Here is a 57,671-nt window from a genome sequence, read left to right as displayed (position 1 = left end):
ACTTCACGTCGGCGTGCGCGGTCGAGAGCTCGCCCTCGTCGGTGTGGCATTGGGCGCACGCGACGCCCTCGGCCTCGTGGGCCGTCGCCTGCGGGCAGGCGGCGTCGGTCGCCGACTCGGCCTCGCTCGTGTGGCACATCGAGCAGTCGGACTCCATCGTCCAGTTCACGGGCTGGCCGTCCATGGCCGACGCGGCGGAGCCGGAGCCGGAGCCCTCCGCCTGCTGCCCGGACTCGGCCGGGGCGTCGGTTTCCGCCTTCGGCGCGCAGCCCGCGAGCGTCCACATCGCGGCCGTGAGCGCGAGGACGACGCCGAGGACGGCGAGCACGACGAGGCGCCGGTCGGCGGCGTGTGCTTGCACGGTCATGCGCTTCTCCTATCAATCTCGTCTTGCAGTTGTCGGGCGGTTTCCCGCCCCTGCGCCCGCCGAGCATGAGGCGGACGGAAGGCCGGCGGTTTCCCGCCGGGGCGCGCCCGCCGAGGGAACGGCGGGCGCAAGGGGTAGAGTCGCATCCGACGCCCCTGGGGAGCGGAGCGCCGGACCGATCATCGAGGGGTTCGCTACTTCGCGTCCCAGGCCTCGAGGCCTGCGGCGTGACGCGCGGAGATACGGCCCCACACCTGGTTCTCGGCGTTGTTGCCGCCGGTGATGCCGTAGCTGTGGCTCTGGAAGTTGCCGAAGCAGCCCGCCGCGTACAGGCGCGGGATGGGGTTCTGAGCCGGGTCGAGCACCTGGCCGTGCTCGTTCTTCATCGGGCCGCCCAGCGTGGAGCAGGAGCCGGGGTAGATGGAGATGGCGTAGTAGGGGCCTTCGTCCAGCGCGACGAGGGTCTTCTCGGAGCGGTCGAAACGCGCGTCCTTCTGAGCCTCGCAGAACGCCTGGTACTCGTCGAACGTGGCCTTCAGGGTCTCCGGGTCCATCCAGTGGTCGAAGTCCTTGATCTTCTTGGCCAGCTCGTCCAGCGTGTCGCCCTTGAGGATCCAGCCCTTGTCGAGCTCGGCCTTGTTGTCCTGGCTCCAGCCGTCCCACGCACGGATGGAATCCGGCAGGTCGGACGCGAAGTTGCCGCACTCGAAGGAGTCGCCCTGGCTCGTGGACATCTTGCCGGCGTCGAAGCAGCTCTGGTCGAAGATGCACCACGACGGGATGCGGTCGTAGTCGTCGATGGCGTCATCGAAGTGCAGCAGCGTGTGCCAGCCGTTGTGCGGCGAGCCCATGCTGTTCTCGTTGACGTAGCGCTTGCCCAGGCGGTTCACGTTGAAGTAGCTGAAACCGGGCATGAAGTACAGGATGGAGAAGTCGTTCTCGGGATCGCGCGTCCACATGGAGTACATGGAGATCGCCATGTCCATGTGCCACAGCTTTGCTCCCACGTCCTCGACCATCTTGATGCCGTCGCCCGTGTTGTACTGCCAGCCCTCGAACTTGAAGGGGTAGCACTTGAGGTACTCGTTCTTGAGGTCCTCGTTGAACTCGAAGCCGCCCAGCGTCAGGATGACGCCCTTGCGAGCCTTCACCGTCTTCTCCTCGGAGCCGATCATCGTGTACGCGCCGACGATCTCCTTGGTGTCCGGGTTCTGGATGAGGCGCTCGTCATGGCAGTCGAACATGACCTGCACGCCCAGCTTCTCGCGCTGCGCGTCCAGCTCGTGGAACGACAGCATGCCGAAGCCGTCGACGGAGGACAGCTTGCAGGAGCCCTCGTAGGCGTTGTCGTCCAAGAAGTAGTACTCGGGAATGGCGCCGGCCAACGCGACCTCGGACACCTCGTAGGTCATGCCGTACTTGTCGGCGTACTCGGTGTTGCGGGCGCACTCGTTCACCCAAGCGTCGATCATCGGCTCGGGCGTCTTGCCGTGCGTGAAGGCCTTGATGTACTTCGCGAAGCGGTCCTTCTCGTTCTCTTCGACGATGGTCCACTCGCCGTTGTTGATGGAGCTGTTTCCGCCGCCGCGCTCGGGAGCCTTCTCCAGCACGATGACTTCCTGGCCGCACTCGTCGGCGCCGATGAGGGACGCCCACATGCCCGCGCCGCCGTAGCCGATGACCAGCAGGTCGCACTCGTAGTCCCAGCTCTTCGGCATCCAATCGCCCGAAGCCGCGCCCGTCGAACCCGACGCGCAGCCGGCCAGCGCGGCGGAACCCGCCACGGCGGCGGCAGCGACGCCCGCGCCCTTCAGGAACGAACGACGGGAAACTCCGCCTTCCATGCCTTTGCTCATAGTGTTCCTTCCTCCTACTCGGATGAATGCCCCTCCTTAGAAGCATCCGTTCTTGCAAGGACGAACCCTACGCTTCCAACCGGGAAGGCACATCTGATGAGCAGTCTGATTTTGGGCGCGGTATCTGACGTTGGATAGGATTTTCCTGGTCAACCGCCTATCGGATGCTCCATCCGATTTGATCAACGTTTGAAATTGCGTATGATACTACACATGGTTTTGTTGCAGACGGGAGGGAGCCGCGCTCATCGGCGCGACCCGTGGCATGAACGCTGGGGAGAGATGCACATGCAGTACGGCACCAAGGGTGAACGCGTCGGCGAGCTGGCGTTCGAATCGGCGGCGGAAGCAACCGCCGCCGAGCGCGATTCGCGCACGCTCGACTACCTTATCACCGTCATCGGATTCGGCCTGTGCCGCGCGTGGATCGTCTTCTGCCTGGGCGCGCCGCTCGTCGCCGGGGCCGCATCCTCGTTCACGTGGGCCTATCTGCTGTTCGGCGCCTTGAGCGCGCTGGCCGTGTCGTTCGTGGTGAACCGCAGCGGGAAGCGGGAGGGAACCGTGCGCGTCGCGCTGTTCCGGTTCACGCCCGTCGCCCTCGCGGCCAGCGGCATCATCATCCCGCTGGCGCTTTGGATGGGCAGCGAGCCGCTCATGGTGGTCGGGTTCGTCGTCGGCGGCCTGGGCGCCGGGCCGCTCCAGGTGCTGTGGGGCGACCGTTTCGCCCGCCACGCCACATTCTTCGCCACGATCGCCTCCCCCGCCGCGGCCATCGTCACCGCCCTCGTGGCCGGCATGTCGAGCGACCACACGAGCCTCATCGGCTTCGCGGTGATCCCGCTGCTGTCATTCGGCCTGCTGCTGTTCGAGGCGAACCGCACCGGGCTGTCGTGGAGCGACCTCGCCCAGAAGCCGATAGGGGAATCCTCGGGCGCGATCGCCGACGAGGGCGTGGCGGACGGACGCGTCGGTGAGCCCGCAGGTTGCGACCGCGAGCGCGAGCGCGACTGCGATCCCAGCGCGAAGTTCGGTGTGGGCAAGCTCATGTTCTCCATCATGACGTTCTCGTTCCTGTGCCGGCTGTTCGACGCCATGCCGTCCCACGTCGACCCGTTCTCCTTCATCGGCGGAAGCGCCATCTTCGCGCTCATGGCGGTGGGCGTCGCGTTCCTGCTCATCGCCGCGAAGCTGCGCGACCGTTTCAACGCGACGCTCACGTACCGGCTGTCGCTGCCCATCATGGTGGCGGGATTCGTGGCCATCGCGCTGTTCTTCGACACGCACGCCGCGGTGTCCATCCTGCTGATCAACGCGGGCTACGAGTTCTTCGACATCCTCACCTGGGTGCTGTTCGTGGACGTGTCGCGCCGGCGCAACGAGAACGCCCTGCACATCTTCGGGCTGGGCGTGGCGTTCATGTTCGCGGGCATGGGCGTGGGGACGCTGGCGGGCAAGGCGTGCGACGCGATGATCGCCAGCGGCGACGTGCAGATCTCCGTCGTGGCCATGCTGGCGACGCTGTGCCTCGTGGTGGTGGCGTTCATGGTGCTGCCCGAAGGCGTGGTGTCGCAGCTGTCGCAGACGATGCGCACGAGCCGCAAGGAGAAGGAGGCCGAGGAAGCGCCCGCCGTCGCAACCGCGGACGCGGGCGCGGGCCGCCTCGAGCAGCACTGCGCGTGCGTGGCGCGCGACTACGGCCTGACGCCGCGCGAGAGCGAGGTGATCGTGCTGCTGGCCTACGGCCGCACCCTCTCCATCATCGCCCGCGACCTGCAGATCGCGAAGGGCACCGCCCGCACCCACATCGAGAACATCTACCGCAAGCTGGACGTCCACAAGCAGCAAGAGCTGATCGATCTGGTGGAAACGTACGAGTAGGGAGGCGTTTACTCTTCCTTCGCCGCCGCCGCTTCGCGCTCGGCCCGCTCCCGCTCCAGCTCCTCGAGCACTTCCTTCGGGGTTTTCGGGCGAGGCAGCTCGTGGGAGATCGCTTCGGCGAGCGCCTCCTCGTCGGCGCCCTCGATGCCGATATGCACGATCGCGTCGCCGATCGTCAGCTTCTGCACCACGTCGAGGCCCTCGACGGTCTGACCGAACACGGTGAACTTGTCGTCGAATTCGGGCTGCTCGGACAGCGAGAAGTAGAACTGGCAGCTGCCCGAGTTCGGGTCGGACTTGTGCGCCATGCACAGGCTTCCCAGCACGTGCTTGTTGTTCGGGTTGGCTTCCCACTCGTCGACGATGGTGTAGCGCGCGTCGCCCGTGCCGGGGTGGATGCCGCGGATCACGCCGCGCGCGGCGGCGTCCACCTGGGCCGGCCCCAGCGTGCGCGTCGTCGGGCAACCGCCCAGCACCACGGAGCCGGGCTTGTGCGCGTGGAATTTCAGCTTGTCGTAGAAGCCGCGCGCCGCCAGCTCGACGAAGTTGCCCACGGTCACGGGCGCGTCCTTGCCGACCAGCTGCACGCGGATCGTGCCGCGCGACGTCTCGATGACGGCGACCTCGTCGCCGGTGGGGATGTAGTGCGGGGTGTATACGGGCAAGACGATTCGTCCCATAGGTGCCTCCTTGTATCACTTGGACCATGTGCGACTCCCATGATACCCACGCCCCCGTCCCCCGCATCAGATGGAGCATCGTATTTTGCTCCGATCAGGCCCCATCCTTCAATTCGCAGCCTTCCACGAGGTCGATGAGCTCCTGCTGCTTATGCACGCCGAGCTTCGCGTACACGTTCTCGATGTGCGTCTGCGCCGTCCCCTTGGCTATCTGCAAATCGCGCATGACGATGGCCAGCGTGCGCCCGCGCGCCAGAAGCACGAGCACCTCGCCCTCGCGAGGCGTCAGATGCCGCTCGATGGCGAGGGCCTCGCAGCGCTTCTCCAAAGGCGGCACCGCGGGAGCGCCCACATCCGCCGCGCCCGCCGCAGGCCCCTCCCCCTCCTCGCCGTCGCGCTCTCCGCCGCGCAGACGCCCCCGACGACCCACCACCTGCGCGATCGTCCCCTCGGGAATGACGAGGAACGCCGTCACCACCAAAACGGTGACGCAGAGGATGCCCACCGTGGACATCTGCACGGACTCCGCCAGCAGGCGCGCGTGCAGCTCGCCTCCGACGAGATACCCCAGCCCCATGCCGCACAGCGTGGCGGCCACGCCCTGCCCGAACACCCGGTAGCGCCCGCCCGCGTCCTCGCGCCGCTGCGCCAGATCCACGAACAGAATCCACGTCACGATGTCGAACAGCTCGTAGCCGATGCCGATGAGCAGCACCGACAGCGCCCAATGGTCGTAGAAGAACAGCGAGACGATGGCCATGCCCAACGCCATGAGCGGAAGGGACAGGCGGTAGGCGAACACGGGCTCGAAGCGATCGCCGCACAGGAAGGCGAACAGCAGGAACAGGATGCCCACCACGGCCAGCGCGAACACCGAGCTGCCGCCGAACACCACGAAGGGGTCGATCACGCCCTCGCCGGGAAGCGAGTCGAACACCCGGCACAGGAAGCTGAACACGCCGATGCTCACCATCAGCTGGGCGATCGACTTGCGCGACAGGGCCGGCCGATCGCGCTCCGCCGGCACGGCGGGGGCGGCCGGGACAACCGGCGCGGCCGCTGCGCCCGAAGGCTCGTCGCGCGGGCGCTCCTTGTCGATGCGCGAGGTTTCGACCAGCAGCAGCACGAACGACATGACCGGGAACACGAAGAACGCGAGGAACCCGCGCTCGCCGACGACGAGCGCGATGAGCAAGGCGATGACCACGGCCGTGGCGGGGTAGCACGCGAGCGCGAACGGAACCGGGCGGCGCGCGTACTCGTTGCCCCATAGCACCTGCAAGAAGCTCGAGGCGGCGCCCCCGACGACCACGAGCACCGCCAGCATGATCGGCTGGCCGCACGCCAACGCTATCGGCATCGCGACGGCGCACAGCACGGTGAGCGCGCCCGTGACGCCGCGCAGCCGCACCTCGAATCGCGCCTGCGTCGCCGCACGCCGTGCCGCGACGGCCACGCCGGCGGCCGCCACGGAGCCGGCAAGCAGGAACATCCAGTTCGAATGCGACACGAGCGTGGTCACCGCGACGGCGGAAAGGCACAGCACGATCCACGCCCGGCAGAATGCGAGGCCCAGCAGCACGATGTAGAAATCGAGCGATCGCCAATCAGGGCAAAACGCCGTGAGCTTGCTCCGCAGGCACGTCCCCATGCTCCCCTCCTTCTTCCGAGCCCCGCGTCCCCCGCGCGGCTCGACATCATCCCCGCGCCCAGTATAGCAACCTCCCCTTCGCCGCATATCGGATGGAGCACCCTAAGGGCCCCCTCCCGATGCCCCTCACCTGCGGCGCGGTCGATCGAGCAAAAATGGGGCGGTGCGCTCGATGGCGCGCAAGCCCCCAACCCGTACGGTGATCGAGGGCGCCGATCGTTCGAGGCGGCGCCGATCAAGCAAAGAGCAAGGAGCAAGGAGCAAGGAGAAAGAGGAGGAACGATGAACGCAAAGGAACTGGGAGGGCTGTCGCGCCGCTCGTTTTTGAAGGGCGCGGGCGTCGCTGCCGCCGCCGTGGCGGGCTCCGCCGCGCTGGCCGGCTGCGCGTCGGGCACGGGGGCGTCGCAAGATTGGATGCCGAAGAGCTGGGACTACGAGTGCGACCTGCTGGTGGTCGGCTACGGCGGCGCGGGCATGTGGGCCTCGCTCATCGGCGCCGACGAATGCGGCCAGCAGGTGCTCGTGCTGGAGAAGGCGCCGGTGCGCGGCGGCGGCAACAGCTCCATCAACAACGGCGAGTTCGCCATCATCAACGATGCGGAGGGCATGCGCCAGTACTGGCACGAGATGACGCAGGATGTGGACACGCCGTCTGCGGTCATCGACGCCTGGATCGACGAGGGGCTGCGCAACTGCGAGTACGCCGACAAGTATGAGCTGGAGTACGACATCAACGAGAAGGCCATCGCCGGCACCATTCCCGAGTACTCGTTCCTGCCCGGCGGCGAGGGATGCCAGTCCATCGCCGACCCTCCGGGATTCGGCATGGCCTCGTTCGAGATCCTCGACCAGAAGCGCAAGGACCTGGGCGTCGAGGTGCTGTTCGACTGCCACGACGAGCACCTCATCCAGAACCCCGACACCAAGGAGATCGTCGGCTGCACCACGATGATCGGCTCCGAGGAGAAGACGGTCAAGGCGCGCAAGGGCGTCATCCTCTGCACGGGCGGCTTCGAGTTCAACGAGGACATGAAGCGCAAGTACCTCAAATGCTACCCCTTCAAGTTCGAAGGCTGGAAGTACAACACGGGCGACGGCATCCGCATGACCGAGGAAGTGGGCGGCAAGCTGTGGCACATGGGCATGGCCGGCGCCATGTACGGCATGTGGACGCGCGATCCCGAGAACGACTTCCTCATCCTCATCATGCCGTCGGATCAGACGTTCATCTACACCGACCGGCTGGGAAAGCGCTGGGTGGACGAGATGCGCATCGGCTCGCCACACAACGGATGGCATGCGTTCACCCACTTCAGCGACGAGATCTGCGATTACGACCACTGCCCCAGCTGGTGCGTGTTCGATCAGACGCTGTTCGAATCCGGCCCGATGTCCACGCGCCAGGGCGACTGGTTCGAATGCGGGAACTTCACCACCATGCTGCCCGACGAGCTGCGCGATTGGGAAGGCTGGTCGGACAACAACCAGGCCGAGGTGGACAAGGGCTGGATCATTAAAGCCGACACCCTCGAGGAGCTTGCGGCCAAGATGAAAGCCATCGACAAGTGGATGGACGCCGACACGCTCAAGGCCACCGTCGACACGTGGAACCAGGTGTGCGAGAACGGCGAGGACCCGGAATTCCACCGTTCGGCCGCCACGCTGAACCCGCTGAACAACCCGCCGTTCTACGCGTACACGGTGTACCCCGGCTCGTGCTCCACGCTGGGCGGCGCCATGAAGAACGAGCACGGCCAGGTGCTGGACGTGTTCGCCGAGCAGCCCATCCCGCGTCTGTACGGCGCCGGCAGCTTCGGCAACATCCACTCGCACACCTACGGCATCACGGGCGGCAACGTGGCCGAGAACATGATCTGGGGCCGCATTTCGGCCCGCCACGCGGCGTCGCTCGACGCGTGGGACGAGAAGAAGTAAGGAGAAGCGCATGACCGTGCAAGCACACGCCGCCGACCGGCGCCTCGTCGTGCTCGCCGTCCTCGGCGTCGTCCTCGCGCTCACGGCCGCGATGTGGACGCTCGCGGGCTGCGCGCCGAAGGCGGAAACCGACGCCCCGGCCGAGTCCGGGCAGCAGGCGGAGGGCTCCGGCTCCGCCGCGTCGGCCATGGACGGCCAGCCCGTGAACTGGACGATGGAGTCCGACTGCTCGATGTGCCACACGAGCGAGGCCGCCTCGGCGACCGACGCCGCCTGCCCGCAGGCGACGGCCCACGAGGCCGAGGGCGTCGCCTGCGCCCAGTGCCACACCGACGAGGGCACGCTGTCGGCCGAGCACGCCGACGTGAAGTTCGGCGACAAGGCCGCCACCAAAGCGACCGTGGTCACGGTTGACCCCGAGACCTGCATCTCGTGCCACGGCACGATGGAGGACATGGCGGCCAAGACCGCCGGCTCCACTGCGCTCACCGACGACAAGGACACCACCGTGAACCCGCACGACATCCCGGCCGGCGAGAAGCACGACGCCAACCCGGCCACGTGCACCGACTGCCACAACAACCACTCCAAGGACCTCCCCAAAGACTCGATGCGGTACTGCGCGCAGTGCCACCACCGGGGAACCTTCGAATGCGGCACCTGCCACGAACTGCGCGAACGCGCGACGACCTAGCACCTCCCGTTCAGGGACCGGGGCATCCCTCCCCGCCCCCCGTCCCTCCCTATCCGCAGAGCCCGGCATCCCTCTCCGCCGGGCTCTTTCGCCGTCCGGCTCGCGACGCGCAGGTGCGAAAAGGGGTATCATCGAAGGATTACGGGAGAAGAGAGGAATCGCCATGTCGTCGATCGTTCGCGCCGTGTACTTCAGCCCCACGCGCACCACCAAGACCATCGTGCAGGAGGTGGCGGGCGCGTTGGCCGCGCCGTTGGGCGCCTCCGTCGAAGCCGCGGACCTCACGCTGCCGGCGCAGCGTCCGGCCGACGTTTCGTGCGCGGCCGACGACGTGCTCGTGTTCGGATTCCCCGTGTACGCCGGGCGCGTGCCCGTGCTGCTGCGCGACGAGTTCGCGCATCTGGAAGGCCGCGGCACGCCGGCCGTGGTCGTGGGACTGTACGGCAACCGCGCCTTCGACGACGCGCTGCTGGAAGCCGCCGACCTGCTGGAAGAGCGCGGGTTCAACGTGACGGCCGCGGGCGCGTTCATCGGCGAGCACTCGCTCACCGCGCGCGTGGGAACCGGCCGTCCCGACGACGCCGACATCGCCGTGGCGCAGCGCTTCGGCGCGGACCTGGGAGAACGCCTGGCGCGCTCGCGCGACCTGCCCGCGCCCGCCATCAAGGGCAGCCGCCCTTACAAGGAGCTCAAGCCCGGCGCCGACGTGCGCCCGCTCACCTCGGACGCGTGCACGAGCTGCGGCATCTGCGTCGCGCGCTGCCCGCTCGGCATCATCGACGAGGATGACCCCGCGCTCGTGGGAGCAGGATGCCTCCACTGCTGCGCGTGCGTCAAGAGCTGCCCCGAGGACGCGAAGCGCTTCTCGAGCGAGTCGACCGACCAGGTGATAGCCATGCTGGAATCGAAGTGCCTCGAGCGCAAGGAGCCGGAGCTGTTCCGGTAGGGCCTGCGCCCGCGTGCAAGCGGTGCCGATGTCGGTGCCGCTTGCACGCACGCAGCATCTCGCTAGTCGATCAGCGCCTCGCCCAGCACCGAGTCGAAGCGCACCGACGTGCCGTCGGCGTAGGCCACGTTCCACACGCGGTAGTCGAGATGCTCGGGTACGCCGCCGCCCTCGAGCGCGCAGCCCTCGCCCGACGTGTCCACGTCGTCGCTTGCGCCGCCGGCCTCGACGGCCTCCACGTCCACCGCGAAGTCGCCGGCATCGACGTCGGCCGCGCGGTCCTCGGCGGCGATGTCCGACGGGTCGACGCCCTGGCGCAGCGCCGCCTCGGCCTCGGCCACGGCTTCGGCAAGCTCGCTGTCCGTCGGCGCGTCGCGCTTCGACTGCGAGCCCTGCAGCTCGTCGGTCCACCCCTCGCCCGTCGCAAGGTCCACCTCCTCGGAATAGCGGTCGACCTCTTGCAGCACGGGCCGGTGCTCGGCCTCGTACTGCTGCGCTTCCAGGTACTCGGCGCGGTGGGCGTCGGCGCGCTGCGCCTCGATGCTGGCGCACGCGGGGATGCGGATGGCGGCGATGTCGTCCGCGCCGAACGCCCCGCCCACGAGCAGCTGACGCGCACGGGCGACGAAGCCGGCCGCCTCGGGCGGGATGGCGGAGTCCTTCATGCGGATGGCGATGACCGGCCCCGCGCCGAACTTCACCTCGGCCCACGCGAACGGCACCGGCTGCTCGCCGTTGTTCTTGCGAGCGTCGTTCTCGCGCGCCACGAGCGCCGACGTCTCGGCGAACTCCTCGTCGAGCCAGGTGGTGAGCGCGTCGCGCCACAGCGGATCGTCGTCGGCCTCGGCGGTCACCACATCGTCGCCCAGGTCGAACCGCAGCACGTTCGCACGCTGCGAGCCCTTCGCGGCGCGCACCACGTCGGTGGGGGCGACGGCCGTGAAGCGGCGCGCCATCTCGACGCTGTCGCCGCCCTGGTAGCTGTCCTCGTCGAGGACGATATGCAGTTGCACGGGAGGATGGATCGATGCGGGCATGGCGCTTCCTTTCGACGCGCGCCGAGCGCGGGCGTCCGGGGGCGGCCACGGCGCTTCGGCGGAATGTTCAGTATCCGCGCATTGTCGCCCACGCCGCCCCGCCCGCACCTGAAGCCCCAAGCCCGTTGCACAACCGTTGCGCCCCGGAAACCGGCCCTTGGGAGAGAAAGGGGTCTCGACGTTGGAACAAGCAACAAAAAACATCTTTTGACATGGCCTTATGAAAAAATCCCCCTCAGCGGGTGACGAACCTCTCCTTCGACGAACCTAGGATGCGAGACGCTCGTCGGCTGCATGGCGAGCGCGACACATCCATCGAGCAAGGAGGGAACGTATGGAAGACATTTCACGCCGCAGCTTTCTGACAGGAGCAGTTGCGGTCGCGGGCATCGCCGCCACCGCCGGCTTGGCGGGGTGCGCGCCCCAACAAACGAGCGAAGCGACTGCGGGGTCAAGCGCGCAGGCGGCACCGGCAGGCTCGGGCAAAACGACCATCGGCCAAACGCCAGCATGGTTGGGCGATGCACCGCAGATCGAAGAATCGGACATCGTGAACACCATGGAAACCGAGCTTCTTATCGTGGGAGCCGGAAATGCCGGTATGGCCGCAGCCGTTCTCGCCACCGACCTGGGCATCGACTTCGTCGTAGCCGAGAAGGCCGGGGCCGTGGGCGCAACGCGCAACTGGTACGGCGCGGTGAATATCCCCGAGTGCGCCGAAGCGGGCAAAGAGGTCGACACCGTCAAGCTGAACAACGTGCTTCGCCAGGCGTTTGGAGGAAAAAACGACATGCGGGTCGTGAAGGTGTGGCTTGACGAGTCCGCCGACATGCATGCCTGGGTCAAGCAGATCATGTCCGATTACGGTTACGAGGTTTCTTTCGATTCGGATCAAGGGCTCGGCCATGGAGGCGTGGGCATCGACATGTACGTTCCCCCCATTCAGGTGAACTACAACGCCCGCGAAGATTGCCCCGAGGAGTACGCCAAGCTCAAGCGCAACGAGCTGTTCGAAGACTACATCAACAAACAGGGTCACGAGGTGACGTACGGATTCGACCTCGTCAAGCTGACCACCGACGACGCCGGCGCGGTGACGGGAGCCATCTTCGACACGAAAGAGGGGTACGTGCACGTCAAGGCCCGAAACACGCTCATGACCACCGGCGGATACGCAGCGAATGCGGAGATGCTCGACTCCTTGAACCCCATTCTCTCGAAATGCCTGACCGCATCCGACTGGACGCCCGGGAACACCGGCATGGGCATCAAGGCGGCTCTATGGGCCGGAGCCATGAAGGACCCGCAGTCTGCCGCGTTCGTATTCGACCGCGGTGCCGTCGAGCCGGGAACCAAAGCGGGATGGACCCAGCAGAGTCTCGAGAACGGAGAGCCGATGCTACCTGCGACGGGGCAGTTCAACCCCGGATCGCAGCCGTTCCTCAAGATGAACCTGCACGGCGAGCGCTTCTTCAACGAATCAGCCAACTACGACTGGGCGCCTCACGCCGCCGCGTCACAACCGGGCGGCGTATACCTGGAGGTTTGGGATGCCGGCTTCGCCGAAGACATCGAGCGGTTCCACAGCTTGGGCTGCGCGAGCCTCACGCGCGTCATGGTTAACACGGTGGGCATGGGAACCGACGGTTACCTGCAGGAATGGATCGACAAGGGCATCGTGGTCAAAGCCGATACGCTGGAAGAGCTCGCCGACGGCCTGAAACTGGAAGGGGCCCACAAAGAGGCTTTCCTCGCCACCATCGAACGGTACAACGAGCTGTACGACGCCCAAGAGGATGTCGATTTCGGCAAGGAGCCGTACCTGCTATCGCAGATCCGCACGGCCCCGTTTTACGGCGTCACGCTGGGCGGAACCTTGCTCGACACGAGCGACGGCCTGCGCATCAACGCCGACATGCAGGTGCTCGACACCAACGCCGAAGTGATTCCCGGCTTGTACGCTGCAGGCAATTGCGGCGGATCGGTCTTCGCAGACGGGTACTACAACCTCACGCACGGCATGGCGTGCGGAAGAGCGCTCACGTTCGCCCGGCACGCCGTGAACCACATCGCGGGCACCAAGGCCTAGCATCTACCAACACCCCTCCCTTGGCGGTGCCGGTTCCAAACCGGCACCGCTTTCTGAGCGCGACGCTGAGGCCCCTTCGTCTCCGAAGTGCTCGACCGCATCGATCAACTCCTGCTGGGAGTGCACGTCCAGCTTCATGTAGATATGCTTCACATGCGTTTTCACCGTATTGTACGACACGACGTAGTGCTCTTCGATGAACTTCCCGTTGCGTCCCCGAGCCAGCATAGCCATGATCTCCGTCTCGCGTTTCGTAAGCCCTCGCTGTGCCGCCAAGCGAGCGCAGCGGCTCTCAAAGCTCCCGCCCTTCTCGGATGCCTGATGAGAATCGGCGATCACCAAGGGCTTCACGGGCTGAATGCCGTATATGATGCGTTCGAAACTGACGCGACGCAGCCAAACGAAGCAAAATGCGACGAACAGGAACAGCAGGGCCGCGAGAAACGCGAGCGTAGCCGCATCGCTTGCGGCGGCAATACCGTTCGCCGCATGACCGGCACCCGCCCCCAGCATCGTCCCGACCGAGGTATATGCCTGGCTGCATGCGACCACGTACACAGCATCGATCTTGTTGCGAGCGGCCATGGAAACAACGACCAGCATCTGAAGCAAAGCGAAACACTCACTCGCCGACGCGAGCAGCACGTTGCTTGTCGCTCCCAGCGAGTGGAGGATCGACACCATCGCAGCCAGAACGCCGGCGATGACGAGCAGCGAGGCGATTTGGAACAACGCGTCCTCTTGGCCGCGCTCGCGCCCGCTCAGCACTATCCAGACGCCTGCAAGCAAGGGGACGAGCCCTGTGACGAACGTGTGGACGGGAACCCCGGAAACGCTGTTGAGCGCCAGAGAGAAGCCCGAAACCAGCTTGAGCGCGAGCAGGCTCAAGAACGCGACGTTGAAGGGGCTCACGAAAGAACGAGGCTGGCTCAGCACCAAGTCGCGCGCGTCCCCCACCTCGGCAGCCTCGCGAATCATGTCGCTCGCCAGGGGGTACGCCAGCACGAGCACGATGCACGTGAGGGCAACCCAGGACGCCACGCGCGCTTCAAGCGGCACAGAGGACATCGCCCACTCGAACACCGATGCTGCGGCGTACGCGGAGCACACGCACAATGCAACGCTTCTTGGGTTGGCGAGCTTGCACAACGACAGCGCGAGGGCGGCGCTCACCCACATGCCTCCGAGTATGCATAAAGCATAGGCGATCTGAGGCCAGCCGGGAACGGCCCAAGCGTCGACGCATAAGAACATCGCCGCTCCGATTGCAGCCGACGCAGCCGCAGTGCACGAGAGAAGCCGATTGCTCAGAACGGTTGGGCGAAAGCGGGCCAACAAGGCAATGGCCACGAGGGGCAGTATCTCCGCACATGTATACACAACATCGCGGGCAAACGGGTCCGTCGCCGAGAACACCGAGATGATGTCGTTGTTGAGAATCCAGACGCGAACCGAGGAGCACGTCCCCATGGCAAAGCAGCAGAGCCAGAGCCGAGCGCCTTTGCCATCGGGCCCCATCAAATCGCGCAGCCTTACCATGCCCGCACCCTCCCCGTACCACAAGCCCGCTCGGCGACCCCTCGCCACAGCTTCCTCCGCCTGCCAGTATACCGTTTCGAATAAACGCCCGCCCGTTTTCGCGCGAAAAAGCCGTCGTCCTGGGAGGGGTGGGACGGCGGCTGGGGAAGGCGGGGCGGATGCGCCCCGGGAACGGGAATGACAACAGCGCGCGGCGCGGCGCCGGACGGGCGAGCCTTACTTGCCGCCCAGGTACTCGCCCACCAGGTAGCCCGAGGTTTGGGCGAAGCCGATCGACACGCCGTTGATGGGCGACGTGTACTGCAAGGGGAACCTGCCGCCCATGCAGTTGCCGGCCGCGTACAGGCCCTCGATGGGCGCGAACGTGTTCTGCGCGCGCACCTGGCCGTGGCGGTCGCAGAACATGCCCGTGAGCGTGACCAGGCCGCCGGCCATGTTTCCGTCGGTCGGGAACGGGATGGCGAAGTAGGGCGGCTCGAGCTTGTTCAGGACCTCGGCGGGCTTGGCGTAATCGGTGTCGGCCCCCTGCTCGCACATCTCGTTGTAGCGCTCGACGCTGGCGACGAACCGCTCCGCCGCCTCGCCCTCGTAGCCGCAGTAGCCCGCCAACGTGGCGAGATCGTTCGAGCAGTAGCAGGTGAACGCCCCGTGCTCCGCCTCGGACGTCTGGAACCCCTCGGCCCCGGAGTCGGCGTGATCGGCCGTGAAGTCGTTGTCCCAGTACTTGGCACCGAAATGGCCTTCCTGGTCGTCCCACCATTTCACGTTGAGGTGGCCGATGGGCATGCGGTTGACGGTGGCGCGCCAGTTCGAATCGAACACGCTGACGAACCCCGCTTCGTGGCGGGCGCCGGGAATGCCCGCGAGGAACGACGTGGAGAAGGCCTCGTTGGAGAAGCGGTAGCCGTCCTTGTCGAGCAGCAGCACGTGCGTGCCCTGCCAGGGGCCCATCGGGCTGACGTTGGCACCGCCCATGGCGGCGCGGGGGCCGATCTCGAATTCGCCGCCCGCCCAGTACATCATCTTCTGGCCCATGCCGTCCTGCCCCATGCCCGAGAACCCGTCGGACGTGGGGTTCAGGTCGCTGATCTCGGTTAGCAGCTCGCCGCACATGGTGGTGTTCGTGGACATGTCGCCCGTCGCCACCACGACGCCCACGCTGGCGTTCAGCTGAATCTGGCCGTCGTCGCCCTCGACGATGGCGCCGACCACCTTGTCGCCGTCCTTGACCAGGTACACCGCCTCGTAGCCCCACAGCATCTCCATGCCGTCGTTGCTGATCGCGGCCTGGATGGCGTTGTAGTTCACCTGCGTGATGCCGGCGTACGTGGCGCCCTCGATCTCGGCCTGGTGGTTCGCGGCTCCCGGCCAGCTGTAGAAGCTGCCCAGCTGGGGCGTCCACTCGTCGGGGATGTCGTCCCACGTCTCGCAGATGGGGTCGTAGCCGGGCGTGAACGACAGGTGCCAATCGAACACCTCGCCGGAATGATGGCAGAAGTACGACAGGATGTCGGGCTCGGCGCGGTTGCCCGAGTTCAGCTGCCAGTTGTTGAAGAACGTCATGGGATCGACCTCGGGCACGCCGTGGCTCTTCTGCCATTCGGAGTTGATGTGGCCGTTCTCGTTGCCCAGGTTCTGGTAGTTCTCCTCGGCCTGCTTTTCGACGAGCACCACCTTCTTGCCGAGCTCGGCCGCCTTATGGGCGCACGCCACGCCCGCGTGCCCCGCGCCGAGCACCACCACGTCGAAGTCCCGCGTCTCCTTCGGGTCGAACGAGCTTGCGCCGGGATCGGTCCGCCATGTGGGATCGGCCGCGCCGCCGCCCATCGCGGGACCTGCCGCGCCGCCGCCCCCGCCTTCGCCGCCCGCAGCCGGCTCGGCCGCATCGGCGCTCGCGCTCGCAGCCGCGTCGCCCGAAGCCGACGTGCTGGGCGCGCATCCCGCAAGCCCCAGCATGGTCAGAGCGCCAGCCGCGCCGGCACCCACCAGGAAGCTTCGCCGGGACAGCGTCGCGCCCTCCAGATCGTCCACCGCATCGAGGTGATTCGTCCGTTCGCTCATCGCATCCTCCTTCCCTGCAGCGAGCGGCCCGAGAGCCCTTCCCCCAGGCCGTGGCGCGCTGCAGAACCGACCCCATCCTACGGGGCGCACCGCGGTTCGGTATCCCCCAACCTGCATGAATGCGGCCGGTTACTGCAGAGTGCAGTAGGCGCTCGACGGCCTTCCTCGCTATTATCGGAGCGGAACGAAACGCTGCGGCCGCACCGCAGCCCCTCCCCCGGACCCAGGATGGAGCGCCCCATGAACGAGCTGCACGTCGACCTCTCTTTCCCGTACTGCCCCCGCCGCTGCGACTACTGCGACGCGCTCGTCGCCACCGGCAGGGTGGCCGACTTCGAACGCTACGCCGACGCGCTCGTGCGCGAGCTGCGCGCGGCCGCGCCCGAGGTGCGCGGGCGCATCGTGACGTCGGTGCGCTTCTCCGGGGGCTCGCCCGTGCTCATGCCGCCCAAAGCCCTCGCGCGCGTCATGGACGAGCTGCGGAACGCGTTCGAGGTGGCGCCGGATGCCGACGCGGCCCTGCAAGCGACGTGCGCGGGGCTGAGCTTCGACGCGCTCGGGCACTATCGCAAAGCGGGCATCACGTTCCTCGAGCTGGGACAGGAGACGTTCGACGGCGTGCAGCACGACGCGCTGGGGCTCTGCTACCCCATGAACAGCTACATCGACGCGCGGCAGCTGCTGACGTTCTGCTCGTGGGACGGCCTGGGCATGAGCCTGCTGTACGGCCTGCCCGGCCAGAACCGCGTCAACCTGTCCACCTCCATCGTCAACGCCGTCGGCTTCGGCGCGCGCGAGATCGCGCTCGCCCCGCTGCGGCTGCGGCCCGGAAGCGCGCTGCACGAGCGCTACGCCGAGCACCCCGAGCGCTTCGACGCGTTGCCGCGCAAGGCCTGGCCCACCGAAGACGAGCGGCTCGCCCTGCGTGCGGCCGGCGAAGAGCAGCTCGTCGCCGACGGCTTCACCCGCGTGACGCAGCACCTGTTCAGCGCGAACGGCACGCTGCGGGCGAGCCAGCGGGCGCGCTGCGACGACGTTGACCGCCTCGGCGTCGGCGCGGGGGCCTGGTCGAAGCTCGACGGCGTCGTGTCGCGCTCGACCGGCGACCTCGCCCGGTACCTGGCGCACGCCGAAGACATCCGCGCCATCACGGCGGCCGCCGACGTCCTGACGCCCGTCGAGGCGTCGTGCCGCTACGTGGCCGGGCGCCTGTTCGCAGCCGAGGGGTTCTCGCACGCCGAGCACGAGCGCCGCTTCGGCGCGAGCCTGCCCGCCCCCCTGCGCGCCGAGCTCGAGCGCCTGGCCGAAGCGGGCTGGGCGACGTGCGAAGGGGACCGCTGGAAGCTCACGTGCGAAGGCGGGCATCGGTACGACGATGCGGTGCAGCACCTTGCGGCCGCGGCACAGGCGGAGAAGGAGGCGGCCGGCCATCGCGGCGCCGGCGCGAGCCCGCGCGTCGCGGCGTCGGCCTAGTACGTCTTCAGCAGCGCCAAGAGATCGTCGCGCGAGTGCGTGTCCGTCTTCACGTAGATGTTGCGCAGGTGCGTGCGCACGGTGTACGGCGACAGCACGAGCTGCTCCGAAGCGTAGGCCACCGAGTACCCCTGAGCGAAGAACCCCAGCAGCTCGCGCTCGCGCGGCGTGAGCCCGTACTCGTCCGCGAACCGCTCGACGAGCGCCAGGTCGGCCTCGTCGGCGGAAATCGAAAGCGCTTGGGAGCGCGTCTGGCCGTTCGAAGGCCCGGTGGGGAACGTGGCGGGGCGGCTCGACAGGAAGAGCGGGAACAGCTGCATGACCAGCACGGCGCCCAGCAGGATCACGACGATGACGTTCACCACCTGCACGGGCCCCTCGCCCGCCATCGCCATGACGGCCGCCTGCAAAAGCGCCGCCGCCACCTGCCAGCATACGAGCATCCGCGCAAGGGCGCGGACGGCTCGCGCGCCCGGGCGAGCGCACGCCGCGAACCACGCGTACGCCAGCAGCAACGCGCCGATCAGCTTCGCGGCGGTCAGCGACACGAACGTGCCCGACATCATCAGCACGTTGGACAGGCACAGCGCCAGCACGAGGGCCACGATGACCGTCAGCCGCGCATAGGCGAGCAGCCGCGCGTCGTCGCCGTCGTGCGCGAACGCCGCGCCCCCGCCGACGAGCGCCGCGGCGATGGCCAGCGCTGCGGCCACCAGCAGGTTGTTCGCAACGTATCCCCCGGCCAGCTGCTCGTGCGCGAGCACCAGGTCGGCTCCCACGCCCTGGATGCACCCCAGCACCGCCCCCGCCAGCAGGCAGAACAGGATGGGCGAGCCCAACACGCGCGCCACGCCGCCCGATGCGGCGCGCGACGGCTCGGCATCGCCGACGGCTGCGTCCGCAGCCGCACCTGCCGGCGCAGTTGCAGCCGCGCCGGCGCCGGAGCGCTTCCGCGCGACGACGCGGTACGCCCCGAGGGAGAGCAGGGGCAGCGCCACCAGCAGCGCGAACCCCACGGCCGCCTGCAGCGCGAGGAACGCGAGATCCGCCAGCGCGGTCGCCGCGAACGCGACGGCGATCGCGGAAACCTGGAAGAGGCGCGGACGATCGCCCAGCAACGCGAACCAGCTCACGAGGGTCGTCACGCCCAGGAAGCCGCGCAGCACGAGCAAGAACGCCCGCGCGCCGGAAGCGTCCGACAGCACCGGCAGGGACGTCACCGCGTACACCGCCGCCAACGCGACGCAGCAGACGGCGTAGACGGGCATCGACCCCCGCACGCGATCGACCGCGGGCAGCGGCGCCCACCCGAACAGCGCGTAGGCGGCAAGCGACCCCGCTGTCACGGCGAACGTCGGCAGCGCGTCGGCCTGTCCCGACGGGGCGAACAGCTCGGAAGACCGCATGGCCACCGTCTCCACCGACGAGCCCATGCTGCAGAACACGAAGCAGCAGGCCAGCCCGACGACCGCGAGAACGAACGACGCGGCCCCGTCCCGCGCGATGACGCGCGCGAGCTCGCGCGCGCTCGATTGTATGCTTCGCCGCAATGCCGGCAAACGTCTTCCCCGTTCTGCTGGAACCCTTAGCAGGCATTATAGCCGATCGCGACCGAGGCGGCGGAAAACGCGGGGAGGGGGGGGGGCGAAGAGGGTGCCCCCCCTGCGCGCGGAAAAGCCGCCGCCCCAGGGAGGGAGGGGGCGGCGGCTCGTCGATGGGGCCCGGGGCCGCAGGGAAGCGGCACCCGGGAGGGATGGCTTAGATGTCGAGGCTGGGGATCTTCGACTCGGCGTCGCCGCCGGCGGCGTTGATGCCAGCGATGCGGCCGAAGGTCACGCAGCGGCCGTGGCCGATACCCGGCACGTAGGTGGGATAGTCGCCCGCGCCGAAGAACTCGCCGGCGGCCGAGCCGCACACGTACAGGCCCTCGATCGGCTGATCCTCGGCGTCGAGCACCTGGCAGTCGGTGTTCGTGCGCAGGCCGCCGCACATGGTGAGCAGGCTGGCCACCAGCTTGCCGGCGTAGAACGGCGGATCCTGTACCTTGCCCATGACCTCGGGGCGCTTGCCGTAGTCGAGGTCCTTGCCCAGGTCGCACAGCTCGTTGTAGCGGGCGACCGTGGCCTCGAGGTTCTCGGGCGGCACGCCCATCTTCTCGGCGAGCTGCTTCAGCGAATCGGCCTTCAGCGTCTGGCCGCTCTCAACCTCGCCCTCGAGGACGATCTGCTGCGCCTCCAGGTTGTACTCGCCGCCCACGGGCTGCGTGAGCTGACCCCATTGCAAACCGCCGCCGAGGCCGGCGTCCATCTGGGCCTTCACCTGCTCGAGGCCATGGGAGTCGTAGATGGTCCAGGCGTCCTTCTGCGTCTGCAGCGCCTTCGTCACGCTCTTCGACTGGGTGTTCACGTCCTCGTTCTTGAAGCGCTTGCCGTCCCAGTTCACGTGCAGGAAGCCGTAGCTTGCCGCGCCGAAGTCGAGGTGCATGACGGCCGAATGCGGCTCGGACTTCTGCATGGCCGCGCCGGCCCACAGGGCCTGCTTGTGCATGTCGCCGGTGTCGACGTCGGGCGGGTTGTAGAAGCGGCCGTCCATGGCGTAGGCGGTCATGGGCGAGTAGTACTGGAACATCTCGTCGTCGGCGGCGTAGTCGCCCGAGGCGATGATGACCGACTTCGCGTTGATCTGCGTGTACTCGTTCTTGCCGGTGGCCACGATGGCGCCGGTCACCGGGCCGTCGCCGTCGCGGACGAGGCGCTCGCTCTTCGTCTCCCAGCGGATCTCGCCGCCCAGCTCCTCGATGGTGTCGTACAGCGCCGGCACGAGCACCGCGTTGCCGTACACGTCGCCCACGCCCGAGCCCTGGTAGAAGGTGAAGTTGATGGTTTCCTCGTACTTGTCGGCCTGGTAGAAGATGTGCGTGACCGGGTACTCGGTGTAGTCGGGGCCCTTGTAGTAGCCATCCCACAGCAGCGCCTCGAGGCCCTTCTTGGTGGCCAGGTCGTACAGCCAGTCGAAGCATGCGCCGCTCTTGTGCGCGAACTCCCACAGCAGCGGCTCCTTCACGCGGCCCTGCGCCCAGTTGATCCAGCGGCGCACGACGTTGTTGTAGTCGGGCTCCTCGACGAGGCCCTGGTCCACGAGGCCCTGCTGCACCTTCGTGTGGAAGCCGGCGATGTGCACGCCGCGCGCGACCACCGTCTCGGGATTCTTGTCGATGGTGATGACCTTCTTCGCGCCCTCCTCGAGCGCGGCGATGGTGGCGCAGCAGCCGCCGAGACCCGCGCCCACGACGAGCACGTCGCAGTCCTCGGTGCCCGTGATCTTGTCTGCGGGGATGGCGTCGGGCGCGATCTCCCAGCTGTGCATGCCGGCCACGTCGGGACCGGCCGAAGCGCCGCTGTCGGCCACGGGCATGCCGCCCGTCGCGCCATCCGCCGCGCCCGCCGTCGAGGCCTTGCCCGCGTCGGCGGAACCCTGCGGCGCGCAGCCCGCCAGCCCGGCGACGGCCGCACCCGCGAGCGCGGTGCCGCCCAGACCCAAGAACGCTCGACGCGAAAGGCCCTGCTTCTTCTCTTCCTCCATGAGTGATTCCCTCCTCCGTTGCTTGCTCGCGGCCCCTTGTTGCCGCGTTGCGCCGACCATACGCTCGACCTCGCAGGTCATCATCCCGTCGACCGGGGGAACTTCGCCTCCCCCTTCGGATTTCCCCCTACCTGGGGGATGCCGTTCACACGGGCGGCGCGGCAAAGGGTGATGCGCTCGCGTATAATCTCTGGCGGGGATCGCTGTCGGATTCGCCCATCCGCGCGCTGCGGACACTGCGGGCGTTCGATGCATGCAAGGGGAGGAACGGATGACACCATCGTTGCGCAAGGAGCTGTGGCGCACGCCCGACCTGTTGGGGTTCGCGGCCCATTGGACCTGGATCTGGTGCGTGTTCTGGAGCTCGCTGTTCTACGGCGAAGGAACGCTGCTCGGCCCGTCAGGCGGCGAGGTCGCAGCGGCGGGGCTCGCAGGCATCGCGCTCGAGCCGCTGTGGGTGACGTCGCTGCTGGCGAACGTGGTGACCATCGCGTTTCTGCTGCTACTCTCCTATCTGCGCAACCCGCTGTCCGACGTGAAGGGGCTCCCCCAGCTTGCCGCCGCGCTCACCGCGCTGGGCACCGTCGCCATCTCCCACCCCGCGCTCGCCGGGACGGGCGATGCGGCCTCGACCCTCTACCTGACCGGATCGCTGCTGACCGGTGTGGGCAGCGGCATCGTCGTGGTGCTGTGGGCCGAGCTGCTGGCCTCGCTGGGGTCGCAGCGCACCGTGAACTACAGTGTGGTGTCGCTGCTCATCGCCGCGGTGGCGTACCTCCTCGTGCGGTTGCTCCCCATCGACGCAGCGCAGCTCGTGGTGGCCCTGCTCCCCCTGATCAGCATGGGGTGCTTCATCCACTTCAAGCGCAGCGTGCCGCGTCCGCCGCGCGCGATGCGCAACGTGCGCGTGCGCGAGAAGCCGCCGGTGCGCATGATGGTGATCGCCGTGTTCTTCGGCGTGTCGTTCGGCGCCATGAAGGGACTCATCGCCCCGGTGGGCGACGATTGGATCGGCGTGCGCGACCAGCTGAACATCATCGCCATCGCAGGCGGCGCGCTGGCCGTGTTCGTCACGATGAGCGTGTACAAGATGGACTTCGACCACCTGACGTACCAGATCGCGCTGCCGCTCATGGCTGCGGGGTTCCTGTTCCTGCCGCTGCACGAGCCGTGGAACGTCATCGGCACCGCCGTGCACCAGTTCGGCTACCAGTACTTCTACATCGTGCTGTGGGCGCTGTGGCCCGTGCTGGCCTCGCGCGGCGGCGTGCCGACCGGCTGGGTGGTGGGCTGGGGCCTGCTGTGCATCCAGCTGGGGCAGTTCGTCGGCTCGGTCGCGGCCGCCCTCGCGCTCACCGTGGTGCACGGCGACCTTGGGCTGGCCATGCTGTCGGCGGGCATCGTGTTCGTGATCCTCATCATCGCGCTGTTCGCGATGGGGAGCGGGTCGGCGAACACGGGCTGGGGGTTCGTGAAACCGATGGAGGAGGCCGACGCCACGTCCGACCTCGAGAAGGCGGGCACGCGCCTGGCGCGCAGCTGCCGCTTGTCGCCGCGCGAGATCGAGGTGTTCTTCCTGCTGGCGAAGGGGCGCAACCGCGCCTACATCCGCGAGGAGCTGGTCATCGGCGACGAGACGGTGAAGAGCCACGTGAAGAGCATCTACCGCAAAACCGACGTCCACTCCCAACAAGAGCTGATCGACCTGCTAGAGCGAGAAAGCGGCGTGGAGGGATAGGTTCTGCCGGAATTGAGGCCTGTCGCTCATGAGGACGCTCATGAGGACGGCGGGCGACTCGCTGCAAGGTTTGGTCTGCTTTCTGCAACTTTTTCGACTTCGTGGCAAGCGGGGAGAAACCCGACCAGGGGTTTCTCCCGCGCGTGGCCGCCGGCTTCCGCCGGCGCGCTTTCTCGCGCTTGCGAAACGCCTGATGGGGGAACCGGCTTCGGGAGCCCGCTTGCCACGAAGTCGAAAAACTCGCAGAAGAGGCGCCGGAGCCCACTCGGGAGCCCGGCCCCGGCCCTCCTCGAGGGCGATCCGTCGTTTGCAAGGGGGTATGGGGAGACGAATCGCGCTCGAGGAGGGCCGGGGGCCTACCGTGCGCCTGCGGAGGGGGGGCGCCTGGTCGGCGGCGCCTCCGCAGGCGCTATCGGGGGATGCGCTAGTAGAACATGAAGACCGAGAGCCCCAGGTTGTAGAAGACGACGCGCATGCAGACGGCTCCGACGAGGGCGGCGATTATGGCTGTCGGGGCCCAGAGCTTCCAGTTGCCGGTGCACCTGCCCATGAAGGCGGCGGCCAGGGGGACGATCGCGCCGACGGCGACCGCGCCGAGCCACAGGAGCGGGGCCTGGGAGGCGACCCTCGCGGCGGCGTCGGCCATGGCCTTCGTCGGGTGCGTCGGGTCGAAGTAGAGGCCGACGTCGGCGAAGGAGCCGGCGGAGAGCTGGAGGAAGGCGGCGAAGGCGAGGGTTGCGAGGGCGTTCGCGGCTGCGCCGGCGAGGGCCGCGAGACCCGCGGGGGCCCCGGCGCCGGCTGCGCGCTCGGCGGGCTGGCCTGCGGGTCCCCCTGCAGCCAAGGCGGAGAGGAGGGCGAACGTCGCCGGCCCCAACACGCAGGCGTTGCCGAGGACGTAAAGGATCCAGAGGGCCGAGTCCCAGGCGGGGCGGGCGGCCATCGTGTACGAGTGCGCCATGACGGCCACGAGCACCACCGACAGCGCGACGGACAGCCACGCCAGCCACTTCGGCACGCTCGCGCCGTCGTCGGACTTGCGCATGAGCGCGAGGTAGGCCACGGCCGCCACGGCAAGCACGACGATCGCGATCAGCTCCTGCGTGATCCCGCTCGTCAAATGCCCGAACCCGTTGAAGATCCGCTCCCAGTGCTCCAGGTGGAAGAACACCGCGATCCCGCCGACCGCGAGCAGCACCGCCGACGCAACCCAAGCCGGCACCTGCGCCCGCTTCCCAACCCCGAACACGGCCATCAGAGCCTGCGTCCCGAACAGCCCCGCCGACCAGGCAACCAGGGTGGTAAAGATAATCAAAGGCCACTGGAGTTCCATTATTCACCGCCTCCTTGCCACTTCTCGTTTCGCAGGATGTAGACGAAGCTGGGGGCGTTGCCCACGTCGGGAAGGTGGTACACTTCGCTCTCGTCGTAAGGCTTCACCGGATAGTCGCATGAGTCGCCTATCAAATCGCCCCACTTCATCCTGGCCTTCACCTGCGCATCGTACGACGGGTCCTGCAGATCGCACCCCGGCGCCTCAAAGCTCTCGAGCCCCTGGTCCAAATCGCCGAAGAACCGAGCGCGACCGCCGCATTCGCTCACGCATTGCGGCAGCTCGCCCTGGGCGATCTTCTGCTCGCACAGCGTGCACTTCTCCACCACGCCCTCCTCCTCGTTCAAGTAGCGAACGCTGTACGGGCACGACATAGCGCAGAATTGGCAGCCGATGCACTTGGACTTGTCGATCTGCACGGTGCCGTCCTCCAGCTTGTGCGAGGCGCCGGTCGGGCACACCTTCACGCACTCGGGATTCTCGCAGTGTTGGCACTGCACGGTGAGGAAATAGGTGTACACGTCGGGCCATTGGCCGCCCTTGGTGCGCGGGTTCGGCCCGATACGCAAGACCTTGTTCCAATACGACCCCACCGGCACGCTGTTCACCACCTTGCACGCTATCGAGCACGCAAGGCAGCCGACGCATTTGTTGAGATCGGTCAGAATCGCATAACGAGCCATAGGTCACTCCCTCCCCTCGTACAACGGTTGCCATTCCTTCAGGCGCGGATCGTCGCAGGTGTGGATGATGGGCGTCCCGTCGTCTCCGCACGGCACGGGGTTTCCGAACGGCGAATTCTCGGGCGTGGCCTTGTACACCTTCACACCGTAAGCACGCAGGTTCGACGACCCGATGATGCGATCTTGGGCATGGCGATCGATCAAACAGTTCACGCCGGACAATTTGAACCCGTGATCGGGCTGATTGAGCTCGGGGTACCACCATTGGTGCTCGGCGTTCACCACACCCGGGGCGATGCCGTAGTACAGATCGACCACTTCGCGAATCTTGTGCTGATCGGTTTCGATCCACACCCAATCCCCCTGCTCGAGACCAAGTCGCTCGGCGTCAACGGGATTCATCTCAAGCCGAGGAACGGGCCACAGCTCGCGGCACCATGGCAGCTGCCGGTGCTCGGAATGGAAGTAGGTTCCTTGACGACGCCCGGTGGTCATCAAGAACGAGTTGTCGTCCGTGAACAAATCGGGGTCGGCGACGGGGCCATGCGGAGCCTCCACGAATTTCGGGAACTCCTCGCCCTCGCCGGGCAGCCATGATTCCAGCACCGTCGACCAGATCTCCTGCTTGTGCGTGGTCGTGTTCCAGCCTTGATGCTGGTTCGGATTGGGCGGGAACCCTCCGTTGATGTGGCCGTTTCCGGTTTGATAGCGCCGATAGACGCCCCAATCGTCGGGCTTCTCCACCTTGGAATCGAACCAGCCCTTCTCTTGGAATTCCTTCTTGTAGTCATTCCAATCGGGAATGCGGAAGCTTTTGAGCGCAACGTTGTTGCACGCGTCCACGGCTTCATCCCCCTCGAGCCACGCCGCACCGTGATACCCCTCGTCGAAGTACGGGACCCCGGCGGCCTTATACAGGCCAACCACGATCTCCAGATCGTTCTTCGCTTCTCCGGGAGGCTCCACCGCTTTCACCGTAGCGCCGAACGCACCCGACGAGCCCTGGCTTTTGCGAATGCAATCGAGCTCCAGCCAATGAGCGGCGGGCATTGCGATATCGGCCATCATATCCACGCACGGGGTGTGCCACAGATCGATCGAGCACCAGAAGTCGAGCTTCTGAAGCTGCTCCGCGGCAAAGAGGGAGTTCGACTGGTTCATGAAGTCGCCCGTCTGCCCGATGCCGCACGTCACGTTATAAGGCTCGCCGCTCTCGATAGCGTCGTACACCGACGTCGCATCCGCCCAGCTGGGGTTGCAGTCCGAGCCGATCATCGGAAACCGCTCTTTGCCCAAAATCTTCTCGATGGTGTACTCGGTGGTTTTGCCGGAGTCGGGCACGCACATGCCGAGGTCGTAGACGGGCCAACCGGGAGTCGAGCCGCGCATGCCGCCCGGAGTGTCCATGTTGCCCGTTATGCCCGCCAGCAGGTCGCAGGCACGGTTGTTCTGCGTCGAATTGCACGCGTGCTCCAACGCCAGCATGTACTGGATTCCGCCATTGCCGTACCCGGTCGAGGGGTCGACGCGCGTTGCGTACGTGATGGCCGCCTCTTTCAGCACTTCGACGTCAACGCCCGATATCTCCGACACCTTTTCGGGAGTGTAGTCTTCCAAGAACTCGATATAGCGCTCCCACACCGTGCGCACGTGAACGCTGGAGCCATCTTTCAACTCCACCTCGAAGCCGCCTTCGGGGGTATGCAGCGCGGGAAGCAGCCCGTCGGGAAACGGTACGTAGTCAAGCACGAAGCCCTGCGTCTGACCTGTCAGATCCAATCCCGGCTGATGAGCCTCTTTGCCCTCGGTTGCGGGAACCCAGTCCTCGCCCTCCCAGCCAGGGTTGTCGCCGCCGGCATCGTACCAGCTCAGCTCGTTTGTGATCTCGTTGAGCACCATGAAGCGGGTATCCGCCCCGCCCTCGACGAGGTCGGACTCTTTGAGAAGGCGCGTACGCACCTTGGCCGTCTGCGCGCTCGACGAGGAAGGGGTTGGCTCGAAGCTCTCCTCTTCCACCACCAACATAGGAGCGTTCATCCACTTCCGCACGTACAAATCGTCGTACAGCTCGTTCTCGATGATGACGTTGGCCCAGCAGTTCGCCACTGCCCCATCGGTTCCGGGACGAAGGTTCACCCAGATATCCGCCTCTTTCCCCAAGTTCGTCTGGCGCGGATCGACCAGGATGTGTTTGTCGGCGCGCGTCGCCACGTCGACCGTGGTGCGACAGCTATCGTCGTAATTGGACAGCTCCGACGCGCCGCCCCATTGCACGTACACGCGCGGACGCCCCACCACTTCCATCCAGCTGTAAGCGTTCGAATCGTTCAGCTTCGTAGCGTAGAAGCGCGGGCCTTTGCATATCTCGTTGGCCTGTATGCCGTTCGGCGACCCGAAGCACTGCTTCAGCGCGCCATAAGGGCCCATGGCCCAGATACGCGACGTGCCGCCCATGAAGAAGCACGTCTCGTTGCCGTACTTTTCCTGGTTCTTATGGATTGCCTCGACGGTGGATCGATACGCCTCATCCCAGCTGATGCGCACCCAACCGGGCTCTTGCCCTTTGGGATTCGTGCGCTTGAGCGGGTACATGAGACGGTCGGGATGATACGCCGCCTGCAAGGACGCCTGCCCTTTCGCGCAATGGTTTCCCGCCGACTGGAAAGCGCTTTCATCGCCCTCCGTTTTGACAACCCGCCCATCCTGAACGGTCACCCAAACGCCGCACTCCATCTTGCCGCATCCGCGACAGGCCGAGCGTATGCGCTTGACTTCGCCCGACGAGGCAGCCGGCTCGGTATCCGCCAACGCCGGCTGAGCCCCCGTGAAACCGGCGGCCGCAGCCGTCACGGCCATCACCTTCGCAAACGCACGTCGGGTCATGAGCAGTTCGCCCATTCCTCCTCCTTTCATCGTCCTCTCCGATGCGCTTCACCCTATGGATCCCGTCGCCGTCGCACATCGGCCTGGTCGCACGTTTTCGATCAAATCGGTATCGTGCGCATCGCACGATGGCCGTTCACCTGGAGAAACGCTGATCGCGTTTCCAAATCTCCCAGTCTTTTTGTCGCAATCGGAACTCGACCGGCACGAGAGCGCGGTACAATAGGCATCTCGGAGCCGTTCGCTTGCGGACGGCGGAAAGCCCGCATTCGGGGGGATGGGGACAAGTCCATGGAGCCGGTCAATCCAAAAAGGGTCTTCCCAACAGCTGCAGAAATCACCGTAGGGGCAGCGCTGGGCTGCAATATCGCCTGGGTGTCGATGAGCTTCAAGAGCATGAGCCTGTTCGCAAGCTACCATCACGGCGAAAGCCTGCTCGATACCACCTACCTGATATCCATCATCGCCGTCACGTTGACGCTTGCGCTTGCCGGCATAGCCGACAGGGCTACGGGACGTTTCTTGAAATCCAAGCTGTCGCTTTACCTGCTCCCCTTCGGCGTGTGCGCGTCCACGCTGCTTATGCCGCTTGCGGGGTTCGAGGGAATCGCGGGCACCGCGTTCGTGAGCTTGGCGGGCGTTTTGTCGGGCGTGTTTTCGGGACTGTTCCTCATCAGATTCGGCATGAGCTTCAGCCTCCTGCCCATGCGCGCCATCGTGACGGGCGCCGCATCGGCCCACATCCTGTCGACGCTTCTTTTCGCCCTGTTCTTGCTGTTCTCGCCTTTCGAGGCATGCGTGTTTGCCGCCAGCATGCCCTTGATCGCAGCCGTATTGCTCGAGTTCGGCATGAAGAACATCGGGTTGGCGCCGCAGGAGGCGCCATGCCCGCTCGACCAGCAGACGCCCATCGAAGACCCGCTCGAGCGACGCGACTGGGCCCACCTCGTCACGAGGCTCGGGCTGTGCGCCCTTTTGGTGGGATTCGCGAACGAAGCCGTCCGAACCCTCTACATACAGATGGGCATCGCGAGCGTCGGCGGCACCGTCTACGCGTTCACCCAGGCCCTTGTCGCATTCGGAGTGACCGCCGGAGCGATTGCCATCGCGCTCATCCTTCTCAACTCAAGATCCGAGCGCATGGCGAAAAACTGCTACCACGCGATCGTCGTGTTCCTCGTCATCGGCGCGCTTCTGCTGCCGCTGCCTCTCGTATACCCCGATTCGTCGGCCTACCTTCCCTACGCCGCGAATGCGGCCGCCTACCAATGCTTCAGCTTGTTTATGTGGGTCATCGTGACGGGCATATGCAATCGATACGCGTCGGTCAGGATACGCACGTTTTCATTCGCGCGTGCCGCATGGGCGGTCGGACCGCTGCTGGGCATGCTGCTGGGCCGGTTCGTGCTTCACCAGCACGGCATCCAGCTTGCTTCAGCTTTTCCCATCATGCTGGTTTCGGCTTTGGTCATTCTGCTGGTGAGCAGCGCCGTGTTCACCGAATCGGATCTGTTGAAAGCGATGGACATCATTCCGCTTGAACGCAAGCGCCGCTTCCAGGAAAAATGCCTGAAGGTGGTCGATCGGTACGGTCTGACCGAACGCGAAACCGAGATTCTCATCATGTTCGCGAAGGGACGCAACCTGCCGTACGTGCAAGACCAGCTATGCCTGTCGAAGAGCACGGTTTCCACCCATCGCCAGCACATCTACCAAAAGCTGGGGATTCACTCCCAGCAAGAGTTGATCAACCTCGTGCAAGAAATCGACTGATACGACCCCGGCCCTCCAGGAGAGCGGTTCGCCGTTTGCAAGGGGGTATGGGGAGACGAATCGCGCTCGAGGAGGGCTGAGGGGGTCGCGCGCGCATGAGGAGGGGCGGAGGCCCCCCTCCTCATGCGCCTGCGGAGGGGCTCGCCTGGTCGGCGGCGCCTCCGCAGGCGCTATCGGGGGATGCGCTAGTAGAACATGAAGACCGAGAGCCCCAGGTTGTAGAAGACGACGCGCATGCAGACGGCTCCGACGAGGGCGGCGGCTATCGCGACCGGGGCCCAGAGCCTCCAGTTCCCCGTGCGCCTGCCCATGAAGGCGGCCGCGAGCGGGACGATCGCGCCGACGGCGAGCGCGCCGAGCCACAGGAGCGGGGCCTGGGAGCCCACCGTCGCGGCTGCGTCGGCCATGGCCTTCGTCGGGTGCGTCGGGTCGAAGTAGAGGCCGACGTCGGCGAAGGAGCCGGCGGAGAGCTGGAGGAAGGCGGCGAAGGCGAGGGTTGCGAGGGCGTTGAGGGCGGCGCCGGCGAGGGCGGCGAGACCAGCGGGGGCCCCGGCGCCGGCTGCGCGCTCGGCGGGCTGGCCTGCGGGTCCCCCTGCAGCCAAGGCGGAGAGGAGGGCGAACGTCGCCGGCCCCAACACGCAGGCGTTGCCGAGGACGTAGAGGATCCAGAGCACCGAGTCCCAGGCGGGGCGGGCGGCCATCGTGTAGCTGTGCGCCATGACGGCCACGAGCACCACCGACAGCGCGACGGACAGCCACGCCAGCCACTTGGGCACGCTGGCGCCGTCGTCGGACTTGCGCATGAGCACGAGGTAGGCCACGGCGGCCACGGCAAGCACCACGATCGCGATCAGCTCCTGCGTGATCCCGCTCGTCAGGTGCCCGAACCCGTTGAAGATCCGCTCCCAGTGCTCCAGGTGGAAGAACACCGCGATCCCGCCGGCCGCCAGCAAGACCGCCGAGCAAACCCACGCCGGCACCTGCGCCCGCTTCCCCACCCCGAACACCGCCATCAGCGCCTGCGTCCCGAACAGCCCCGCGCTCCACGCAACCAGCGTGGTGAACAAAATCAAAGGCCATTGCAGTTCCATCATTCACCGCCTCCTTGCCACGTCATATCGCGCAGGATGTACCTGAACGACGGGGCGTTGCCCACATCAGGCAACGCATGAACCTCAGCATCCGTGTAATCGTTCGTTGCCTCGGCAAGCGTGATACGCGATCCATGCATCTCGTCATAAGTCGACCCAGCGTCGCCCGTGCCACAAGGAGCGACGAACGAGTCGTAGCCTTGGTCGACATCGCCGAAGAATCGCGCACGGCCTCCGCATTGGGCGACGCATTGGGGCAATTCGCCTTGAGCCGTCTGCTGCTCGCACAGCGTGCACTTCTCCACCACGCGCTCCTCCTCGTTGAGGTAGCGCACCCCGTACGGACACGACATCGCGCAGAACTGGCAGCCGATGCACTTGGACTTGTCGATCTGCACGGTTCCGTCCTCCAGCTTATGCGAGGCGCCCGTCGGGCACACCTTCACGCACTCGGGGTCGGCGCAGTGCTGGCAACCTAGCGGAAGAAAATACAGCTCCACGTCGGGATAATCCCCGCTCCCTCCCGGAGTTGGATTGGGCCCCACGCGCAGCACTTTGTTCCAATACGAGCCAATCGGAACGTTGTTGACCACCTTGCAAGCTACTGAGCAGGCAAGACATCCAACGCAACGGTTCAGATCAGTAACGATGGCATACTGAGTCATAATTACTCGTCCCTCCCCTCGTATGTAGGCAGCCACTCTTTCAGCCGGGGATCGCTCGAATCGTGGATCATTTCCTGTCCGTCGTACCCGACCGGAACCACGTTTCCATCGGGGCAGTTCTCCGGCGTCGCTTTGTACACGTTCACGGGAAACGCACGAAGGTTCGACGTGCCCACGCACGGATCCTGCGCCGTGCGATCGACCAGGCAATTGATCTCGACAAGCTCGAACCCGCGCCCGGCGGCATTGATCTCGGGCAGCCACCACTGATGCTCGCAGTTGATCACGCCGTCTTTGATGCCGTAGTACAGATCGGCGACCTGGCGGATCTTCCCGCTGGGACTCTCGATCCACACCCAGTCCCCTTGCTCGATGCCGAGGCGCGCGGCCATATTCGGATTCATCTCCACGCGCGGGCTCGTCCATTGCTCGCGGCACCACGGCAGCTGCCGGTGTTCGGAGTGGAAATACACCGGGATGCGACGGCCCGTGGTCATGGTGTAGGGATACTCGTCGTACAATTCGGGCTTGCTCCTCACGCTTTGCGGGGGATCGATAAACGTAGGAAGGTTGTAGCGGCCGTCGTCATAGGTGCTTTCCATAACGAGCGACCACAGCTCGTGCTTCGTGCTTGGCGTAGGGAACCCCGGCTTTCCCGCATTGAGCTTTCCCGTTTGGTAACGGCGATACGTACCCCAGTCGTCAGGGTTGTCCTTCTTGCAGTCGATCCATCCTTCTTTCTGGAACCTCTCCGAAAACTCCGTCCACTCCATGCCCGTGCCTTTGAGCACCGAGTTGCAAACACCCTCCCAATTCGGCCATTGCTCGTCGCCTTCGCCCTCGGCCCAGGGCAGCCCCTGCGCCTTGAACAGGCCGATGGCGATCTCTGGATCCCATTTGCAGTCAGCCGGCGGATCGACCGCCCGGCAGGTAGCGCCCGCCGCGCCCGACGAGCCTTGACTCTTTCGGGGAGAATTGACTTCAAGCCAATGCCACACCGGCAGCACGATATCCGCCGCTCCGGCCGTTGGAGTGAGCCACAAGTCGGCAACCACCCAGAAATCGAACCCCTTGAGGGCTTCCCAGTTGTAGAGCGAGTTGCCCATAGACATGAAATCGCCCGACATGCAGAACCCTCCCACGATGGGGTACGGCTTGCCGGTGTGCGCGGCTTCCATCAGCGTCTCGGCATCCGACCATTGAGGCGCATACGTCGAATAGAGCGGGAATTTCTCCGATCCGATCTGGGGAAGCTTCGACTGAGGGCCGCCTCCCATCACATCGGGCATGCCGCCCACCAACTCGCCGTCGAACGTGTACGTCGTGGGCCCGCGCATTCCCGCCGGCGTATCGTAGTTGCCGGTGATCGCCGTGAGCGCGTCGATGCATCGGCAGTTCTGCACGCAGTTTCCGGCATGCTCGACCGCAAGCATGTACTGGATGCCGCCGTTGCCGTACCCCGTCGAGGGATCGAGACGCGTAGCGTATGCTTTGGCCGCCTTTTCGATCAACTCGGGAGCTACCCCGCAGATCTCCGACGCCTTGTTCGGTTCATACTGCGCGCACTCGGAACGATAGTGCTCCCAAACGGGCTTCACCTTATGGATTGCACCGTCTTTGGTCGTGATTTCGTATTCGCCGTACAGGGCGGGGTCGATTTCCACTTCGAATCCGTCTTCAACGCCGAAACCCGTCGCGTCGGGGACGAAACCCTGGACCACGCCATCCGGCAAGTCTTGAGCCGCCTCTTTCCCCTTCGTCGAAGGGGTCCACGTCTCCCCTTCCCACAGTCCCGTAGAAGCGTCGAAGTACACAAGGCGGTTGCCGACGGTATCCCAGACCATGAACCGCTGAGGGCTGCCGTCCTCCTGCAGGTCGCTCTCCTTCAGCAGCCGCGTCTTGATATCGTACGAGCTGCGCCCCGGCAGCGTCCAACCGGACGGTTCGATGTCTTCGCATACCAGGAACGGGGCGTCCATCCACTTCTTCACGTACAGCTCGTCGAACAGATCGTTTTCGATGATGACGTGCGCCCACGACAATGCCAGCACCGCATCGGTGCCGGGAAACACGTTGTTCCAGATATCGGCCTCGTGTCCCATGTTCGTCTTGCGCGGATCGACGGAGATGTACGTGTCGGCGTTGCTCGCGCAATCCACTACGGTGCGGCAGCTGTCGTCGTAGTTCGATATCTCGCCCGCTCCACCCCATTGCACATACACCTTCGGACGATCGACGACCGCCATGAAACTGAAGGCGTTCGAGGAGACCATGCCGGTCGCGTACCAACGAGGCCCCTTGCATACCTGGTTCGGAGTGTACTTGTTGTTCGATCCGCCCATGGCGTTTCCGAGGGCACCATACGGTGCCATGGACCAGATGCGCGAGGTGCCGCCCATGCCGAACAAGCTTGAACCATCGTACTTTTCAGCTAGCTCCGAGAACTTTTCGCTCATCGTTTGAAAAGCTTCTTCCCAGGTGATACGAACCCATCCGGGATCACCCTCCTCTTTCGGGTTCGTGCGCTTCATGGGATGCTTCAAGCGCGCCGGATGATAGCACGCCTGCAAAGACGCCTGGGACTTCGTGCAGCAATTGCCCTGCGATTGAAACGCGGACTCGTCGCCCTCGATTTTTACCACGCGACCGTCGGACACCGTCACCCACACACCGCATTCCATCTTGCCGCATCCGCGGCAACAAGAACGGATGCGCTTGACTTCGGGTTTGGAGCTTTCGCTCGATTCTGCCAATGCAACGCCCGCTTCCGTCCCCGTCAACGCCGCGCTTGCACCAACTGCCGCTGCAAGTTTGACGAAGCTTCGACGTGTTACGGATATCTTCGACATGCCTCCTCCTAACTACCCCGTCTTATTCGCCCGTGCGAACTCAGTCATAAGCATGTCTCTGCTCGGGACGTCGAGGCATCACCTTCGCAAGGGCTTTTTCCAAAAACCCGCGTCGCTTTTGCGAGGTGATTTCGGGAATAAGCCGACGAAAGAGCATACCCTCCAGAAGGTGATTCCATAGGACGCCTCTCTCATCGGGGCTTTTGCAGGAATCATGTCGAGCGGTCTTCATCGCGTTCGATCACGCGCAGTGTATAATCGAAACAGAACGAGGGGGATTCATCATGAGACGAGACATCCGTCGAAACGACCGTTCATCGCATGCGAATATCGCCAGATGCGGGATCTTGGCCATAGGCTTGGGGTCGTTGGCGGCGTATCAGCTTATGCTGTTTTTCAACGTCACCGCTTACGTGGCCTCGCTCTCGGGCCCCGAGTCCGCACTCGATCGATCCTACCTTATTCAGGGGCTCGCGCTCTTCGCCAGCTATCTGCTGGCGGCCAGGTTTCCCGAACAGACACGACGACTGACGCAACGGCAGTCATCAAAGCTGCTCGCAGCGCTTCTGCTCGCCGCCGCCACGATCGCGCTCTCTTTCGCAGGGATGAGCGAGACGACCGCCATCGTGCTATTCCCCCTTGGCGGGATCGTTGCCGGCGTAGCCTCCGCCGCGCTCTTCCTCGCGTACTCGCAGGCTTTCTGCATGCTGTCCCTGCGGCAAAACCTTATCACCTCTACATTGGCCTTTGGTTTGACCAGCATTTTTTTCGCCTTGTTTTCACCTCTCCTGAAAGAACCGGCGCTTGCTTTCGCCGTTTCGATGATCGCGGTGAGCGGGGTGTGCCTCGCCGCGGTGAAGCCTTTTTTCAAGGAGGGGAAACCTGCCGAACCGGTACAGCGCAGCAAAGATCCCGACTCGGCGCAGGGCTTGCTCGTTCGGTTCATCCTGCTCATCACCGTATGGGGAACCATTAACGAATTCCTTCGCACGTTCTATGTGCAGCTCGGCATGAACGAAGCCGGCAATACGCTGTTTTCCCAAATGCAAGCTATCGGCACGGTGCTTGTCGTATTCGTCTCGATGGCTATCGTGCTTTTCCTGATCGTACTGCCGAAGTCGTTCAATTTATCGCTGGCATATCGTGCGATACTGCTACTTTCGCTTGCGGGCATCCTGCTGCTTCCTCTCGTATCCATGGACGTTTCGCGCACGGTACCTTACGCGCTGACAACCGGTTCGTCGCTCTTGCTTTCCATGACCGTCTGGGTGCTTTCCGTCGTATTCGCAACTATGGGCAACGGCCACCCCGTCAAGGTGGTTGCACGTATTCGAGCATTCTGGGCCATCGGTCCCTATTGCGGGTTCTTCCTCGCGCGCTTTCTGTTCCCTCTCGTTTCGAATTCGTTGGAAATACTCGTTGAGATCACCCTTGCGCTCAGCTGTTTGCTGGTCCTCAGCTACTTGTCGCTCTTCACCGAGCAGAATGTCGACGAGCTGTCGAGATTGTTCCCGTCGAAGCGCAAAGAGCGTTTCAATTTGAAGTGCGCGGAAGTTGCCCGGGAACACAGTCTGTCCGACCGGGAGCTGGAAGTCATGAAGCTGCTTGCGAAAGGAAGGAACGCGAGCTACATTCAGGAAACGCTGTTCATCTCTTACAATACCGCCACTACGCATCGCAAACACATATACCAGAAGCTGGGCATCCATTCGCAGCAAGAATTGCTCGACATGCTCGACACCCATCAGAAAGAAAAAAGCCACCATCGATAACCGGATTCACCCCGGCCCTCCTCGAGAGCGATCCGTCGTTTGCAAGGGGGTATGGGGAGACGAATCGCGCTCGAGGAGGGCCGGGGCCGCCCTGTGCGCCTGCGGAGGGGCTTGCTTCGTTGGAGGGGCCTCCGCAGGCGCTATCGGGGGATGCGCTAGTAGAACATGAACACGCTGAGCCCCAGGTTGTAGAAGACAACGCGCATGCAGACCGCGCCCGCCAGGGCGGCGGCTATCGCGACCGGGGCCCAGAGCCTCCAGTTCCCCGTGCGCCTGCCCACGAAGGCGGCGGCGAGCGGCACGACCGCGCCGACGGCGACCGCGCCCAGCCACAGGAGCGGGGCCTGCGCGCCCACGGTGGCCGCTGCGTCGGCCATGGCCTTGGTGGGGTGCGTCGGGTCGAAGTAGAGGCCGACGTCGGCGAAGGAGCCGGCGGAGAGCTGGAGGAAGGCGGCGAAGGCGAGGGTTGCGAGGGCGTTGGCGGCTGCGCCGGCGAGGGCGGCGAGACCCGCGGGGGCCCCGGCGCCGGCTGCGCGCTCGGCGGGCTGGTCCCCGGGTCCCCCTGCAGCCAAGGCGGAGAGGAGGGCGAACGTCGCGGGGCCCAACACGCAGGCGTTGCCGAGGACGTAGAGGACCCAGAGGACCGAATCCCAGGCAGGTCGGGCGGCCATCGTGTAGCTGTGCGCCATCACGGCCACGAGCATGACCGACAGCGCGACGGACAGCCACGCCAGCCACTTGGGCACGCTGGCGCCGTCGTCGGACTTGCGCATGAGCACGAGGTAGGCCACGGCGGCCACCGCCAGCACCACGATCGCGATCAGCTCCTGCGTGATGCCCGAGGTCAAATGTCCGAACCCGTTGAAGATCCGCTCCCAGTGCTCCAAATGGAAGAACACCGCGATCCCCCCGGCGGCGAGCAGCACGGCCGAGCAAACCCACGCCGGCACCTGCGCCCGCTTCCCCACCCCGAACACCGCCATCAGCGCCTGCGTCCCGAACAGCCCCGCGCTCCAGGCAACCAGGGTGGTGAACAAAATCAAAGGCCATTGCAGTTCCATCATTCACCGCCTCCTTGCCATTTCATATCGCGCAAGATGTACCTGAGCGACGGCTTATTGCCCACATCCGGCAGGCTATACACCTGATCATCCGAGAATGGCGATATATACTCGCCCAGTATCTCGCCGCGAGGCCCGACGAAACCTTCGATACCTTCGTCCGCATCGCCGAACCAGCGTGCCATACCGCAGCATTGACTCACGCACTGAGGAAGTTCGCCCTGAGCGATCTTCTGCTCGCACAAGGTGCACTTCTCCACGACGCGCTCCTCCTCGTTGAGGTAGCGCACCCCGTACGGGCACGACATCGCGCAGAACTGGCAGCCGATGCACTTCGACTTGTCGATCTGCACGGTGCCGTCCTCGGTCTTGTGCGAGGCGCCCGTCGGGCACACCTTCACGCATTCGGGGTTCTCGCAGTGCTGGCACTGCACATTGAGAAAATACAGCTCCACATCGGGCCATTGCCCACTGCCGCCTTCTCGAGGATTCGGGCCAATGCGCAATGTCTTGTTCCAAAACGAGCCCGTCGGAACGCCGTTGACTACCTTGCAGGCAACCGAACAGGCAAGACAACCTACGCAACGATCGAGATCGGTGACGATAGCGTACTGCGTCATAATTCCCCCTCTCCTACTCGAAGTGATCCGGATGGATGCCAGCAGCGCCGATTTCCCATAGCTTGAGGCGAGGATCAGAAGAGTCATGAATGATCTCAGTCCCATCGTTTCCGCAAGGGATAGGATTCCCAAAGGGGGAATTCTCAGGCGTGGCTTTGTACACCTTCACTGGATAGGTGCGCACATTCGACGATCCATTGTATTTATCCTGAGTCTTCCGATCGGTAATGCAATTGATGCATGACAACTCATATCCTTTGTCCGCTTGAGCCAACTCCGGATACCACCATTGATGCTCAGCGTTGATCATGTTCGGCTTAATGCCGTAATAGAGATCGACCGTCTGTCGCACCTTGCCCCAAGGGCTCTCGATCCAGGCCCAATCTCCTTGCTCGAGTCCAAGTTCAGCAGCCGTATCGGGATTGATCTCCATGCGAGGCACCGGCCAAAGCTCGCGACACCAGGGCAGCTGTCGGTGCTCGGAGTGGAAGTACACCGGTATGCGTCGTCCAGTGATGCAGGTAATGGGATACTCCTTGTACGTTTCCGCATCGACCACAGGGCCGTGTGCGGGCTCTGCATAATAAGGCAGCGCTTCGGAAGTGAACCCTGGTGCAAGCTCAGGGCCATCCGCCCCCTCCGGGAAGAACGATTCGATGGAAGTGCACCAAAACTCATGTTTCATCGTAGGCGTGGGGAACCCCGGTTTATTGATGTTCAGCTGAGCCGGTTGCTGATGGGGAGCCAACCGATACGCCTGCCCCACCTCGTATCGACGGTACGTGCCCCAGTCTTCCGGGATCTCGCGTTTCATGTTCCACCAACCGTGCTCTTGGAATGCAGCCTCCAACTCGTTCCAATTGTTGTATGGCGCGCATCCTTGGACACAGCACTGAATCGTGAGGTTTTCGATTTCGAGATCGGCATCAGGTTTGTTCTCAAGCCACGGATCGTCGCCGTCAAACGCTGGGACGCCGAAATACTTCGACAGCTCCATGAAGTACAACGGATCGCTTTTGCATTCGCCAGGAGGATCAACAGCTTTCACGCATAGGCCAAACCCACCGGATGCCCCTTGGGCAATGCGATACGCGTTGATCTCGGTCCAATGGCAGACCGGAAGGAGGATGTCGGCCGCACCTGAAGTAGGGGAATGCCACAGATTCGCCTCGAACAGAAAGTCGAGCATGTTGAGCGCTTCCCAATTGTACTTTGCGTTGCCCATGTTCATATGGTCGCCCGAGCCGATCATGCCACCATGAATCTCATAGGGCGCATCCGGCTCCTTGTGCGCGCATTCCATGGCGGCATTGGCATCGCACCACACACCGTACCAGTATAGAAGCGGCATCTTCTCATTTCCGGCCATCTTGAGCGACAAGTCGGGCGTGGGCATGAACGCGAATGCCGCCATCGACGGAAGCATGGCGCACGGACCCGACTGTTCGGTCCATCCGTTCGTCGCACCGCGCTGGCCGCCCGGCGTGTCGATGGCGCCTACCATTGCGCAAGCCGCCATAATGGCTCTGCAATTCTGCGTTGAGTTGCCCGCATGCTCCACGCCCAGACCGTAATTGATACCGCCGTTGGGTATGCGCGGGTCATCGCGCGTTGCCCATTCAACCACGGCGTCTTCGATAAGCTGGGCATCCACGCCCGTGATCTCCGACACTCGTTCGGGAGTGAATTGTTGCAGGTACTCAGCCCACAAATCCCATGCAGGACGACCGATATGCGTACTTCCGTCCTTAAGCCTTACTTCGAATTCCCCGGTGAGCGCCGGATCGATACGCGGATCGAATTCCGACAGATCCGCGATCCAGCCAGCCACCTTCGATTCGTCGTCGCGAAGACGCGAAACGTCTTGCGTGAATCCAGAGGTTTGTTTTGTCCAGGTCTCGCCTTCCCAATGCGCGTCTTCGGGATCGGCTTGCCAATATGTCCAGCGCCGATTGATCTGATCGTACACAAGATAACGTTTTGGATTCCCCTCGCCTTCAATCTCCCAGTCAACCATAGAAGGATCTATGTCGGCTTCGGTCAGCAAACGAGTACGATATTCGTAGGGGCTTTTCGTGTTTTGAACCGCCTCGGTGTAGCCCGAAGGGTCCATATCGGGCACGACGATGAACGAGGCATTGGACCAGCGTTTCACGAACTGCCAATCCACCAGATCGTGCTTCAATATGATATGGCACCATCCTAGCGCCATGGCATTATCGGTGCCAGGTCGCAAGTTTAACCAATACTTCGCAGTGCGGCCAAGATTCGACAGGCGAGGGTCAACCACGATAAAAGCCTCAGCTTCGCGCGCCACATCAATTACCAAACGAGACGAATCGTCGTAATTCGAAACGGAGGGATCGGTAGCCCATTGGACGTATTTCGTCGAATGGTTTATCACCTCACTCCAAGACCACGCCTGAACGTTGTCGAGACGCGACGAAAAATGGCGCGGACCCTTGCACACTTGGTACGCCGCGATGATGTTCGGCGTACCGAACAGCTCAAGCGCCATGCCAGCATCGGACTGCATGCACCACTGTCGGCCCGTACCGCACCACGTGAACAAGCTTTCAGGACCGTACTTCTCACGCAACTGCATAATATTGTCCGCAATGGTCCGGTAGGCCTCGTCCCAGCTGATCCTCACCCAACCTGGATCTTCGCTGCCCTTCGGGTTCGTGCGCTTCATTGGGAACTTGATACGATCAGGATGATATGCAGCCTGAATGGACGCTTGCCCCTTGCTGCAATGATTGCCCATAGTGTTGAAGCAGGTTTCGTCACCTTCGGTTCGAACCACTTTGCCATCTTGGATGTACACCCACACACCGCATTCGACCTTTCCGCAGCCGCGGCAGCACGAGCGTATCTTCTTGATCCCCCGCTCGCCCGCCGCCCCCGAATTGCCATCGGCAAGCGCCACCGCAGGACGAGTTCCAACACCCATAGCGGCTATTGCACCTGTCGCGGCGGCAAGCTGAGCGAACGCGCGCCTTGTCACGGTCGTCTTCCCCATACACCCTCCTTCTCTCGAGGCTTTCCTTAAACCCGAGTATGGCGAGCAGCCAAAGCATATGGAAATAATGAAAACGAACGTCGCAGGCCAACCGAGATGAAGGTGCATATCGTTATTCCGTTTTCTACCACAGACAATCCGGAAACGCGCGGACGCCGTCGACGTGATACCATGAAGCGGGGAACGCTCTAACGGGCGGAAGGGGATCCTATGAACATCGACTTCTATCGCGAGTTCATCGTTTTGGCGCGCTGCCTCAACTACACCGAAGCAGCTGAGAAGCTGCATATGACCCAGCCTGCGCTGAGCAAGCATATCGTTGCGCTGGAACGCGAATTCGACGCCGAGTTATTCATCCGCGACCGAAGAACCGTGCAACTGAGCGAAGCAGGACGTATTCTGTTCGGATGCGCGATGGAGATGGTCGATGCATACGACAGGGCCCAAGCAGCCATAGCCACGGTCGTGAAAGAACGGCCCATCCGGGTAGACGGGATACTCTACGACAACACGGTGTCGAGCATCATCTCGCTGTCCACCGTGCTGCTCAATGACCAGCACCATGTACCCATTCTGTTTGAGCACCATCAGGATCGACCTCTGTTCGATCAGTTGGATCGAGACGAGGTGGATATGGTGTTCGCGTACGACGAGGCTCATGCGCTCGAAGAGCGAGGGCTGGTTTTCCGCCCGCTTGTTCAAACGCCATTTGTTGCCGTCGTTGATCGCGACCATCCACTTGCTGATCGCTCGGAAATCAGTATAGACGAACTAGCTGACGAGACGTTTATCCAGTTCATCGATGAATACTCCGTTTCGGGATGGAGACGGATCGAGCAGATATGCCACGAACACGGATTCGAGCCAAAAAAGCGTCCCAAGCTAGGGCGTGCCGTGACAAGCTATGCGACTACCTCTCCTGACGGCGGCGTGCTCATCTTGCAGAAGAATCTTCGGCAACTCAAATTTCTCGAAGATGTAAACCAAACCGTAAGCATCCCCATTTCGGACGAGGATGCGCATTTCATCATCTACTGCATCTACAAGCAGGAAAACGAAGAACGCCTCAAGCCGCTCATTGAAGCACTTGATGAATCACGCGAAATCATCATGCGCCACCGCCGAGACGAAAAAGCCTGAACCCCGGCCCTCCGGGAGAGCGGTTCGCCGTTTGCAAGGGGGTATGGGGATGGCGAACCGCGCTCTCGGAGAGCCGGGGAGAGCCGTGCGCGCAGGGAGAGCCCCACCCGTGCGCCTGCGGGTGTAGCGCCCCGACCCCGTGCGCCTGCGGGGCGGCTCGCCTGGTCGGCGGCGCCTCCGCAGGCGCTATCGGGGGATGCGCTAGTAGAACATGAACACGCTGAGCCCCAGGTTGTAGAAGACGACGCGCATGCAGACGGCGCCGACGAGGGCGGCGGCTATCGCGACCGGGGCCCAGAGCTTCCAGTTCCCCGTGCGCCTGCCCATGAAGGCGGCCGCGAGCGGGACGATCGCGCCGACGGCGAGCGCGCCGAGCCACAGGAGCGGGGCCTGGGAGCCCACCGTCGCGGCTGCGTCGGCCATGGCCTTCGTCGGGTGCGTCGGGTCGAAGTAGAGGCCGACGTCGGCGAAGGAGCCGGCGGAGAGCTGGAGGAAGGCGGCGAAGGCGAGGGTTGCGAGGGCGTTGAGGGCGGCGCCGGCGAGGGCCGCGAGACCCGCGGGGGCCCCGGCGTCGGCTGCGCGCTCGGCGGGCTGACCTGCGGGTCCCCCTGCAGCCAAGGTGGAGAGGAGGGCGAACGTCGCGGGGCCCAACACGCAGGCGTTGCCGAGGACGTAGAGGATCCAGAGGGCCGAGTCCCAGGCGGGGCGGGCGGCCATCGTGTAGCTGTGCGCCATGACGGCCACGAGCACCACCGACAGCGCGACGGACAGCCACGCCAGCCACTTCGGCACGCTCGCGCCGTCGTCGGACTTGCGCATGAGCGCGAGGTAGGCCACGGCCGCCACCGCCAAGACCACGATCGCGATGAGCTCCTGCGTGATCCCGGAGGTCAGGTGCCCGAACCCGTTGAAGATCCGCTCCCAGTGCTCCAGGTGGAAGAACACCGCGATCCCGCCGGCGGCGAGCAGCACGGCCGAGCAAACCCAAGCCGGCACCTGCGCCTTCTTCCCCACCCCGAACACGGCCATCAAAGCCTGCGTCCCGAACAGCCCCGCGCTCCACGCCACCAGCGTGGTGAACAAAATCAAAGGCCATTGCAGTTCCATTATTCACCGCCTCCTTGCCAGGTCATATCGCGCAGTAGATACGCGAAGTTCGGATCGTTGCCGACGTTCGGCAGATGATGCAGATCGGAAGCATCGAACGCCTCGACGTAGTCGCCGAGAACCTTATCGCAGGCACCCTCGAACGACTCGACGCCCTGATCCAAATCTCCGAAGAATCGGGCGATCGCACCGCACTGACTCACGCACTGCGGCAGCTCGCCCTGGGCGATCTTCTGCTCGCACAGCGTGCACTTCTCCACGACGCGCTCGACCTCGTTCAAGTAGCGCACCCCGTACGGGCACGACATCGCGCAGAACTGGCAGCCGATGCACTTGGACTTGTCGATCTGCACGGTGCCGTCCGCAAGCTTGTGCGAGGCGCCCGTCGGGCACACCTTCACGCACTCGGGGTTCTCGCAGTGCTGGCACGACACGGTGAGAAAGTACAAGTCGACATCGGGCCAGTTGCCGCCCTCTGCACGAGGCGTGGGGCCAATGCGCAGCGTCTTATTCCAAAAGCTGCCCACCGGCACGCCGTTGACCACTTTGCACGCCATCGAACAGGCCAGGCAGCCCACGCAGCGATCGAGGTCGGTGACGATTGCATACCGCGTCATGACCTACTCCCCCTCTCGGATCTCGTAATTCGGAAGCCATTCCCTCAGACGCGGGTCCGAGGCGTCGTGGATGATTTCCGTCCCGTCGTCCCCGCACGGCACCGGATTGCCGAACGGGCTATTTTCCGGCGTCGCCTTGTACACCTTCACGTGATATGCACGCAGGTTCGAGGCACCGCAAACGGGATCCTGGTTCTCGCCCTCGACCAGGCAGTTGATATTGCATAGGTCGAAACCCTTCTTCGCCTCGTGCAGCTCCGGGAACCACCATTGGTGCTCGCAGTTGATCACGCCGGGTTCGATGCCGTAGTACAGATCGACAACTTGTCGAACCTTGGCACGAGGCGACTCGATCCACACCCAATCGCCCTGCTCGATGCTGAGCGCCTGCGCATCGACAGGGTTGATCTCAACGCGCGGCACCGGCCACAGCTCGCGGCACCACGGCAGCTGCCGGTGCTCGGAATGAAAGTAGACCGGGATGCGGCGGCCGGTGGTCATAAGGAAAGGCCATTCGTTCGAAATGGACGGGTTCGCCAGCTCGGTCTCTGGTGCCGGCTCCCACGACGGAAGCTCATAGCCCGCTTCTGGCATGTACGTCTCGATCGCCGTCGACCAGATCTCCTGCTTGCGCGTCGGCGTGGTGAAGCCTTTCATGGGATTGCCGGCCGGAGTCGTGCCCACCACCAGCGGCTGGCTGAGCATACCCGTCTCATATCGACGATACGTTCCCCACGTTTCAGGAGCAATGGCGCGGCAGTCCCACCAGCCGTGCTCCTGGAACGCCTGACGATACTCCTGCCAGTTCGAATACCCCGCGGCAAGCACCAGGTTGTCGAATTGCCGCTCGGCCGTCGGCCAGTATTCCCCCTCCTGGTATCCCAAGGCAACCGGTTCGTCGATATAGGGAATGCCTAGCTTTTGATACACGTCGACGACGATCTGCGGATCGAACCGGCAATCCGCCGGCGGATCGATGGCGCGGCACGTCGCCCCCTGCGCGCCCGTCGAGCCCTGGGACACGCGCGGGCAGTCGACCTCGGTCCAATGGCATACCGGCAGCAGGATATCGGCCGTTCCGGCCGTAGGGGTCTTCCAGAGCTCCATCACAAAGAAGAAGTCGAGCTTGCACAAAGCCTCGTAGTACTTGAGCGAATTGCCCTGGTTCATGAAACCGGATGCCTCGCACAATCCTCCGACCACCGGATACGGATCGCCTGTGAGGATGGCGTCGTGCACCGAATTTGCGTCGGCCCATTGCTGCCACCACCCCAACATGGGAATCTTGTCGACGCCCAGCTGCTTTTCGGGCCAGACGGAGAAGTCGACGCCCTTCCCATGCTTCGAGCTCAACGTGGGCTGGGAATCGTCAGGGCGCGTGTACGTGCCGTACGTAGGACCGCGCTGGCCCGCCGGCGTGTCCATATTGCCCGTGATGCCGCAGAGGTTGTCGAAGATGCGGTTGTTCTGGATGGCGTTGCACGCATGCTCAGGAGCAAGCATGTACTGCAGGCCGCCGTTGCCGTACCCCGTGGACGGATCCAGAGGAGTCGCCCACGTCAGCGCGGCCTTTTCGATTTGGTCGGCAGGGACGCCCGTGATCTCTTGCGCCTTTTCGGGCGCGTATTCGGCAGCACGGGCCGTATAATGCTCCCACACCGGCTTCATGTCGTGGGTCGTACCGTCGGCAAGCGTCACCTCGAACGTACCGTAGAGCGCCGGATCGATCTCGGGATCGAACGGCGAGGGCTCGGCGATGCGACCGGGCACGGTCTGCTTGGGAAGGTTCGGCTGAGGATTCTCGCGGAACTTGTCCCATATCTCATCGGGCTCTCCCTCCCACAGGCCCGTCTGAGCATCGAAGTACGTGAGATGCCCGCTCGGATCGTTCTCGTGCAGCGGATGCGCCTCGTCGCTGCCGGCAAGCTCGTCCCATACCATGAAGCGAAGTGGGCTTCCGCCCTCCCTGAGATCGCACTCCTTCAGCAGGCGCGTCGCCATGGGCTTGCCGGGCCACCAAGCCAACTTCTGAGCCACCGGAACGCCGCCGGAAGGCTTCATGCCCTCCACGACCAGAAACGGCGCATCGGTCCAGCGCTTCACATACAGATCGTCGTACAGACCATTTTCGATCACGACGTTCGTCCAGGCGAGCGCCAGCGCGCCGTCGGTTCCAGGCTTCAGATGCTGATGGAGATCGGCTTCGCGGCCGAGGTTGGTCGTGCGGGGATCAACGCAAATGTAGCTGTCCGCCGTCTTGGCGATATCGACCGTGGTGCGGCAGCTTTCATCGTAGTTGGATATTTCCGACGCCCCACCCCACGCTACGAACACGCGCGGTCGATCAGTGGTCGCCATCCACGAGAACTCGTATTCCGAAACCAAATCCGTCGCGAAATGACGAGGTCCCTTGCATATCTGCCACGCCGTAACCGAGTTCGGACTTCCGAACATCTGCGGCCATGCAGCATAGGCGTGCTGCGTCCAGATGCGCGAAGTGCCACCCATGAAGAACAGAGCTTCGGGGCCGTGCTTGTCGACGATTTCTTGGAACTTCTCCGCAATGGTCGCGTACGCCTCGTCCCATGTTATGCGAACCCAGCCGGGATCGGCTTCCCCTTTGGGGTTCGTCCGCTTCATGGGATGGTACAGGCGATCCGGGTGATACGCCGCCTGGATGGACGCCTGCGACTTCGTGCAACAGTTTCCCATCGAATGGAACGCCGTGTCGGCATCTCCTTCTACTTTCACCACGCGGCCGTCTTGGACGGTCACGTACACGCCGCACTCGTTCTTGCCGCACGCACGGCAGCACGATCGCACGATTTTCGTGTCCGAAGCGCCCGCGCTCGAACCCGAAACGTCAGCCAGCGCCCGTCCACTCAGAAACGCGTTCGACGAAACGGTCGCCCCGACGACGGCTGCAAGCTTTGCGAAACCGCGTCGCGTCATGTTCGCCTTGAACATACATCCCCTCCTCTTGCTCTCGTCTTTTCTTTGGAGTTTTCGAACTTTACAAACTCCCGGAACAACCGCGATAATAGGGTGCCCGAGGCGAATCGAACCGACCTCGTTTCTATGGTTTTCTGGCAAACGCCCCCATAGAGACTCTATGGGAAAGAGAAGGAATGCCTGATGAATAGCCCAGCAACCATCAAAGAGGCTCCTGTTGACGACATGCCAGGACATCTTGGCGGACTGCGGTTCAGTTTGCTGGGGTTCGTGTTCCATCTCTCGTGGATGTACCTGTTCCTGTACGTTCAGGCACCGGCCGGACTTGCAAGCGTCCTCTCGTCGGCCGATTCAAGTTCGTCGTTTCTCGGAATGTCCTCGCCGCTGTATCCTTCATCGGCTCTTGCGCTCGTTGCGACGCTGGCCGCATTCGCAATCGTTCCGAACAGGATGCTTGCTCTTGCTCATTCGAGGATCGCGAGCTTCGCCGCACCCGTGGTCACATCGACGGGAACGCTGATGTATTGCATCCTCTATTACACGGGATTGGACACCGGCAGCGTTCCGGAGACAATCTCCATTGCATCCGGCATTCTGACGGGGATAGGCTCGGGATTTCTGGCCGCACGCTGGGCACATGCGTTCGGAGCAGCCGGCATCTCAAGCGTTTTAGGAAGCACGCCGACCATCCTTGCCGGAATCATCGCCGTATGCGTTACAACGCCTTACCTTCCGTTAGGTATCGGCCTTGTGCTCGTGGTCGTCCTTCCGTTGCTGTCGGGAGCATGCGTATCGAAGGCTGATGCGGGCAAGGTCTCTTTGACGACCGAGGCAGAGCCCTGTGTGACGGCTGGTCGGACAGGTGCATACGTCGGCATGACCGCGAGTATCGTAACGCTCGGAATCGTGCTTGGATTCCTGAACACCTCCACAGCGAGCCCGGCGTTCTCCGAGTATCTGGTGTTCTTCTTCCTCACCGCCACCGTTGCCGTGCTGGCGGCTTGCGCCGCGTACATTCTCCGCGTCCAGCGCAAAGGGTTTCTGATCCAGCTCGTCGCACCGGTTTGCGCCATAGGCTGCCTGGCCATCCTGTTAGTGCAGGCGAACCAAGCTGATCTTTTCACAAGCTTCATCCCCATCGGAAGCGCATGTCTTGAAATGCTGTTCTTGGTGACGCTTGTCATCTTGGCAAAACGCTTCGGCCTCTCCGCAGTCCGCACGTTCGCGCTCGGCCGAATCGCCTACGCCGTTTCCAACTTGGCAGGGTCAACTCTGGGACCGCAGTTCGCAGTCTCGGGAGAAACGACCGAAACAGTGCAGATAGCAAGCTTCATGCTGTTCGCGGGCGTCGAACTCATCTCGATAGCGGCCATCGCGGTGCTCATCCTGGCGCGGCCCACGACGGACGAGAAAGCCGACGTACCTTCACATACATCCCAACGGCGAATTTGCGAACCAGCATTCGAACCGACCCCGCGCACGCCCGGCAAAGGTGGACGCTTCAAGACGAAGCTTGAGCGGTTTGCGCAGACTTACCAGCTGTCGGCGCGGGAGACGGACGTTGCCGAGCAGCTGCTCAAAGGCCGCGGGTACGCGCGTATCCAGCAGGAGCTCAACATCGCGGAGGGCACCGTGAACTACCATACGCGCAACATCTATGCGAAAACCGACGTTCACACTAGAGAAGACCTCATCGACCTGTTCGACTCCTTCGACGACTAGCCGAACCCGCCTCCCGTCGGAGGTCGCCGGTCAACCCCGAGACCAGAGTTCTTTCAACCTGCGGAAAACGTCGAGACGCTCACGCCGAGCCGCGTTGCCACTTCTTCGGCATCCAGTTCGCACGCCTCATAGCTCGAAATCACCTCACGCAGCACGAGCTCATCGACCGGCTTGCGCTTGCGGCTCTTGCGCACGCCGATGCTTACCCGATTCCGTAAAAATATGAATCTATCGGCCAATGAGACCATTCCTCATCGGCCAACATGCTATTCCAAATCCAAGGCCCTCTCGAAGCTGGACACTCGACCTCTGGTAGCAATATGACCATGGTTCTGCAACTTTTTCGACTTTGTGGCAAGCGGGCGATTGAGGCCGGTTCTCCCATCAGGCATTTCGCAATCGCACTCCTCGAGCGCGGTTCGCCGTTTGCAAGGGGGTGTGGGGATGGCAAACCGCGCTCGAGGAGGGCCGGGAGAGTCGCGCGCACGGGCGAGGAGGGGCGGGGGCTCCCCCTCCTTGTGCGCCTGCGGGGCGGCTCGCCTGGTCGGCGGGGCCTCCGCAGGCGCTATCGGGGGATGCGCTAGTAGAACATGAAGACCGAGAGCCCCAGGTTGTAGAAGACGACGCGCATGCAGACGGCTCCGACGAGGGCGGCGATTATGGCTGCCGGGGCCCAGAGCCTCCAGTTCCCCGTGCGCCTGCCCACGAACGCGGCGGCCAGCGGCACGATCGCGCCGACGGCGACCGCGCCGAGCCACAGGAGCGGGGCCTGGGAGGCGACCGTCGCGGCGGCGTCGGCCATGGCCTTCGTCGGGTGCGTCGGGTCGAAGTAGAGGCCGACGTCGGCGAAGGAGCCGGCGGAGAGCTGGAGGAAGGCGGCGAAGGCGAGGGTTGCGAGGGCGTTGAGGGCGGCGCCGGCGAGGGCCGCGAGACCCGCGGGGGCCCCGGCGCCGGCTGCGCGCTCGGCGGGCTGACCTGCGGGTCCCCCTGCAGCCAAGGTGGAGAGGAGGGCGAACGTCGCGGGGCCCAACACGCAGGCGTTGCCGAGGACGTAGAGGATCCAGAGGGCCGAGTCCCAGGCGGGGCGGGCGGCCATCGTGTAGCTGTGCGCCATGACGGCCACGAGCACCACCGACAGCGCGACGGACAGCCACGCCAGCCACTTCGGCACGCTCGCGCCGTCGTCGGACTTGCGCATGAGCGCGAGGTAGGCCACGGCCGCCACCGCCAAGACCACGATCGCGATGAGCTCCTGCGTGATCCCGGAGGTCAGGTGCCCGAACCCGTTGAAGATCCGCTCCCAGTGCTCGAGATGGAAGAACACCGCGATCCCGCCCGCGGCCAGCAGCACGGCCGAGCAAACCCAAGCCGGCACCTGCGCCTTCTTCCCGACGCCGAACACCGCCATCAAAGCCTGCGTCCCGAACAGCCCCGCCGACCAGGCGACCAGCGTGGTGAAGATGATCAAAGGCCACTGGAGTTCCATTATTCACCGCCTCCTTGCCACGTACGATTGCGCAGGATGTACACGAAGCTCGGGTTGTTCCCCACGTTCGGCAGGCGATACACATCGCTTTCGGCATACGACTCGATCTCGTCGACCAACTTCGCGCGACTCTGGACGGTCGCATCGTAGTCGACGTTCCTTGAAGCGATATCGATGGGAGCCGGGCCCTCGAAACCTGCGATCCCTTGCTCCAGATCACCGAAATAGCGCGCACGGCCGCCACATTGCGTGACGCACTGCGGCAGCTCGCCCTGGGCAATCTTCTGCTCGCACAAGGTGCACTTCTCCACCACGCGCTCCTCCTCGTTCAAATACCGCACCCCGTACGGGCACGACATGGCGCAGAACTGGCAGCCGATGCACTTGGACTTGTCGATCTGCACGGTTCCGTCCTCCAGCTTGTGCGAGGCACCGGTCGGGCACACCTTCACGCACTCGGGGTCGGCGCAGTGCTGGCATTGCACGGTGAGGAAGTACATCTCCACATCGGGGAACTCGGCGCCTTCGAACTTCGGATTCGGGCCGATGCGCAGCACCTTGTTCCAATACGACCCGATAGGAACGTCGTTCACCACTTTGCAGGTCACCGAGCATGCCAGGCAGCCTACGCACCGATTGAGATCGGTGGCAATCGCATACTGAGTCATAGCCTAGTCCCTCCCCTCGTAGTTCGGCAGCCATTCCTTCAAACGCGGGTCATCGGGCGACGTGATCATCTCGGTCCCGTCGACGTCGCACGGCACGGGATTGCCGAACGGCGAGTTCTCGGGCGTGGCTTTGTACACCTTCACGTTGTAAGCGCGCGCGTACGAAGATCCGCACAGAGGATCGCGCATGTCCTTGTTCACCAGGCAGTTGATGCTGATGAGGTCGAAACCCTTCGTCGCGCCGTGGAACTCGGGCAGCCACCACTGATGCTCGCAGTTGATGGTCCCCGGGCGGATGCCGTGATAGAGATCCGCCACTTGTCGCACCTTGCCGCGCTCTGTCTCGATCCACACCCAATCGCCCTGCTCTATGCCGAGCTCAAGCGCATCCTTCGGGTTGATCTCTACGCGCGGCACCGGCCACAGCTCGCGGCACCACGGCAGCTGCCGGTGCTCGGAGTGGAAGTACACGGGAATGCGACGGCCCGTCGTCATGATGTAGGGGTACTCCTGAGCCCGCTCAGGCTGCGCAACGGGACTCTCCGGGGGCTCGGAATACGTGGGAAGGTTGTACCGGCCGTCAGGATGGTACGTCTCGATGATGGTCGACCATATCTCCTGCTTGAGCGTGGGCGTCTGCAAGCCCGGCTTGCCATCGGAGCGGCAGTGGCCCGTTTCGTAGCGTCGGTAAGTGCCCCAGTCGTCGGGGTATTCCTTCTTGCAGTCGCGGAAACCGGTCTTCTGAAACTCCTGCTTCCACTCCTCCCAGGTAAGACCCATCGGCTCGCATGCCGCATCAAGCTCCTTGATGGAGTCCGGCCACGGATCGTCGGGGTCGGCGCTCCAGGGAATGCCCATGGCCTTGCACAGCTGGATGATGATGTCCACGTCGAACCAGCTCTCGCCGAGCGGCTCCACGCACTTGCAATGGCTTCCCTCCATGCCGCCAGACCCTTGGGAGCGGCGAGGGCAATCCACCTCGAGCCAATGGCGCGCAGGCAGCAGGATATCCGCCAGCTGCGACGTGGGCGTATGCCACAGGTCGATGTCCAGCAGGAAGTCCAGCTTCTTCAAGCCTTCCCAACCCCAAAGAGCGTTGGACATGTTCATCACATCGCCCGACTGGCAGACGCCGCCGTACAACGGGTACGGCGCCCCTTCGTTGTTGCACGCATCCCAAATGGCCGTCGAATCGGCCCAGATGCCGTGATGCTTGAGCAAAGGAATGTCCTCCACGCCCAGCACCTTGTCCCACAAGTCAGCCGACGCCATGGGCAGACCGCTGCCCATCATGGCGAACTCTTCGTCGAAAGTCGCGGCCGTTGCGCCGCGATTGCCGCCGGGGGTGTCGAAGTTCCCCGTGATCCCCACGATGAGATCGCAGATACGGCTGTTCTGGACCGAGTTGCACGCATGCTCGATGGCCAGCATGTACTGGATGCCGCCGTTGCCGTATCCGGTCGATGGATCGATAGGCGTCGCATAGGTGATGGCCGCCTCGCGCAAAGCATCAGCCGAAACGCTGGTGATCTCCTCCACCTTCTCGGGCGTGAAATCGGCTACGTAGTCCGAGAACGTTTGCCACACCGTTTTGCAGACCGAGGTCGAACCGTCTTTCAGGGTGACTTCCACCTGCCCGAATATCTGAGGATCTATCTCCGGATCGAACCCGGTAGGATCGGGCACCCAACCTTGCGTCACGCCGGGTGCGAGGTGCTTTTGCTGCGCCTCCTTCCCCGTCAGCGTGCGAGGCTGCTCGCCCTCCCAGTATCCCGTATCCGCATCGAAATACGTAAGCCGCTGGTTCAACTGATCGTAGACCATGAACCGTTTCGGACTGCCGTCTTCCTGCACATCGGATTCCTTGAGCAGGCGCGTTTTGATTTCTTCTGGACCGCCGGCACCCATCTGCTGCCAACCGGAAGGCTCGATATCCTCGCACACGAGGAACGGGCCGTTCGTCCACCGCTTCACCCAAAGCTCGTCGTACAGGTTGTTCTCCATGATCACGTTGAGCCAGCCGAGCCCCACCGCGCCGTCGGTGCCGGGACGCAGCGGATTCCATATGTCGGCTTCTTTGCCGAGGTTCGTCTGACGCGGATCGACGATGATGTGCTTGTCCGCCTTGACCGCAGCATCGACCGTCGTGCGACACGAGTCATCGTAGTTGGACAGCTCCGAAGCGCCGCCCCATTGCACGAACACGCTCGGCCGGTCGACCGTGGCCATCCAGCTGTACGCACGAGCCGACACCATGCCGGTGGCCACATGGCGGGGACCCTTGCAAATCTGGTACGCCTGATGGGTGTTCGCCGTGTTCAGAATGCCCTGCATGCCGAGCGCGCTCGCCATGCAGTAGATGCGGCTGGTGCCGCACATCGAGAACATGGAGTTCCCGCCGCGCTGCTCCTTGATCTCGTTGAGCTTCGTGCCGGCTTCGGCGAGAGCCTCGTCCCAGCTGATGCGCACCCAACCCGGATCGTCGTCGCCCTTGGGATTCGTGCGTTTCATGGGATACGCGAGCCGATCGGGATGGTAGCACGCCTGCAGCGAAGCCTGCGACTTGCTGCAGCTGTTCCCCGACGACGCGAACGAGCTCTCGTCCCCCTCGATCTTGATGGCGCGGCCGTTCTCCACCGTCACCCACACGCCGCATTCCATCTTGCCGCACCCGCGGCACATCGTGCGAATACGCTGCACGCCGTCCGACGACGCAACCGTCCCGCTGTCGTGCTCTTCGGCAAGCGCCGCCGGCGCCGTTGCCGACGTCAGCGCAAGCGCAGCGCTCGTCACCCCTGCGAGCCTCATGAAGCTGCGACGGCTCATGGTGCCGAACGACCGCCTTTGCGTGGTGTTCGCCATAGCTCCTCCTCTGCCGGTTCCCTTTTCACCCGCACTCCAACGAGCGGGCCGGACCAAGCGTCCGTGCGAACCATGATGCAGATCGAGCGCGAGTTGAGCACCCCACCGCTGATGCGAACTCTGTTCAACCAGGTCAGAAACCCTACTATCGAGCTCATGAAAGACCTACCACCGAGAGTGGTATTTCACCATCCGCCCGCCGCCGCGGTATCGGCGAATTGCTATACTGACGACAATGCTCGAACGAGCCTTATCGCCATGGGGATGTGAGTAAAAGGGGGTCCGCATGACAGACGAACGAGGATCGTCGCCGCTTGCGCTGGCGATTCGCGAGGTGCCGGGAATCGCGATCGCTTCGATCGGCTTCGGATGCGCGCTGCTCGCCATCGAAGGCGACCGCCTCTCGACGATCAGAACCGTCAATATCAGCGGCGAATACCACGCCGTCGCGTCGCTCGTATCGTTCCTTCTCCTGATCATGCTGGCTCTTGCGTATCGTAAGCTGGACGCGCCCACCCACGTTCCCGCCGCGATCGTCATCGGCGCAGGAGCGTTGATGACGGCTTCCATGTTCGTCGTCTTGCAGCAAAGCGTATGGGAGGACAACCCCATCGTATCCTCCATCGCGCGCATCGTGTTCGGACTTGGAGAGGGCGTCATCCTGTTTCTCTGGATGAAAGCGCTCTTTCCCTACGGGGCGCGCGCCTGCGCCGCCGTGCTGGGCCTGGGCACCATCGTCGTAGCGGCAATGAACAGCCTCATCGCGTTTCTGAAGGTGGATGCCGCCTACGGCACGGTATCGCTGCTCCCCATCGTGTCGATGGTGCTGCTCTGCTATTTCAGGGAATACGCCCGTTCGCGCGCGCCGCGTTCGGATCGCGACGACATCCCGAGCGAGGACGCCTGCGCGAGCCCGGAGCGGAGCATGGTAGCGGGAATCGGCTGCCCCGATCGATCCCTCATCGTCCCCTCGGACCAGGCTCCTCGCGGTCGACGAGTATTCGTCGTGACGATGATGCTGTCGCTGGCTTGCTATGCCGTGGTGTTCGGACATATCCACTACCAATGGATTCCCCTGCAAGACGGCGGGACGGTATCGCTCATCATCCAGCTGGGCACGGCCGTGGGCACCGCATGCGGCGGAGCGGCCATCCTCGTGCTCGTCCAGTACTTCTGGAACAGACGGAGCCTCGAGCTGTACAAGGTGTTCCTCATACCCACCGTGCTTCTTGCCTTGTGGCTGTCGTCCTTCGTGAACGAGACGTGGATATTCCTCTACCTCGTCTTGCTGAACATCACGCAGAAGCTGGTATTCCTCTTTATCATGCTGGCCCCCTTCCTCATCGAAAGCAAACGGCCCTACCTGATGCCCTGGTGCGTCGCGTTCCTCTCGTTCACCGCAGGCAAAGCGGCGAGCTCTCTTCTATTGGAGCATATGTCGCCCGACGTATTCGTGTCCAGCTCGGTCATCGCGCTTGTCGTATTGTTCGTCTGCGGAGCCATCACGTCGCTTTCGGGAAGCATCACCGACTACCACACGCCAATCCGCGGTCAATGGCCCGGCCCTGACACACCCGACGTTCACGATGCGCTTCCCCACGCGAACAAGCTGCAGAACGCGTGCCATGCGCTCACCGACCAGTACCAGCTGACGGGGCGCGAGGAGGAGATCCTCGTATTGCTGGCACGCGGCCGCACCGCGCAGCATATCGCGGACACGCTCGTCATCACGCAGTCCACCGCGAAAACCCATCTTCGCAACATCTATGCGAAGATGGACGTCCACAACCAGCAGGAGATCCTCAATCTGGTCGAGCAGACCATCGACGAGCAGAAGAAGGCATGAGCGCGCTGCACGACCATTACCCTTGCGACCGAAGCTCTTTCAGCCTGCGGAAAAACGTCGAGACGCTCACGCCGAGCCGAGCCGCCGCCTCTTCGGCATCCAGCTCGCGCGCTTCATAGCTCGAAACCACCTCACGCAGCACGAGTTCGTCCATCGGCTTGCGCTTGCGGCCCTTGTACACGCCCCGCTCGGCAGCCGCGCGCACGCCCGAGATGCGCTTCTCCTCGCGCGCGCGATACGCCTTCTCGTACATGGATAGAAGGACGTCGTGCAGCACCTTGCGCTCGCTGTCGGCAATAGGCTCGCCGTTCAGAAAGAGGGCATCGCCTCGGCACAGCGCCGAAAGCACCGCTCTTGCAGCCTGCTCGGAGTTCGCGGCGCCCGCGATCGCGTCGGCCACGTCGACACCGGCACCGACTTCGCGTTCTTCAAGAGGCCGCACGTACAAGCCATCTCCTATGTAGCGCGTATCCGTCCTGATGAGCCATTCGATCTTGTCGAGGTACTCCATGCCGCATGCATCGAGGAGCTGCCACAAGCCCTCGCGGCTCTCGGACGGCGCCCGCTCGCTCACGAACGTCGGGGTGACGTTCTCGCGCACGTATTCCGTCTTGCGCAACGACAGGTCGTACCCCGGCACCCCCTGGAAAAGCGGGGGCTCGAGCAAATCGATCACCGACCAATTCGGAACGAACGTATAGCGAAACGACTCGTCCTCGCGCACCAGGTACGTGATCGCCCCCACCTCGTATACCAGGCCCCCGGGACCATCGAGGCTGATCATCCCCGTAGTCGTCGATTCCCTCATGCGCCCCTCCTCACCAGGTCCGAATAGGGGGCTTCCAGAATGCCCCGATAGCGCGCATCGAGCATATGGCAGTAAAACTCCTTGCGCCGATCGCTTATGTTCGGAACGGATCGCACGAGCTGATGAGCCGCTTCCAAGTCCATACGCTCCATGACCTCTCGCAGGGCTCGATTACACTCGTCGAATTCCAAGCTGGACACGACGTCATAGTACGAGCTTTTCCGCCCACGCAACCGGATTTGAGAAGTGGGGAACCCGTATACGCGCTTCGCCGTCTCGTCTTCCGATTCCATGACGCGCTCCATCTCGTCCTCGTCGACAAGCGCGGGGAACAGGCACGAGCCGTTATCGAAGGTCGGCGCGAGCGAATAAGCTCCGTTCCGCTTGACGAATCCCCAGTTGGCTCCATGCCGGTCGAAATTTCCGAGGAGCGCATCGACAACGAACATCTCCCAGAACATTGCGATCGTCCCTGACACATCGACGAGCTTCGAATTGTCGCGAAGCATCTGCATGATGTCCGCGTATTCGTATTGATACCGTTCCTTATCCTGGTCGAGCGTGCTCTCGCCCACATCGTTGAACGGGACGAACTGTTCGCCCGCGCCTACGAAGCTCTTGCAGGCAACCACGTCCTCGCCTTCGAATGTGCCGAGGAAGGTCTTTTGGGCATCGAATCCAAGCAACTCGAAGATATGCGAGCCGAGGTATTCGGAAACGTGGTTGTACCTCATGCCGAAAGGCGTGCGTTTGCGAAATTTGAGCATGTAGTCACTGAAGGTTCCGTCGCCGTTGGGAACAAGGATGGATTCCTTGCGCTCCGAGCCTCCGTAGTTTATCCAGCCGCGCTCATAGAGGGAGAAATCGATCAGTTCCATGTGTCAATGCTTTCATTAACGATAGATTTTTATTTCGATAGTATAGAACGGCTATCGAGGATTGTCAAAACTCAAATCTATCGTTAATGAAAGCATTGGCAAAGCCCTCCTCGAGAGCGATCCGTCGTTTGCAAGGGGGTATGGGGAGACGAATCGCGCTCGAGGAGGGCTGAGGGGGTCGCGCGCGCATGAGGAGGGGCGGAGGCCCCCCTCCTCATGCGCCTGCGGAGGGGCTCGCCTGGTCGGCGGCGCCTCCGCAGGCGCTATCGGGGGATGCGCTAGTAGAACATGAAGACCGAGAGCCCCAGGT

40 protein-coding genes (2 of these 40 running past the window's edge) are annotated in these 57,671 nt (G+C 63.9%); 12 read left to right on the top strand and 28 right to left on the bottom strand.

The features are described 5' to 3' along the window. Together GS424_RS03165 and GS424_RS03160 are read right to left on the bottom strand one after the other, a co-directional pair. On the bottom strand, window positions 1-367 hold the 5' portion of the coding sequence (locus tag GS424_RS03165; protein WP_160943503.1) for a cytochrome c3 family protein. Its footprint begins 314 nt before the window's first position; only the first 367 of its 681 coding nucleotides appear in the window; the start codon lies at window positions 365-367; its stop codon lies off the left edge, out of view. 194 nt (window positions 368-561) lie between these two features. Beyond that, window positions 562-2,223 carry an FAD-dependent oxidoreductase gene (locus tag GS424_RS03160; RefSeq protein ID WP_160943502.1) on the bottom strand — a complete coding sequence of 554 codons (1,662 nt, stop codon included), beginning with the start codon at window positions 2,221-2,223 and terminating at the stop codon, window positions 562-564. 288 nt (window positions 2,224-2,511) lie between these two features. On the opposite strand from GS424_RS03160, the gene GS424_RS03155 reads away from it, so the two are divergent. Beyond that, window positions 2,512-4,101: a LuxR C-terminal-related transcriptional regulator gene (locus GS424_RS03155; RefSeq protein ID WP_244977652.1), complete on the top strand. Its 1,590-nt coding sequence runs from the start codon at window positions 2,512-2,514 to the stop codon at window positions 4,099-4,101. A gap of 8 nt (window positions 4,102-4,109) precedes the next feature. Here the strand turns inward: GS424_RS03155 and GS424_RS03150 are convergent, their stop codons facing one another. Both GS424_RS03150 and GS424_RS03145 read right to left on the bottom strand, forming a co-directional pair. After that, window positions 4,110-4,781 (bottom strand): peptidylprolyl isomerase, encoded by a 672-nt coding sequence (locus GS424_RS03150; RefSeq protein ID WP_160943500.1) that lies wholly within the window; start codon window positions 4,779-4,781, stop codon window positions 4,110-4,112. 94 nt (window positions 4,782-4,875) lie between these two features. Further along, on the bottom strand, window positions 4,876-6,432 hold the full coding sequence (locus tag GS424_RS03145; protein WP_160943499.1) for a helix-turn-helix domain-containing protein: 1,557 nt from the start codon (window positions 6,430-6,432) through the stop codon (window positions 4,876-4,878). Window positions 6,433-6,714: 282 nt separating this feature from the next. On the opposite strand from GS424_RS03145, the gene GS424_RS03140 reads away from it, so the two are divergent. The 3 genes from GS424_RS03140 (at window position 6,715) to GS424_RS03130 (ending at window position 10,007) form a co-directional block, all read left to right on the top strand. After that, window positions 6,715-8,367, top strand: coding sequence for an FAD-dependent oxidoreductase (locus tag GS424_RS03140; protein WP_160943498.1), 1,653 nt, complete (start codon window positions 6,715-6,717; stop codon window positions 8,365-8,367). 10 nt (window positions 8,368-8,377) lie between these two features. Then, complete coding sequence (locus GS424_RS03135; RefSeq protein WP_160943497.1) at window positions 8,378-9,061, top strand: cytochrome c3 family protein; 684 nt, start codon at window positions 8,378-8,380, stop codon at window positions 9,059-9,061. A gap of 163 nt (window positions 9,062-9,224) precedes the next feature. Beyond that, window positions 9,225-10,007: a 4Fe-4S ferredoxin gene (locus GS424_RS03130; protein WP_160943496.1), complete on the top strand. Its 783-nt coding sequence runs from the start codon at window positions 9,225-9,227 to the stop codon at window positions 10,005-10,007. 62 nt (window positions 10,008-10,069) lie between these two features. Here the strand turns inward: GS424_RS03130 and GS424_RS03125 are convergent, their stop codons facing one another. Further along, window positions 10,070-11,044, bottom strand: a complete 975-nt coding sequence (locus GS424_RS03125) for a hypothetical protein (RefSeq protein ID WP_160943495.1) — start codon at window positions 11,042-11,044, stop codon at window positions 10,070-10,072. Between the two features lie 334 nt (window positions 11,045-11,378). Here GS424_RS03125 and GS424_RS03120 point away from each other — a divergent pair, with 334 nt between their 5' ends. Next, complete coding sequence (locus GS424_RS03120; RefSeq protein ID WP_160943494.1) at window positions 11,379-13,133, top strand: FAD-binding protein; 1,755 nt, start codon at window positions 11,379-11,381, stop codon at window positions 13,131-13,133. Window positions 13,134-13,136: 3 nt separating this feature from the next. On the opposite strand, the gene GS424_RS03115 is transcribed toward GS424_RS03120, so the two are convergent. Further along, the gene (locus GS424_RS03115) at window positions 13,137-14,672 is read right to left on the bottom strand and encodes a response regulator transcription factor (protein ID WP_160943493.1); all 1,536 of its coding nucleotides are present in this window, start codon (window positions 14,670-14,672) and stop codon (window positions 13,137-13,139) included. 216 nt (window positions 14,673-14,888) lie between these two features. Further along, window positions 14,889-16,733, bottom strand: coding sequence for an FAD-dependent oxidoreductase (locus GS424_RS03110; RefSeq protein ID WP_086414964.1), 1,845 nt, complete (start codon window positions 16,731-16,733; stop codon window positions 14,889-14,891). A gap of 240 nt (window positions 16,734-16,973) precedes the next feature. On the opposite strand from GS424_RS03110, the gene GS424_RS03105 reads away from it, so the two are divergent. Next, window positions 16,974-18,206, top strand: coding sequence for a coproporphyrinogen-III oxidase family protein (locus GS424_RS03105; protein WP_160943492.1), 1,233 nt, complete (start codon window positions 16,974-16,976; stop codon window positions 18,204-18,206). Here the strand turns inward: GS424_RS03105 and GS424_RS03100 are convergent. Both GS424_RS03100 and GS424_RS03095 read right to left on the bottom strand, forming a co-directional pair. Continuing rightward, window positions 18,203-19,765, bottom strand: a complete 1,563-nt coding sequence (locus GS424_RS03100) for a helix-turn-helix transcriptional regulator (RefSeq protein ID WP_160943491.1) — start codon at window positions 19,763-19,765, stop codon at window positions 18,203-18,205. The genes GS424_RS03105 and GS424_RS03100 overlap by 4 nt on opposite strands. A 199-nt stretch (window positions 19,766-19,964) precedes the next feature. Next, window positions 19,965-21,788 carry an FAD-dependent oxidoreductase gene (locus GS424_RS03095; RefSeq protein WP_160943490.1) on the bottom strand — a complete coding sequence of 608 codons (1,824 nt, stop codon included), beginning with the start codon at window positions 21,786-21,788 and terminating at the stop codon, window positions 19,965-19,967. Window positions 21,789-22,059: 271 nt separating this feature from the next. On the opposite strand from GS424_RS03095, the gene GS424_RS03090 reads away from it, so the two are divergent. Next, on the top strand, window positions 22,060-23,526 hold the full coding sequence (locus GS424_RS03090; protein ID WP_160943489.1) for a LuxR family transcriptional regulator: 1,467 nt from the start codon (window positions 22,060-22,062) through the stop codon (window positions 23,524-23,526). Between the two features lie 424 nt (window positions 23,527-23,950). Here the strand turns inward: GS424_RS03090 and GS424_RS03085 are convergent, their stop codons facing one another. Genes GS424_RS03085 through GS424_RS03075 form a run of 3 tightly spaced genes read right to left on the bottom strand, consistent with a single transcriptional unit; the run spans window position 23,951 to window position 28,437 of the window. Beyond that, window positions 23,951-24,856 (bottom strand): dimethyl sulfoxide reductase anchor subunit family protein, encoded by a 906-nt coding sequence (locus GS424_RS03085; protein ID WP_160943488.1) that lies wholly within the window; start codon window positions 24,854-24,856, stop codon window positions 23,951-23,953. Next, window positions 24,856-25,539 (bottom strand): 4Fe-4S dicluster domain-containing protein, encoded by a 684-nt coding sequence (locus GS424_RS03080; RefSeq protein WP_160943487.1) that lies wholly within the window; start codon window positions 25,537-25,539, stop codon window positions 24,856-24,858. The genes GS424_RS03085 and GS424_RS03080 overlap by 1 nt, the downstream gene beginning before the upstream one ends. Before the next feature lie 3 nt (window positions 25,540-25,542). Next, window positions 25,543-28,437 (bottom strand): molybdopterin-containing oxidoreductase family protein, encoded by a 2,895-nt coding sequence (locus tag GS424_RS03075; protein WP_160943486.1) that lies wholly within the window; start codon window positions 28,435-28,437, stop codon window positions 25,543-25,545. A 99-nt stretch (window positions 28,438-28,536) separates the two neighbouring features. Here GS424_RS03075 and GS424_RS03070 point away from each other — a divergent pair, with 99 nt between their 5' ends. Continuing rightward, window positions 28,537-30,195, top strand: coding sequence for a helix-turn-helix transcriptional regulator (locus tag GS424_RS03070; protein ID WP_244977651.1), 1,659 nt, complete (start codon window positions 28,537-28,539; stop codon window positions 30,193-30,195). 185 nt (window positions 30,196-30,380) lie between these two features. On the opposite strand, the gene GS424_RS03065 is transcribed toward GS424_RS03070, so the two are convergent. From GS424_RS03065 to GS424_RS03055, 3 genes are read right to left on the bottom strand one after another with little or no spacing between them, the layout of a single operon-like run. Next, the gene (locus tag GS424_RS03065) at window positions 30,381-31,286 is read right to left on the bottom strand and encodes a dimethyl sulfoxide reductase anchor subunit family protein (protein WP_193666565.1); all 906 of its coding nucleotides are present in this window, start codon (window positions 31,284-31,286) and stop codon (window positions 30,381-30,383) included. Next, window positions 31,286-31,951, bottom strand: a complete 666-nt coding sequence (locus tag GS424_RS03060) for a 4Fe-4S dicluster domain-containing protein (protein WP_160943679.1) — start codon at window positions 31,949-31,951, stop codon at window positions 31,286-31,288. Before GS424_RS03060 ends, GS424_RS03065 begins: the two co-directional genes overlap by 1 nt. A 2-nt stretch (window positions 31,952-31,953) precedes the next feature. Then, window positions 31,954-34,800, bottom strand: coding sequence for a molybdopterin-containing oxidoreductase family protein (locus GS424_RS03055; RefSeq protein WP_160943680.1), 2,847 nt, complete (start codon window positions 34,798-34,800; stop codon window positions 31,954-31,956). 284 nt (window positions 34,801-35,084) lie between these two features. Here GS424_RS03055 and GS424_RS03050 point away from each other — a divergent pair, with 284 nt between their 5' ends. Next, window positions 35,085-36,572, top strand: coding sequence for a helix-turn-helix transcriptional regulator (locus GS424_RS03050; protein ID WP_160943681.1), 1,488 nt, complete (start codon window positions 35,085-35,087; stop codon window positions 36,570-36,572). A gap of 155 nt (window positions 36,573-36,727) precedes the next feature. Here GS424_RS03050 and GS424_RS03045 read toward each other — a convergent pair whose 3' ends face one another. Genes GS424_RS03045 through GS424_RS03035 form a run of 3 tightly spaced genes read right to left on the bottom strand, consistent with a single transcriptional unit; the run spans window position 36,728 to window position 41,275 of the window. Continuing rightward, the gene (locus GS424_RS03045) at window positions 36,728-37,633 is read right to left on the bottom strand and encodes a dimethyl sulfoxide reductase anchor subunit family protein (protein ID WP_160943682.1); all 906 of its coding nucleotides are present in this window, start codon (window positions 37,631-37,633) and stop codon (window positions 36,728-36,730) included. Beyond that, complete coding sequence (locus GS424_RS03040) at window positions 37,633-38,253, bottom strand: 4Fe-4S dicluster domain-containing protein (protein ID WP_009608020.1); 621 nt, start codon at window positions 38,251-38,253, stop codon at window positions 37,633-37,635. The genes GS424_RS03045 and GS424_RS03040 overlap by 1 nt, the downstream gene beginning before the upstream one ends. A 13-nt stretch (window positions 38,254-38,266) precedes the next feature. Beyond that, window positions 38,267-41,275, bottom strand: a complete 3,009-nt coding sequence (locus tag GS424_RS03035) for a molybdopterin-containing oxidoreductase family protein (RefSeq protein ID WP_156996430.1) — start codon at window positions 41,273-41,275, stop codon at window positions 38,267-38,269. A 210-nt stretch (window positions 41,276-41,485) separates the two neighbouring features. Here GS424_RS03035 and GS424_RS03030 point away from each other — a divergent pair, with 210 nt between their 5' ends. Next, the gene (locus GS424_RS03030; RefSeq protein WP_009608113.1) at window positions 41,486-42,415 is read left to right on the top strand and encodes a LysR family transcriptional regulator; all 930 of its coding nucleotides are present in this window, start codon (window positions 41,486-41,488) and stop codon (window positions 42,413-42,415) included. 201 nt (window positions 42,416-42,616) lie between these two features. On the opposite strand, the gene GS424_RS03025 is transcribed toward GS424_RS03030, so the two are convergent. The 3 genes from GS424_RS03025 to GS424_RS03015 are packed head-to-tail and all read right to left on the bottom strand — an operon-like array spanning window position 42,617 to window position 47,106. After that, window positions 42,617-43,522: a dimethyl sulfoxide reductase anchor subunit family protein gene (locus GS424_RS03025; RefSeq protein WP_193666543.1), complete on the bottom strand. Its 906-nt coding sequence runs from the start codon at window positions 43,520-43,522 to the stop codon at window positions 42,617-42,619. After that, window positions 43,522-44,139 (bottom strand): 4Fe-4S dicluster domain-containing protein, encoded by a 618-nt coding sequence (locus GS424_RS03020; protein WP_160943698.1) that lies wholly within the window; start codon window positions 44,137-44,139, stop codon window positions 43,522-43,524. Before GS424_RS03020 ends, GS424_RS03025 begins: the two co-directional genes overlap by 1 nt. Before the next feature lie 3 nt (window positions 44,140-44,142). After that, window positions 44,143-47,106: a molybdopterin-containing oxidoreductase family protein gene (locus tag GS424_RS03015; protein ID WP_160943700.1), complete on the bottom strand. Its 2,964-nt coding sequence runs from the start codon at window positions 47,104-47,106 to the stop codon at window positions 44,143-44,145. A 168-nt stretch (window positions 47,107-47,274) separates the two neighbouring features. Between GS424_RS03015 and GS424_RS03010 the strand changes: the two genes are divergently transcribed. Next, window positions 47,275-48,813, top strand: coding sequence for a helix-turn-helix transcriptional regulator (locus tag GS424_RS03010; protein WP_160943697.1), 1,539 nt, complete (start codon window positions 47,275-47,277; stop codon window positions 48,811-48,813). Window positions 48,814-48,866: 53 nt separating this feature from the next. On the opposite strand, the gene GS424_RS03005 is transcribed toward GS424_RS03010, so the two are convergent. The 4 genes from GS424_RS03005 to GS424_RS02990 form a co-directional block, all read right to left on the bottom strand. After that, on the bottom strand, window positions 48,867-49,052 hold the full coding sequence (locus GS424_RS03005) for a hypothetical protein (RefSeq protein ID WP_244977648.1): 186 nt from the start codon (window positions 49,050-49,052) through the stop codon (window positions 48,867-48,869). Between the two features lie 341 nt (window positions 49,053-49,393). Beyond that, window positions 49,394-50,299, bottom strand: a complete 906-nt coding sequence (locus GS424_RS03000) for a dimethyl sulfoxide reductase anchor subunit family protein (RefSeq protein WP_193666542.1) — start codon at window positions 50,297-50,299, stop codon at window positions 49,394-49,396. Then, entirely contained in the window at window positions 50,299-50,967 is a 669-nt protein-coding gene (locus GS424_RS02995) for a 4Fe-4S dicluster domain-containing protein (protein WP_009608072.1), read from the bottom strand. Before GS424_RS02995 ends, GS424_RS03000 begins: the two co-directional genes overlap by 1 nt. A gap of 3 nt (window positions 50,968-50,970) precedes the next feature. Then, window positions 50,971-53,829 (bottom strand): molybdopterin-containing oxidoreductase family protein, encoded by a 2,859-nt coding sequence (locus GS424_RS02990; protein WP_160943693.1) that lies wholly within the window; start codon window positions 53,827-53,829, stop codon window positions 50,971-50,973. Window positions 53,830-54,115: 286 nt separating this feature from the next. Here GS424_RS02990 and GS424_RS02985 point away from each other — a divergent pair, with 286 nt between their 5' ends. Next, window positions 54,116-55,675 (top strand): helix-turn-helix domain-containing protein, encoded by a 1,560-nt coding sequence (locus GS424_RS02985; protein WP_160943694.1) that lies wholly within the window; start codon window positions 54,116-54,118, stop codon window positions 55,673-55,675. A gap of 16 nt (window positions 55,676-55,691) precedes the next feature. On the opposite strand, the gene GS424_RS02980 is transcribed toward GS424_RS02985, so the two are convergent. The 3 genes from GS424_RS02980 to GS424_RS02970 all read right to left on the bottom strand — a co-directional run. Beyond that, window positions 55,692-56,483 (bottom strand): recombinase family protein, encoded by a 792-nt coding sequence (locus GS424_RS02980; protein ID WP_160943695.1) that lies wholly within the window; start codon window positions 56,481-56,483, stop codon window positions 55,692-55,694. Next, window positions 56,480-57,361: a HipA domain-containing protein gene (locus tag GS424_RS02975; RefSeq protein ID WP_160943696.1), complete on the bottom strand. Its 882-nt coding sequence runs from the start codon at window positions 57,359-57,361 to the stop codon at window positions 56,480-56,482. The genes GS424_RS02980 and GS424_RS02975 overlap by 4 nt, the downstream gene beginning before the upstream one ends. Window positions 57,362-57,639: 278 nt before the next feature. Then, a protein-coding gene (locus GS424_RS02970; RefSeq protein ID WP_193666541.1) for a dimethyl sulfoxide reductase anchor subunit family protein crosses the window boundary here: on the bottom strand, window positions 57,640-57,671 show its 3' end. Its footprint extends 874 nt past the window's final position; 32 of the gene's 906 nt are visible here — the last part of the coding sequence; its start codon lies beyond the right edge, outside the window; the stop codon is at window positions 57,640-57,642.

The organism is Eggerthella guodeyinii (assembly GCF_009834925.2).
GTDB lineage: Bacteria > Actinomycetota > Coriobacteriia > Coriobacteriales > Eggerthellaceae > Eggerthella > Eggerthella guodeyinii.
Note: the sequence above shows the minus strand (reverse complement) of the source record. Positions and strands in the feature narration are given on the sequence as shown.

Coding starts and splice junctions, on each gene's coding strand:
- GS424_RS02975 (WP_160943696.1), bottom strand. CDS start 57,361: ATGGAACTGATCGATTTCTCCCTCTATGAGCGCGGCTGGATAAACTAC.
- GS424_RS03015 (WP_160943700.1), bottom strand. CDS start 47,106: ATGTTCAAGGCGAACATGACGCGACGCGGTTTCGCAAAGCTTGCAGCC.
- GS424_RS03115 (WP_160943493.1), bottom strand. CDS start 14,672: ATGGTAAGGCTGCGCGATTTGATGGGGCCCGATGGCAAAGGCGCTCGG.
- GS424_RS03075 (WP_160943486.1), bottom strand. CDS start 28,437: ATGGGCGAACTGCTCATGACCCGACGTGCGTTTGCGAAGGTGATGGCC.
- GS424_RS03105 (WP_160943492.1), top strand. CDS start 16,974: ATGAACGAGCTGCACGTCGACCTCTCTTTCCCGTACTGCCCCCGCCGC.
- GS424_RS03145 (WP_160943499.1), bottom strand. CDS start 6,432: ATGGGGACGTGCCTGCGGAGCAAGCTCACGGCGTTTTGCCCTGATTGG.
- GS424_RS03130 (WP_160943496.1), top strand. CDS start 9,225: ATGTCGTCGATCGTTCGCGCCGTGTACTTCAGCCCCACGCGCACCACC.
- GS424_RS03045 (WP_160943682.1), bottom strand. CDS start 37,633: ATGGAACTGCAATGGCCTTTGATTTTGTTCACCACCCTGGTTGCCTGG.
- GS424_RS02985 (WP_160943694.1), top strand. CDS start 54,116: ATGACAGACGAACGAGGATCGTCGCCGCTTGCGCTGGCGATTCGCGAG.
- GS424_RS03025 (WP_193666543.1), bottom strand. CDS start 43,522: ATGGAACTGCAATGGCCTTTGATTTTGTTCACCACGCTGGTGGCGTGG.
- GS424_RS03060 (WP_160943679.1), bottom strand. CDS start 31,951: ATGACTCAGTATGCCATCGTTACTGATCTGAACCGTTGCGTTGGATGT.
- GS424_RS03150 (WP_160943500.1), bottom strand. CDS start 4,781: ATGGGACGAATCGTCTTGCCCGTATACACCCCGCACTACATCCCCACC.
- GS424_RS03030 (WP_009608113.1), top strand. CDS start 41,486: ATGAACATCGACTTCTATCGCGAGTTCATCGTTTTGGCGCGCTGCCTC.
- GS424_RS03000 (WP_193666542.1), bottom strand. CDS start 50,299: ATGGAACTCCAGTGGCCTTTGATCATCTTCACCACGCTGGTCGCCTGG.
- GS424_RS03110 (WP_086414964.1), bottom strand. CDS start 16,733: ATGAGCGAACGGACGAATCACCTCGATGCGGTGGACGATCTGGAGGGC.
- GS424_RS02995 (WP_009608072.1), bottom strand. CDS start 50,967: ATGACTCAGTATGCGATTGCCACCGATCTCAATCGGTGCGTAGGCTGC.
- GS424_RS03125 (WP_160943495.1), bottom strand. CDS start 11,044: ATGCCCGCATCGATCCATCCTCCCGTGCAACTGCATATCGTCCTCGAC.
- GS424_RS03065 (WP_193666565.1), bottom strand. CDS start 31,286: ATGGAACTGCAATGGCCTTTGATTTTGTTCACCACGCTGGTTGCGTGG.
- GS424_RS03140 (WP_160943498.1), top strand. CDS start 6,715: ATGAACGCAAAGGAACTGGGAGGGCTGTCGCGCCGCTCGTTTTTGAAG.
- GS424_RS03055 (WP_160943680.1), bottom strand. CDS start 34,800: ATGTCGAAGATATCCGTAACACGTCGAAGCTTCGTCAAACTTGCAGCG.
- GS424_RS03160 (WP_160943502.1), bottom strand. CDS start 2,223: ATGAGCAAAGGCATGGAAGGCGGAGTTTCCCGTCGTTCGTTCCTGAAG.
- GS424_RS03020 (WP_160943698.1), bottom strand. CDS start 44,139: ATGACGCGGTATGCAATCGTCACCGACCTCGATCGCTGCGTGGGCTGC.
- GS424_RS02980 (WP_160943695.1), bottom strand. CDS start 56,483: ATGAGGGAATCGACGACTACGGGGATGATCAGCCTCGATGGTCCCGGG.
- GS424_RS02990 (WP_160943693.1), bottom strand. CDS start 53,829: ATGGCGAACACCACGCAAAGGCGGTCGTTCGGCACCATGAGCCGTCGC.
- GS424_RS03120 (WP_160943494.1), top strand. CDS start 11,379: ATGGAAGACATTTCACGCCGCAGCTTTCTGACAGGAGCAGTTGCGGTC.
- GS424_RS03035 (WP_156996430.1), bottom strand. CDS start 41,275: ATGGGGAAGACGACCGTGACAAGGCGCGCGTTCGCTCAGCTTGCCGCC.
- GS424_RS03085 (WP_160943488.1), bottom strand. CDS start 24,856: ATGGAACTCCAGTGGCCTTTGATTATCTTTACCACCCTGGTTGCCTGG.
- GS424_RS03135 (WP_160943497.1), top strand. CDS start 8,378: ATGACCGTGCAAGCACACGCCGCCGACCGGCGCCTCGTCGTGCTCGCC.
- GS424_RS03080 (WP_160943487.1), bottom strand. CDS start 25,539: ATGGCTCGTTATGCGATTCTGACCGATCTCAACAAATGCGTCGGCTGC.
- GS424_RS03010 (WP_160943697.1), top strand. CDS start 47,275: ATGAATAGCCCAGCAACCATCAAAGAGGCTCCTGTTGACGACATGCCA.
- GS424_RS03050 (WP_160943681.1), top strand. CDS start 35,085: ATGAGACGAGACATCCGTCGAAACGACCGTTCATCGCATGCGAATATC.
- GS424_RS03040 (WP_009608020.1), bottom strand. CDS start 38,253: ATGACGCAGTACGCTATCGTCACCGATCTCGATCGTTGCGTAGGTTGT.
- GS424_RS03095 (WP_160943490.1), bottom strand. CDS start 21,788: ATGGAGGAAGAGAAGAAGCAGGGCCTTTCGCGTCGAGCGTTCTTGGGT.
- GS424_RS03090 (WP_160943489.1), top strand. CDS start 22,060: ATGACACCATCGTTGCGCAAGGAGCTGTGGCGCACGCCCGACCTGTTG.
- GS424_RS03155 (WP_244977652.1), top strand. CDS start 2,512: ATGCAGTACGGCACCAAGGGTGAACGCGTCGGCGAGCTGGCGTTCGAA.